General features: G+C 49.1%; 55 protein-coding genes, 1 tRNA gene, 1 other RNA gene and 1 riboswitch (1 of these 58 running past the window's edge). Of the genes, 32 read left to right on the top strand and 25 right to left on the bottom strand.

Going from position 1 to position 57,671, the window contains the following annotated elements; all coding sequences use genetic code 11:
- Positions 1 to 998, top strand: the 3' portion of a protein-coding gene (cls, locus tag A6301_RS01155) for a cardiolipin synthase (protein ID WP_205542380.1). The gene continues 463 nt to the left of window position 1, outside the view; 998 of the gene's 1,461 nt are visible here — the last part of the coding sequence; the start codon falls outside the window, past its left edge; it ends in the stop codon at positions 996 to 998.
- Positions 999 to 1,251: 253 nt separating this feature from the next.
- Positions 1,252 to 1,575, top strand: coding sequence for an HI1450 family dsDNA-mimic protein (locus A6301_RS01150; RefSeq protein WP_005968702.1), 324 nt, complete (start codon positions 1,252 to 1,254; stop codon positions 1,573 to 1,575).
- Between the two features lie 319 nt (positions 1,576 to 1,894).
- Here the strand turns inward: A6301_RS01150 and oppF are convergent, their stop codons facing one another.
- The 6 genes from oppF to oppA (A6301_RS01120) all read right to left on the bottom strand — a co-directional run bounded on the left by oppF (position 1,895) and on the right by oppA (A6301_RS01120) (position 9,249).
- On the bottom strand, positions 1,895 to 2,923 hold the full coding sequence (oppF, locus tag A6301_RS01145) for a murein tripeptide/oligopeptide ABC transporter ATP binding protein OppF (protein ID WP_107170412.1): 1,029 nt from the start codon (positions 2,921 to 2,923) through the stop codon (positions 1,895 to 1,897).
- Positions 2,920 to 3,915: an ABC transporter ATP-binding protein gene (locus A6301_RS01140; protein ID WP_107170413.1), complete on the bottom strand. Its 996-nt coding sequence runs from the start codon at positions 3,913 to 3,915 to the stop codon at positions 2,920 to 2,922. Before A6301_RS01140 ends, oppF begins: the two co-directional genes overlap by 4 nt.
- Positions 3,916 to 3,926: 11 nt before the next feature.
- A complete protein-coding gene (oppC, locus tag A6301_RS01135; RefSeq protein ID WP_107170414.1) occupies positions 3,927 to 4,835 on the bottom strand; it encodes an oligopeptide ABC transporter permease OppC in 909 nt (302 codons plus the stop codon).
- 11 nt (positions 4,836 to 4,846) lie between these two features.
- Positions 4,847 to 5,767 carry an oligopeptide ABC transporter permease OppB gene (oppB, locus tag A6301_RS01130; RefSeq protein WP_005968711.1) on the bottom strand — a complete coding sequence of 307 codons (921 nt, stop codon included), beginning with the start codon at positions 5,765 to 5,767 and terminating at the stop codon, positions 4,847 to 4,849.
- Between the two features lie 54 nt (positions 5,768 to 5,821).
- A complete protein-coding gene (oppA, locus tag A6301_RS01125; protein WP_107170415.1) occupies positions 5,822 to 7,459 on the bottom strand; it encodes an oligopeptide ABC transporter substrate-binding protein OppA in 1,638 nt (545 codons plus the stop codon).
- Positions 7,460 to 7,650: 191 nt separating this feature from the next.
- Positions 7,651 to 9,249, bottom strand: a complete 1,599-nt coding sequence (oppA, locus tag A6301_RS01120; RefSeq protein ID WP_233671775.1) for an oligopeptide ABC transporter substrate-binding protein OppA — start codon at positions 9,247 to 9,249, stop codon at positions 7,651 to 7,653.
- Between the two features lie 1,031 nt (positions 9,250 to 10,280).
- Between oppA (A6301_RS01120) and adhE the strand changes: the two genes are divergently transcribed.
- Entirely contained in the window at positions 10,281 to 12,956 is a 2,676-nt protein-coding gene (adhE, locus tag A6301_RS01115; protein ID WP_107170416.1) for a bifunctional acetaldehyde-CoA/alcohol dehydrogenase, read from the top strand.
- A 143-nt stretch (positions 12,957 to 13,099) separates the two neighbouring features.
- On the opposite strand, the gene A6301_RS01110 is transcribed toward adhE, so the two are convergent.
- Entirely contained in the window at positions 13,100 to 13,696 is a 597-nt protein-coding gene (locus A6301_RS01110) for a thymidine kinase (protein ID WP_107170417.1), read from the bottom strand.
- 749 nt (positions 13,697 to 14,445) lie between these two features.
- Here A6301_RS01110 and hns point away from each other — a divergent pair.
- Positions 14,446 to 14,853 (top strand): histone-like nucleoid-structuring protein H-NS, encoded by a 408-nt coding sequence (hns, locus tag A6301_RS01105; RefSeq protein WP_107171071.1) that lies wholly within the window; start codon positions 14,446 to 14,448, stop codon positions 14,851 to 14,853.
- Between the two features lie 143 nt (positions 14,854 to 14,996).
- Here hns and galU read toward each other — a convergent pair whose 3' ends face one another.
- The 3 genes from galU to rssA form a co-directional block, all read right to left on the bottom strand.
- Entirely contained in the window at positions 14,997 to 15,908 is a 912-nt protein-coding gene (gene galU, locus A6301_RS01100; RefSeq protein WP_107171072.1) for a UTP--glucose-1-phosphate uridylyltransferase GalU, read from the bottom strand.
- Between the two features lie 207 nt (positions 15,909 to 16,115).
- Entirely contained in the window at positions 16,116 to 17,132 is a 1,017-nt protein-coding gene (gene rssB, locus A6301_RS01095) for a two-component system response regulator RssB (RefSeq protein WP_234256898.1), read from the bottom strand.
- Positions 17,133 to 17,247: 115 nt separating this feature from the next.
- A complete protein-coding gene (rssA, locus tag A6301_RS01090; protein ID WP_215483083.1) occupies positions 17,248 to 18,159 on the bottom strand; it encodes a patatin-like phospholipase RssA in 912 nt (303 codons plus the stop codon).
- A 132-nt stretch (positions 18,160 to 18,291) separates the two neighbouring features.
- Between rssA and A6301_RS01085 the strand changes: the two genes are divergently transcribed.
- The 4 genes from A6301_RS01085 (at position 18,292) to A6301_RS01070 (ending at position 20,103) form a co-directional block, all read left to right on the top strand.
- A complete protein-coding gene (locus tag A6301_RS01085; RefSeq protein ID WP_107171074.1) occupies positions 18,292 to 18,759 on the top strand; it encodes a YchJ family protein in 468 nt (155 codons plus the stop codon).
- Between the two features lie 83 nt (positions 18,760 to 18,842).
- Positions 18,843 to 19,691: a formyltetrahydrofolate deformylase gene (gene purU / locus A6301_RS01080; protein WP_005968735.1), complete on the top strand. Its 849-nt coding sequence runs from the start codon at positions 18,843 to 18,845 to the stop codon at positions 19,689 to 19,691.
- A 154-nt stretch (positions 19,692 to 19,845) separates the two neighbouring features.
- Positions 19,846 to 19,930: transfer RNA gene (locus A6301_RS01075), tRNA-Tyr, on the top strand.
- A gap of 43 nt (positions 19,931 to 19,973) precedes the next feature.
- A non-coding RNA gene (locus A6301_RS01070) (RtT sRNA) lies at positions 19,974 to 20,103 on the top strand.
- 189 nt (positions 20,104 to 20,292) lie between these two features.
- On the opposite strand, the gene A6301_RS01065 is transcribed toward A6301_RS01070, so the two are convergent.
- Positions 20,293 to 20,919: a trimeric intracellular cation channel family protein gene (locus tag A6301_RS01065; protein WP_107171096.1), complete on the bottom strand. Its 627-nt coding sequence runs from the start codon at positions 20,917 to 20,919 to the stop codon at positions 20,293 to 20,295.
- Positions 20,920 to 20,940: 21 nt separating this feature from the next.
- A riboswitch (glycine riboswitch) is annotated at positions 20,941 to 21,036 on the bottom strand.
- A gap of 390 nt (positions 21,037 to 21,426) precedes the next feature.
- Between A6301_RS01065 and xthA the strand changes: the two genes are divergently transcribed.
- Positions 21,427 to 22,233, top strand: coding sequence for an exodeoxyribonuclease III (gene xthA / locus A6301_RS01060; protein WP_107171097.1), 807 nt, complete (start codon positions 21,427 to 21,429; stop codon positions 22,231 to 22,233).
- Positions 22,234 to 22,339: 106 nt separating this feature from the next.
- Here the strand turns inward: xthA and A6301_RS01055 are convergent, their stop codons facing one another.
- From A6301_RS01055 to A6301_RS01045, 3 genes are all read right to left on the bottom strand, one after another.
- A complete protein-coding gene (locus tag A6301_RS01055; RefSeq protein ID WP_107171098.1) occupies positions 22,340 to 22,633 on the bottom strand; it encodes a YnjH family protein in 294 nt (97 codons plus the stop codon).
- On the bottom strand, positions 22,630 to 24,555 hold the full coding sequence (locus A6301_RS01050; RefSeq protein WP_205542373.1) for a DNA topoisomerase III: 1,926 nt from the start codon (positions 24,553 to 24,555) through the stop codon (positions 22,630 to 22,632). The genes A6301_RS01055 and A6301_RS01050 overlap by 4 nt, the downstream gene beginning before the upstream one ends.
- Positions 24,556 to 24,651: 96 nt before the next feature.
- Complete coding sequence (locus A6301_RS01045) at positions 24,652 to 25,203, bottom strand: NAD(P)H nitroreductase (protein ID WP_107171100.1); 552 nt, start codon at positions 25,201 to 25,203, stop codon at positions 24,652 to 24,654.
- Between the two features lie 268 nt (positions 25,204 to 25,471).
- Between A6301_RS01045 and sppA the strand changes: the two genes are divergently transcribed.
- From sppA to pncA, 3 genes are all read left to right on the top strand, one after another.
- Complete coding sequence (sppA, locus tag A6301_RS01040) at positions 25,472 to 27,322, top strand: signal peptide peptidase SppA (protein ID WP_234256897.1); 1,851 nt, start codon at positions 25,472 to 25,474, stop codon at positions 27,320 to 27,322.
- A 187-nt stretch (positions 27,323 to 27,509) separates the two neighbouring features.
- Positions 27,510 to 28,529, top strand: coding sequence for an asparaginase (gene ansA / locus A6301_RS01035; protein WP_107171102.1), 1,020 nt, complete (start codon positions 27,510 to 27,512; stop codon positions 28,527 to 28,529).
- An 18-nt stretch (positions 28,530 to 28,547) separates the two neighbouring features.
- Positions 28,548 to 29,195 (top strand): bifunctional nicotinamidase/pyrazinamidase, encoded by a 648-nt coding sequence (gene pncA / locus A6301_RS01030; protein ID WP_107171103.1) that lies wholly within the window; start codon positions 28,548 to 28,550, stop codon positions 29,193 to 29,195.
- Between the two features lie 50 nt (positions 29,196 to 29,245).
- Here pncA and A6301_RS01025 read toward each other — a convergent pair whose 3' ends face one another.
- Positions 29,246 to 29,524 (bottom strand): YeaC family protein, encoded by a 279-nt coding sequence (locus tag A6301_RS01025; RefSeq protein ID WP_107171104.1) that lies wholly within the window; start codon positions 29,522 to 29,524, stop codon positions 29,246 to 29,248.
- 131 nt (positions 29,525 to 29,655) lie between these two features.
- The gene (gene msrB, locus A6301_RS01020; RefSeq protein ID WP_215483826.1) at positions 29,656 to 30,075 is read right to left on the bottom strand and encodes a peptide-methionine (R)-S-oxide reductase MsrB; all 420 of its coding nucleotides are present in this window, start codon (positions 30,073 to 30,075) and stop codon (positions 29,656 to 29,658) included.
- Between the two features lie 342 nt (positions 30,076 to 30,417).
- On the opposite strand from msrB, the gene gapA reads away from it, so the two are divergent.
- Both gapA and A6301_RS01010 read left to right on the top strand, forming a co-directional pair.
- The gene (gapA, locus tag A6301_RS01015; RefSeq protein WP_107171106.1) at positions 30,418 to 31,413 is read left to right on the top strand and encodes a glyceraldehyde-3-phosphate dehydrogenase; all 996 of its coding nucleotides are present in this window, start codon (positions 30,418 to 30,420) and stop codon (positions 31,411 to 31,413) included.
- A 105-nt stretch (positions 31,414 to 31,518) separates the two neighbouring features.
- Complete coding sequence (locus A6301_RS01010; RefSeq protein ID WP_234256896.1) at positions 31,519 to 32,388, top strand: D-hexose-6-phosphate mutarotase; 870 nt, start codon at positions 31,519 to 31,521, stop codon at positions 32,386 to 32,388.
- Positions 32,389 to 32,449: 61 nt separating this feature from the next.
- On the opposite strand, the gene A6301_RS01005 is transcribed toward A6301_RS01010, so the two are convergent.
- Positions 32,450 to 33,301: an aldo/keto reductase gene (locus tag A6301_RS01005; protein WP_234256895.1), complete on the bottom strand. Its 852-nt coding sequence runs from the start codon at positions 33,299 to 33,301 to the stop codon at positions 32,450 to 32,452.
- Positions 33,302 to 33,460: 159 nt separating this feature from the next.
- On the bottom strand, positions 33,461 to 34,210 hold the full coding sequence (locus tag A6301_RS01000) for a MipA/OmpV family protein (RefSeq protein WP_107171109.1): 750 nt from the start codon (positions 34,208 to 34,210) through the stop codon (positions 33,461 to 33,463).
- A 455-nt stretch (positions 34,211 to 34,665) separates the two neighbouring features.
- Here A6301_RS01000 and yeaG point away from each other — a divergent pair, with 455 nt between their 5' ends.
- From yeaG to A6301_RS00980, 4 genes are all read left to right on the top strand, one after another.
- On the top strand, positions 34,666 to 36,600 hold the full coding sequence (gene yeaG, locus A6301_RS00995; protein WP_137739647.1) for a protein kinase YeaG: 1,935 nt from the start codon (positions 34,666 to 34,668) through the stop codon (positions 36,598 to 36,600).
- A 36-nt stretch (positions 36,601 to 36,636) separates the two neighbouring features.
- Positions 36,637 to 37,911 carry a YeaH/YhbH family protein gene (locus A6301_RS00990; RefSeq protein ID WP_168444501.1) on the top strand — a complete coding sequence of 425 codons (1,275 nt, stop codon included), beginning with the start codon at positions 36,637 to 36,639 and terminating at the stop codon, positions 37,909 to 37,911.
- A gap of 131 nt (positions 37,912 to 38,042) precedes the next feature.
- Positions 38,043 to 38,453 carry a hemerythrin domain-containing protein gene (locus A6301_RS00985; protein ID WP_005968772.1) on the top strand — a complete coding sequence of 137 codons (411 nt, stop codon included), beginning with the start codon at positions 38,043 to 38,045 and terminating at the stop codon, positions 38,451 to 38,453.
- A gap of 198 nt (positions 38,454 to 38,651) precedes the next feature.
- Positions 38,652 to 39,851, top strand: coding sequence for a multidrug effflux MFS transporter (locus tag A6301_RS00980; protein WP_205542365.1), 1,200 nt, complete (start codon positions 38,652 to 38,654; stop codon positions 39,849 to 39,851).
- Positions 39,852 to 39,875: 24 nt separating this feature from the next.
- Here A6301_RS00980 and A6301_RS00975 read toward each other — a convergent pair whose 3' ends face one another.
- Entirely contained in the window at positions 39,876 to 41,129 is a 1,254-nt protein-coding gene (locus A6301_RS00975; protein WP_234256894.1) for a D-amino acid dehydrogenase, read from the bottom strand.
- Between the two features lie 483 nt (positions 41,130 to 41,612).
- Here A6301_RS00975 and A6301_RS00970 point away from each other — a divergent pair, with 483 nt between their 5' ends.
- From A6301_RS00970 to A6301_RS00935, 8 genes are all read left to right on the top strand, one after another.
- Positions 41,613 to 42,593, top strand: a complete 981-nt coding sequence (locus tag A6301_RS00970) for a 6-phosphofructokinase (RefSeq protein ID WP_234257172.1) — start codon at positions 41,613 to 41,615, stop codon at positions 42,591 to 42,593.
- 10 nt (positions 42,594 to 42,603) lie between these two features.
- Positions 42,604 to 42,897 (top strand): PTS sugar transporter subunit IIB, encoded by a 294-nt coding sequence (locus tag A6301_RS00965; RefSeq protein WP_107170556.1) that lies wholly within the window; start codon positions 42,604 to 42,606, stop codon positions 42,895 to 42,897.
- A 13-nt stretch (positions 42,898 to 42,910) separates the two neighbouring features.
- Positions 42,911 to 44,248, top strand: a complete 1,338-nt coding sequence (locus A6301_RS00960; protein ID WP_234256893.1) for a PTS sugar transporter subunit IIC — start codon at positions 42,911 to 42,913, stop codon at positions 44,246 to 44,248.
- Between the two features lie 64 nt (positions 44,249 to 44,312).
- On the top strand, positions 44,313 to 44,591 hold the full coding sequence (locus A6301_RS00955; protein WP_234256892.1) for a hypothetical protein: 279 nt from the start codon (positions 44,313 to 44,315) through the stop codon (positions 44,589 to 44,591).
- 6 nt (positions 44,592 to 44,597) lie between these two features.
- A complete protein-coding gene (locus tag A6301_RS00950; protein WP_234256891.1) occupies positions 44,598 to 45,035 on the top strand; it encodes a PTS sugar transporter subunit IIA in 438 nt (145 codons plus the stop codon).
- Positions 45,032 to 45,565, top strand: a complete 534-nt coding sequence (locus tag A6301_RS00945) for an ATP-binding protein (protein ID WP_234256890.1) — start codon at positions 45,032 to 45,034, stop codon at positions 45,563 to 45,565. Before A6301_RS00950 ends, A6301_RS00945 begins: the two co-directional genes overlap by 4 nt.
- A gap of 37 nt (positions 45,566 to 45,602) precedes the next feature.
- Positions 45,603 to 46,502 carry a tagatose-bisphosphate aldolase gene (locus A6301_RS00940; protein WP_215483833.1) on the top strand — a complete coding sequence of 300 codons (900 nt, stop codon included), beginning with the start codon at positions 45,603 to 45,605 and terminating at the stop codon, positions 46,500 to 46,502.
- Positions 46,503 to 46,743: 241 nt separating this feature from the next.
- On the top strand, positions 46,744 to 48,285 hold the full coding sequence (locus A6301_RS00935) for a SpoVR family protein (RefSeq protein ID WP_107170685.1): 1,542 nt from the start codon (positions 46,744 to 46,746) through the stop codon (positions 48,283 to 48,285).
- A gap of 88 nt (positions 48,286 to 48,373) precedes the next feature.
- Here A6301_RS00935 and fadR read toward each other — a convergent pair whose 3' ends face one another.
- Positions 48,374 to 49,093 carry a fatty acid metabolism transcriptional regulator FadR gene (fadR, locus tag A6301_RS00930; RefSeq protein WP_107170562.1) on the bottom strand — a complete coding sequence of 240 codons (720 nt, stop codon included), beginning with the start codon at positions 49,091 to 49,093 and terminating at the stop codon, positions 48,374 to 48,376.
- Positions 49,094 to 49,322: 229 nt separating this feature from the next.
- Here fadR and nhaB point away from each other — a divergent pair, with 229 nt between their 5' ends.
- Both nhaB and dsbB read left to right on the top strand, forming a co-directional pair.
- The gene (gene nhaB, locus A6301_RS00925; protein WP_107170563.1) at positions 49,323 to 50,903 is read left to right on the top strand and encodes a sodium/proton antiporter NhaB; all 1,581 of its coding nucleotides are present in this window, start codon (positions 49,323 to 49,325) and stop codon (positions 50,901 to 50,903) included.
- 195 nt (positions 50,904 to 51,098) lie between these two features.
- Positions 51,099 to 51,629 carry a disulfide bond formation protein DsbB gene (gene dsbB / locus A6301_RS00920; RefSeq protein WP_107170564.1) on the top strand — a complete coding sequence of 177 codons (531 nt, stop codon included), beginning with the start codon at positions 51,099 to 51,101 and terminating at the stop codon, positions 51,627 to 51,629.
- Positions 51,630 to 51,716: 87 nt separating this feature from the next.
- Here dsbB and A6301_RS00915 read toward each other — a convergent pair whose 3' ends face one another.
- Positions 51,717 to 51,914: a DNA polymerase III subunit theta gene (locus A6301_RS00915; protein ID WP_010275471.1), complete on the bottom strand. Its 198-nt coding sequence runs from the start codon at positions 51,912 to 51,914 to the stop codon at positions 51,717 to 51,719.
- A 313-nt stretch (positions 51,915 to 52,227) separates the two neighbouring features.
- Between A6301_RS00915 and mgtS the strand changes: the two genes are divergently transcribed.
- Positions 52,228 to 52,323 carry a protein MgtS gene (gene mgtS / locus A6301_RS00910; RefSeq protein WP_005968788.1) on the top strand — a complete coding sequence of 32 codons (96 nt, stop codon included), beginning with the start codon at positions 52,228 to 52,230 and terminating at the stop codon, positions 52,321 to 52,323.
- Positions 52,324 to 52,441: 118 nt separating this feature from the next.
- Here the strand turns inward: mgtS and A6301_RS00905 are convergent, their stop codons facing one another.
- From A6301_RS00905 to A6301_RS00895, 3 genes are all read right to left on the bottom strand, one after another.
- Positions 52,442 to 52,888, bottom strand: coding sequence for a YcgN family cysteine cluster protein (locus A6301_RS00905; protein WP_014699866.1), 447 nt, complete (start codon positions 52,886 to 52,888; stop codon positions 52,442 to 52,444).
- Positions 52,889 to 52,995: 107 nt separating this feature from the next.
- Positions 52,996 to 53,652, bottom strand: a complete 657-nt coding sequence (locus A6301_RS00900; protein ID WP_107170565.1) for a fumarylacetoacetate hydrolase family protein — start codon at positions 53,650 to 53,652, stop codon at positions 52,996 to 52,998.
- A 342-nt stretch (positions 53,653 to 53,994) separates the two neighbouring features.
- On the bottom strand, positions 53,995 to 54,252 hold the full coding sequence (locus tag A6301_RS00895) for a YcgL domain-containing protein (protein WP_107170566.1): 258 nt from the start codon (positions 54,250 to 54,252) through the stop codon (positions 53,995 to 53,997).
- Positions 54,253 to 54,388: 136 nt separating this feature from the next.
- Here A6301_RS00895 and minC point away from each other — a divergent pair, with 136 nt between their 5' ends.
- Genes minC through minE form a run of 3 tightly spaced genes read left to right on the top strand, consistent with a single transcriptional unit; the run spans position 54,389 to position 56,181 of the window.
- Positions 54,389 to 55,075 (top strand): septum site-determining protein MinC, encoded by a 687-nt coding sequence (minC, locus tag A6301_RS00890; protein WP_107170567.1) that lies wholly within the window; start codon positions 54,389 to 54,391, stop codon positions 55,073 to 55,075.
- A 20-nt stretch (positions 55,076 to 55,095) separates the two neighbouring features.
- Positions 55,096 to 55,908: a septum site-determining protein MinD gene (gene minD / locus A6301_RS00885; protein ID WP_107170568.1), complete on the top strand. Its 813-nt coding sequence runs from the start codon at positions 55,096 to 55,098 to the stop codon at positions 55,906 to 55,908.
- Positions 55,909 to 55,911: 3 nt separating this feature from the next.
- Positions 55,912 to 56,181 carry a cell division topological specificity factor MinE gene (gene minE, locus A6301_RS00880; RefSeq protein WP_005968801.1) on the top strand — a complete coding sequence of 90 codons (270 nt, stop codon included), beginning with the start codon at positions 55,912 to 55,914 and terminating at the stop codon, positions 56,179 to 56,181.
- Between the two features lie 262 nt (positions 56,182 to 56,443).
- Here the strand turns inward: minE and rnd are convergent, their stop codons facing one another.
- A complete protein-coding gene (gene rnd / locus A6301_RS00875) occupies positions 56,444 to 57,568 on the bottom strand; it encodes a ribonuclease D (RefSeq protein WP_234256889.1) in 1,125 nt (374 codons plus the stop codon).
- Between the last annotated feature and the right edge of the window lie 103 nt (positions 57,569 to 57,671).

Genomic DNA, 57,671 nt, shown 5'->3' with positions numbered 1-57,671 from the left:
GTGGGTTGGTCGAGCAAGTTACCTCTTCCCTGATTGCGGCTGCACGACGCGGAGTACATTGCCGTATTCTGTTGGACTCGGCTGGCAGCGTCCAATTTTTCCGCCAGCATCATCCCGAACTTATGCGCACCGCAGGAATAGAAGTGGTCGAAGCCCTGAAAGTGAATCTATTCCGTGCTTTCCTGCGCCGTATGGATTTGCGACAGCACCGTAAAATTATTCTGATCGACAACCGTATTGCCTATACCGGCAGTATGAATATGGTCGATCCTCGCTTATTTAAGCAGGATGCCGGCGTAGGGCAATGGATAGATCTGATGGCACGTATTGAAGGCCCAGTGGCGACCACGCTGGGGATTATTTACTGCTGCGACTGGGAAATGGAGACAGGCAAGCGCCTGCTCCCGCCGCCGCCGGATGTTAACGTCATGCCGTTCGAACAGGAGAGCGGTCATACCATTCAGGTTATTGCTTCAGGCCCCGGTTACCCGGAAGAAATGATTCATCAGGCGCTGCTGACATCCGTCTATTCGGCGCGTAAGCAATTGATCATGACGACGCCCTACTTCGTCCCCAGCGATGACCTGCTACATGCCATTTGTACCGCCGCCCAGCGCGGGGTCGATGTCAGTATTATTGTCCCACACAAGAACGACTCCGTGCTGGTCGGCTGGGCCAGCCGTGCGTTCTTCACGGAACTGCTGGCCGCAGGCGTAAAAATTTATCAATTCAAGGACGGGCTGCTGCACACCAAAAGCGTGCTGGTCGACGGGCAGCTTAGTCTGGTTGGTACGGTGAATCTCGACATGCGCAGCCTGTGGCTGAATTTTGAAATTACGCTGGTGATTGACGATGCCGGATTCGGCACTGATTTAGCCTGTGTGCAGGAAGATTATATTGCCCGTTCACGTCTGTTAAACGCGACGCAGTGGCAAAACCGCCCTTACTGGCAACGCATCGTCGAGCGGTTGTTCTACTTTTTCAGCCCCCTGCTATAAATATCCCCGTCATACTTCAAGCTGCATGTGCGTTGGCAATACTCGGCTCATCTCTGAGCCTCGCCCTAGAGGGCCGCCGCAAGCGGCGTTCAAATTGGCTAAGCAAATTTGTCCTCGCTCACCCCAGTCACTTACTGATGTAAGCTCCTGGGGACTCACTGCGTCGCCGCCTGCCTGCAACTCGAATTATTTAGGGCATACTCCGTTTTCCCGTGTTCTAATAAGGCTATTGGGAATTAACAGGAATTACGTTATGGATTTGAATAATCGCCTGACCGAAGACGAAGCATTGGAACAGGCCTACGACATCTTCTTAGAACTGGCGGCAGACAACCTCGATCCGGCAGATATTTTACTTTTCAACCTGCAATTCGAAGAGCGCGGCGGTGCTGAATTATTTGACCCCGCAGAAGACTGGGCTGAACACGTTGATTTCGACCTGAATCCTGATTTCTTTGCCGAAGTCGTGATTGGGCTGGCCGAACAAGACGGTGAAGAAATTACTGATATTTTTGCCCGCGTGCTGATTTGCCGGGAAAAAGACCACAAACTTTGCCACATTCTGTGGAAAGAATAATTCGTTTCGCCTCAACGCAAAGCGTCTAAAAACGTAGGTGATTCTATTTACGAAACGAAAACGGTGATAATGGAATAGAAGAGTAAAGCGTCCGCGACAGGGACAAAGGCGTCAGGAACGCCTTTGAACGTCGCTTGCGACGGCCCTGCAAGGGTGAATCTCAGGGATGAGATTCATATCTACGCGGCTCGAGCGTACAAGGATGTATTCACAGCGTCTTTACGATCTATCCATTATCAACGCTCAACGTACATTGTCAGCAACGTAAGGCGTCTCCCACAGGAGACGCCTTTTTTACATCAATAGCCGATCAAACGGATTACTGCGCTTCCGTTTCCGGTAACAGCGCCTGCGGATCGACCTTCAGACATGAGACAGCGTGCGCAAAACTCCCTTCCAGTAATGGACGGGTTTTCGAGCACTCAGGGCCGACAACCGGACAACGGGTGCAAAACACGCAACCGGACGGCGGATTGATCGGTGAAGGCAAATCCCCTTCCAGCAGCTGTATCTTCTTGTTACGTTCCTGATCGGGATCGGGAATCGGCACAGCGGACATCAATGCACGAGTATAGGGATGCTGAGGGTTTTGATAGACCTGATCGTAGGTGCCCAGCTCTACGGCATGACCCAGATACATCACTAATACACGGTCAGAAATGTGTTTCACTACCGATAAGTCATGAGCGATGAAAATCAGCGACAGGCGCATTTCACGCTGTAACTGACGCAACAGGTTCACCACCTGTGCTTGAATCGATACGTCCAGTGCCGAAACAGGTTCATCACAGATAATCAGCTTCGGCTCCAGGATCAGCGCACGTGCGATACCAATACGCTGACACTGACCACCAGAGAATTCATGTGGATAACGGTTAATCAGGCTAGGCAGTAGCCCAACCTTCAGCATCATCGCTTTCACACGATCTTTTACCGCCTGCCGATCAAGCTCTGGATGATAAACTTTCAACGGTTCGGCAATAATTTCGCCAATGTTCATACGAGGATTCAGCGACGCCAACGGGTCCTGGAATATCATCTGAATATCGCTACGTGCTGCACGCCACTGATCGGCACTCATGCCCAGCAGGTCTTTCCCCAGCCAAGTGACGCGTCCGTCGGTCGCTTTTACCAGTCCGATAATGGCACGCGCCAGCGTAGACTTACCGCAGCCAGATTCCCCTACCACGCCCAGCGTTTCACCTTCATATAAGCGCAGCGTTACGCCATCGACCGCTTTCAGTTTTTTGGGTGGTTGCCAGAACCACTGCTTATCATCTCTGACATCAAAGTGAACTTTCAGATCGTCCACTTCTAACAACACCTTTTTTTCGTCCGCGTTGTTCATACCACCTCCTCAATCGCTCTAAAGCAGGCGCGCAAGCGGCCATCACCAAAAGATTCCAGTGCAGGTGCACTGTGGCAGACATCCATTGAATAGGGACAGCGTGGCTGGAACGGACACCCTTTCGGCAAACGTAATAGGTTAGGCGGATTACCTGGAATGGTCGCCAACACCTCATCTTCCGCATCCAGACGCGGCACGGCGTTGAGCAGGCCGACGGAATACGGATGGCTCGGATGATAAAAGACATCGCGTGCGACACCATATTCCATGGTGCGCCCCGCGTACATGACCAGCACTTTGTCACAAATACCCGCAACGACACCCAGGTCATGGGTGATCATGATGATGGCAGTATTAAACTCACGCTTCAGTTCGTTCAACAACGTCATTATCTGCGCCTGAACCGTCACATCCAATGCCGTTGTCGGTTCATCGGCAATCAACAATTTCGGACGACATAGCAGTGCCATCGCGATCATCACGCGTTGACGCATCCCACCGGAAAACTCATGCGGATACATTTTCATCCGCTTACGTGCTTCCGGCATTTTGACCGCATCCAACATTTTGACCGACTCTTCAAACGCTTCACTTTTGCTCAGGCGTTTGTGCAACATCAGCACTTCCATCAGTTGTTCACCGACGCGCATATAAGGGTTCAGTGAAGTCATCGGGTCCTGGAAAATCATACTGATTTCTTCAGCACGCAGTTTATTCAGCTGGTTTTCAGGTAAATTGAGAATCTCTTTACCACGAAAACGCGCCGAACCACCAATTCGACCATTGCGGGCCAGCAATCCCATCAGCGCAAACGCCGTCTGCGATTTACCCGAACCTGATTCACCGACAATCCCCAGTGTTTCACCGGCATTAAGCGTGAAATTCAAGTCGTTAACCGCCGTCACGTCCCCATCTTGCGTCTTGAACGTTACCCGTAGATCCTGAACATGTAGCAGCGCGTCGTGCGCGCCAGTTAACTCAATTTTGCTCATGTTGATGCTCCTCAGCGATCTTTCGGGTCGAGGGCATCACGCAGGCCATCGCCGATAAAGTTAAAACAAAACAGCGTGACAACCAGAAACGCCGCCGGATAGAACAGTAACCACGGCGACACTTCCATTGAGTTCGCACCATCATTCAGCAAGGCACCCCAGCTGCTTAACGGTTCCTGCGTTCCCAGACCGAGGAAGCTCAGGAAGGATTCGAACAGTATCATGCTTGGTACTAGCAGAGAGGCGTAAACCACTACCACGCCGAGCACATTAGGAACAATGTGACGTAAAACGATACCGCGCGTGGAGACACCAGAAACCATTGCAGCTTCAATGAATTCTTTACGTTTCAGACTCAACGTCTGACCACGCACGATACGCGCCATGTCTAGCCAGGACACCATGCCGATAGCCACGAAAATTAGCAGCATGTTCTGCCCGAAGAACGTGACCAGCAGAATAACGAAGAACATGAACGGGAATGAGTTGAGGATCTCAAGCAGACGCATCATCACCGAGTCCACTTTCCCCCCCAGATAGCCGGACATCGCGCCATACAGCGTCCCGACGAAAACGGCAACCAGCGCGGCAGCCACACCGACCATCAGCGAAACGCGGCCACCGATAGCAACACGAACCAGCAGATCGCGGCCAGAAGAATCCGTGCCGAAATAGTGTCCAGACGTCATATCCGGTGCGGCTGACATCATTCCCCAATCCGTATCGGCGTAGTCAAATGCAGACAGCATCGGCGCAAACACCACGAAAAGGGTAATCACAGCCAGAACAAACAGACTAGCCAGCGCGGCGCGATTATGGATAAAACGCAGGCGCGCATCTTGCCACAGGCTGCGCCCTTCAATCTCAGACTGCTCAGTGAAGTTCTCTAACGCTTCAACGTTTTTTCGATTCCAAAACATAGCGCCCCCAATTAATAGCGAATTTTCGGATCGATAACAGCGTAGAGCACGTCAATGATCGCATTAAATAAAATGGTTAAGCCGCCGACTAAAATCGTCAGGCTCAATACTAGTGAGTAATCGCGGTTCAGCGCACCATTCACAAACAGTTGCCCGATACCGGGTAAACCAAAGATGGTTTCGATCACCATTGAGCCAGTAATAATCCCAACAAACGCTGGCCCCATATAGGAAAGTACCGGTAGTAATGCGGGCTTTAACGCATGGCGCAGGACAATACGACGCATCGGTAGCCCCTTGGCTCGTGCCGTGCGGATAAAGTTGGAGTGTAAAACCTCGATCATCGATCCTCGGGTGATACGCGCGATGCTAGCGATATAAGACAAAGACAGCGCCACCATCGGTAAAATTATGTATTTCGGTGCCCCGCCGTTCCAGCCACCGCCGGGCAGCCAACGTAGCGTAATAGCGAAAATCAGCACCAGCAGCGGTGCGACGACAAAGCTGGGAATAACCACCCCCGTCATGGCAAAGCCCATCACGGTATAGTCCCATTTCGTATTTTGATTCAGCGCAGCGATCACTCCCGCACTCACACCAAAAACAATGGCAAGAATGAATGCGGCGAACCCTAATTTCGCAGAAACCGGGAAAGACGTCGCGACCAAATCGTTCACGGAATAGTCTTTGTATTTAAAAGAAGGACCAAAATCACCCTGCACTAATTGCAGTAAATAGTTACCGTACTGCGTCAGTATGGGATCGTTCAGATGATATTTGGCTTCAATATTCGCCATCACTTCCGGCGGTAAATTACGCTCACCGGTAAAAGGGCTGCCGGGTGCCAATCGCATCATGAAAAATGAGATGGTGATCAGGATAAATAGTGTTGGGATCGCCTCTAAACAGCGGCGAAGGATAAATTTTAACATTGCTCGTACCTATAAAAGGCTGGCGACATCGTTGCGTGCCGCCAGCCATTATTATTAGTGCTTGATGATATAAAGATCTTTCACATAGACATTATCCTGGGGATCTTTGCCTGTTAAGCCCCCAACATAGGTCTTCACCAAACGGGTATTCGCATAGTGGTAAACAGGTACGATAACTGCGTCTTTATTCAGCAATGCTTCAGCCTGTTGATATACGACAGCACGCTCTTCATCGGTTTTCACCTGTAAAGATTTCGCGACAAGCGCATCAAACTCTTTGCTCTTATAGTGTGATTTATTATTGCTGCTGTTAGACAACATACTGTTTAGGAAGGTAGACGGTTCGTTATAATCTGCACACCACCCGCCACGCGCCAGATCTTGCGTTCCCTGCTGGCGAGAGCTAAGGAACGTTTTCCATTCCTGATTTTCCAGCTTCACATCCACACCGATATTTTGCTTCCAGATAGAGGCGGCGGCAATCGCCATCTTTTTATGAAGATCGGATGAGTTGTAGAGCAAATTAAACGTCAGTGGTTTTTCTGCGGTGTACCCGGCTTCCGCCAGCAGTTTTTTCGCTTCTGCGTTACGTTTTTCCTGTGACCAGGTGAACCACTCTGGGATTTCTGCTTTGAAACCATCGATATACGGCGGTACAAAACCATAGGCTGGAATATCACCCTGATTTTTCACTTTATTGGTCAGAATATCCTGACTTATGCCCAGACGTAACGCTGTTCTTACACGAACATCGTTAAACGGCGGCTTCTGGTTGTTAATTTCATAATAATAAGTGCACAGGTACGGGTTAACCTTCACCTCATCGGGGATCTCTTTCTTTAATTTTTGAAAGAGTTCAATCGGCAGCTGATTGTATGTCATATCAATTTCACCGCTGCGGTAGCGGTTCACATCAGTCACTTCCGAAGAAATAGGCAGGTACGTCACCTGATTGATCACGGTATGTGCGTTGTCCCAGTATTGCGGGTTGCGTTCCAATACCAGTTTTTCGTTCACGATCCAACTTTTCAGCTTGTAGGCACCATTACCGACCCAGTTTTGCGGCTGCGTCCATTTTTCGCCGAACTTTTCAACAACGGCTTTATTAACAGGCGACATCGCGACATAAACCGGCAACTTATAGAAGTAAGGGACGGCTTCAGAAAGCGTGACCTCAAATGTATGATCGTCGATCGCTTTCACGCCTAATGTATCTGGAGATTTTTTGCCGGCGATGATGTCATCGATATTGAGCAGATGACCATATTGCAGGTAGCTGGAGTAAGGCGATGCCGTCTTGGGATCGGCTAGACGCTGCCAGCTGTAGACGAAATCTTGCGCGGTAACCGGCTCACCGTTGGACCATTTGGCATCTTTCCGCAGATGGAATGTCCACACTTTAAACTCTTTGTTATCCCAGCTTTCTGCTACGCCAGGGCTGGTTTTGCCGTTAACATCGGAAATGACCAGCCCTTCCAGCAGATCGCGCGACACGTTAGATTCGGGTACGCCTTCGATTTTATGTGGATCGAGGGATGAAACTTCCGCGCCGTTGTTACGAACCAATTCCTGTTTTTCTGCTAATTGAACGCCTGCGGGAACGGTCGCGGCGAAGGCAGAAACAGCCATCGTACTACTTAACGCCGCAATAATAGCGGCCGCTATTCTTTTTTTAGTTGTGATGTGTGTCATTATTTTCTCCTGTAATGTTTCCGTGTTAGTGATACCTACACGGTTCCTGAGTTAGCGCCCTGTGAGAAAAACGATTAATCGATTCACCCCACCCCCATTCCCACATAGTAGGAATGGGTAAGCATAGAGTAAACACCAAATTAATCGCTGCTCGCTCAATTCATTTGCATCAAACCGTAAACAGCAGCGGATCAATGCTTAATGATATAGAGATCTTTCACCCGAATGTTATCCAACGGGTCTTTGCCGGTTATACCGCCGACATAAGGTTTGACCAGTCGGGTATTCGCATAGTAATAGACCGGTACAATGGCCGCATCTTTATCTAACTGCGATTCTGCCTGCTGATAAATTTGTGCTCGTTCTTCATCCGTTTTCGCCTGAACAGCCTGCGCCATCAGCTTGTCGAACGCCGCGCTCTTATAATGCCCCGTATTGTTGCTGCTATCTGACAACATACTATTCAAGAACGACGTCGGCTCGTTATAGTCTGCACACCATCCGGCACGGGCGACATCATAATTGCCTTGATGACGCGTGCTGAGATAGGTTTTCCACTCCTGATTCTCCAGCTTCGCGTTGACGCCCAAATTCTGTTTCCAGATCGAGGCCGCCGCAATGGCCAGCTTTTTATGTAAATCTGACGAGTTATAGAGCAAATTAAACGTCAGCGGTTTTTCTGCGGTATAGCCCGCTTCCGCCAGCAGTTTTTTCGCTTCTTCATTGCGTTTCGCCTGTGGCCAGGTAAACCATTCAGGGGTATGCGCTTTCAGTCCATCGGTAAAAGGAGGGATATAGCCATAGGCAGGAATATCGCCCTGATTTTTAACTTTATTGGTTAATATGTCCTGATCAAGCCCCATGCGCAGTGCCGTACGTACCCGTACATCATTAAATGGCGGTTTCTGGTTATTGATTTCGTAATAATACGTGCAGAGATAGGGATCGATGTTAACTTCTTGTGGGATTTCTTTTTTTAGCTTCTGGAATAGTTCGATCGGTAATTTATTATTGGTGACATCAATTTCGCCCGCACGGTAACGGTTAACATCCGTCACTTCAGACGCAACCGGCAGATAGGTGACCTGATTAATCACGGTCTTGGCATTATCCCAATATTGGGTATTACGCTCCAACACCAACCGCTCATTCACGACCCAAGATTTAAGGCGATAAGCGCCATTTCCCACCCAGTTTTCCGGCTGAGTCCATTTATCACCAAATTTCTCCACTGCGGCTTTATTTACCGGGGACATGGATGAGTGATTCAGCAATTTATAAAAGTAAGGGATCGGTTCACTCAATGTGACTTCCAACGTCTGGTCGTCGAGTGCTTTTACGCCCAGCGTATCAGGCGATTTTTTGCTGGCAATAATGTCATCAATATTCAACAGATGACCATATTGCAAATAGCTGGCATAAGGAGAAACCGTTTTCGGATCGGCCAGACGCTGCCAGCTATAAACAAAATCCTGGGCGGTAACGGGGTCGCCATTTGACCACTTGGCATTTTTACGTAAATGGAACGTCCAGACTTTAAAATCGCTGCTTTCCCAACGCTCAGCGACACCAGGAATCGGGTGCCCATCAGGATCGGAAATCACTAACCCTTCATAGAGATCGCGCGCAACGTTGGATTCCGGTGTACCTTCTATTTTATGCGGGTCCAGCGATGACACTTCAGCACCGTTGTTTCTCACCAGAACCTGTTCTTTCGCCAATTCAACACCGGCAGGTACATTAGCAGCCTGAACATTCACGCATGACGCCATCACTGCTACGGCAATCATACTGGTAACAAAGTATCGTTTTGTTTTGCGAGTTTTCACTTTATAACGCCCCTGTCTTGATACAACGCCATACCGGACTCTATGCATAAAGATCGTCATCACATAGAGCAGAAAAGAACGCCCATTATCCAAATAAATCATAAGATTATTTTATGAATATATAACGAGTAACAGGTCGACACTCGAAGCTATCAAAAGCGGACACATTCGCCAATATTTTTACATTGATGTTGCTTAATTTTCTTCACCACAGCCCGGTATAGTTCTCATTACAACACGGCGATATAATAATTAACCCCATGATAATCAATGTTTTTTACGCTTAATTTCAAGTAATTTTTAAATATTCAGCAATTTATAGATTTTGAGCAAAAAAACATCGTAGTGGATTTCATCGTTTTCACAGCACAAAAATGATGATGAGCACTTACCTGTCCGCGTCATTATCTGACCAAAATGTTACTATTTTAACAATTTCATTACTACCATGACCCAACAGTGTCACGCCATTCCTCTGCCAGAGGCAGCGAGCAAAAATAACGCATTAGATTAAGATATAAGCACTATTTATACGACCACGTTTATACGCATGGGTAGTTACCCGCCTTAACGCCAACGCCCCCCACCACTCCATTTTAGGTAGGAAACTCTCCGCCACTTCTTTATTAATGATAGTTATTATCAATATCACCATGCTGAATGGTGTCAGCTTAAAGAAATTACGATATCGATCACAAAAAATGCACCCACAAATAGGTATGCTCATCTTATGCCGTGATGAATGCGCAAATAATCTTAGTTTTTACGCATTTTCAAAACAATATTTTAAAAATTTACGATATCGACGATTACAGTATTTTAAAAACCAGCGATCGCGCCACAACAGTAGCGGCAAGCTCTTTGAGTCAATTGATGCGGAATAGGCAGGAAAGAATAGCAAGGTAACGGAAACGCCTCCTTCTCGTTTATCTATACTGTTCTATTCGGCGAACAATTGACTGAAAGAGTTTAACATTTATCAGGAGAGCATTATGGCCGTAACCAACGTTGCTGAACTTAACGCATTGGTCGAAAGAGTAAGAAAGGCACAGCAGGAATTTGCCACTTACACTCAGGAACAAGTAGACAAGATCTTCCGCGCTGCCGCACTCGCTGCATCGGATGCCCGTATCCCGCTGGCAAAAATGGCCGTTGCTGAATCGGGCATGGGGATCGTGGAAGATAAAGTCATCAAAAACCATTTCGCATCCGAGTACATTTATAACGCCTATCAGGATGAAAAAACCTGCGGCGTCCTCTCTACTGACGACACTTTCGGTACTATTACCATTGCAGAGCCTATCGGCCTGATTTGCGGTATTGTTCCCACCACCAACCCCACTTCTACCGCAATATTTAAAGCGTTGATCAGCCTGAAGACCCGCAACGGGATTATCTTTTCTCCCCATCCTCGCGCAAAAAATGCGACCAACAAAGCCGCGGACATCGTTCTGCAAGCAGCAATTGCCGCAGGCGCACCGAAAGATATCATCGGCTGGATTGATCAACCTTCTGTCGAATTGTCCAACCAATTGATGCACCACCCAGACATCAACCTGATTCTGGCTACTGGTGGCCCAGGCATGGTGAAGGCTGCATACAGTTCTGGTAAGCCAGCAATCGGCGTAGGTGCCGGTAACACCCCCGTTGTCGTTGACGAAACCGCGGATATCAAGCGGGCCGTCGCCTCGATTCTGATGTCGAAAACCTTCGATAACGGCGTCATTTGTGCGTCAGAGCAGTCCGTCATCGTGGTAGACAGTGTCTATGATGCCGTGCGTGAACGTTTTGCTACCCACGGCGGCTACATGCTGAAAGGCAAAGAACTCCATGCTGTACAGGGTATTCTGCTGAAAAACGGTTCACTCAATGCCGACATTGTGGGCCAGCCTGCGCCGAAAATCGCAGAGATGGCGGGTATCACCGTCCCTGCTAACACCAAAGTGCTGATAGGTGAAGTGACAGCCGTCGATGAATCTGAACCGTTTGCCCATGAAAAACTGTCGCCAACACTCGCGATGTACCGTGCGAAAGACTTCAACGACGCCGTCATTAAAGCGGAAAAATTGGTCGCAATGGGTGGCATCGGTCACACATCCTGCCTCTATACCGATCAAGACAATCAGCCAGAACGCGTAAATCATTTCGGCAATATGATGAAAACGGCGCGTATCTTGATTAACACGCCGGCGTCTCAGGGCGGTATCGGCGATCTCTACAACTTCAAACTCGCCCCGTCTCTGACGCTGGGATGTGGCTCTTGGGGAGGAAACTCCATTTCCGAAAACGTCGGTCCGAAGCATTTGATCAACAAGAAAACGGTAGCCAAGCGAGCAGAGAATATGTTGTGGCATAAACTTCCAAAATCTATTTATTTCCGTCGCGGCTCACTGCCAATCGCACTTGAAGAAGTTGCCTCCGATGGTGCAAAACGTGCATTTATCGTGACCGACCGTTTTCTGTTCAACAATGGTTATGTCGATCAGGTCACTTCCGTGCTGAAACACCACGGACTGGAAACCGAAGTTTTCTTTGAGGTTGAGGCCGATCCGACTCTGAGCATCGTGCGTAAAGGTGCAGAACAAATGCACTCCTTCAAGCCGGATGTCATTATCGCGCTGGGTGGCGGTTCACCAATGGATGCCGCTAAGATCATGTGGGTAATGTATGAACATCCTACGACACACTTTGAAGAGCTGGCATTGCGCTTTATGGATATCCGTAAACGTATCTACAAGTTCCCGAAAATGGGTGTCAAAGCCAAAATGGTGGCGATTACTACCACATCCGGCACGGGTTCCGAAGTTACGCCGTTTGCCGTGGTAACCGACGATGCAACCGGGCAGAAGTATCCATTAGCAGACTATGCCTTGACGCCAGATATGGCGATTGTTGACGCAAACCTGGTCATGAACATGCCGAAATCGCTGTGTGCGTTTGGCGGGCTCGATGCCGTGACGCACTCACTGGAAGCCTATGTTTCCGTGCTGGCAAACGAATATTCGGACGGACAGGCGTTACAAGCGCTGAAGCTTCTGAAAGAAAACCTGCCAGACAGCTACCGTGACGGCGCGAAAAACCCGGTTGCCCGTGAACGCGTGCACAACGCTGCGACGATTGCCGGTATCGCGTTTGCCAACGCCTTCCTCGGCGTCTGTCACTCAATGGCACATAAACTTGGCTCTGAGTTCCATATTCCACACGGCCTGGCTAACGCCCTACTGATCTCTAACGTGATTCGCTATAACGCGAATGACAACCCGACCAAACAGACGACATTCAGTCAGTATGACCGTCCGCAAGCACGCCGTCGTTACGCTGAAATCGCCGATCATCTGCGCCTGACTGCACCTAGCGATCGTACTGCGCAGAAAATCGAGAAATTGCTGAACTGGCTGGAAGAAATGAAGACTGAACTGGGAATCCCAACATCCATCCGTGAAGCTGGCGTACAGGAGGCCGATTTCCTGGCCAAGGTCGATAAGCTGTCAGAAGATGCGTTCGACGATCAGTGTACTGGCGCTAACCCGCGCTATCCGTTGATTTCCGAATTGAAACAGATTCTGCTGGATACTTACTATGGTCGTAAGTTCTCTGAAGAGATAAAAACGGAAGAGGTTGAACCTGTAGCAAAAGCGGCAAAAACCAGCAAGAAAGCCGCACATTAACACGTCGGTTATTATTGACTTAAGTTATCGCTTTGCAATACCCAACCCTTTTAGGGTTGGGTATTTTTATTACAGGAGCCCAATGCTGGCACGCCTTAGGACATCGGTTATTAATAGCCTCTACTGTCGGCTATTTAGCCGCCTTACTCGCTTTCTTTACGGGTTAATCCCAGCGCAATTTTATAATGCTTGCGGCATACCGAAACATAACTTTCATTGCCACCAATAACAACCTGCTCCCCTTCATGGACAGCATTACCCTGTGCATCTAACCGCAATACACAGTTGGCTTTACGACCACAATGACAGACTGTTTTTAACTCGATCAGCTTATCAGCCCACGCCAATAAATAGTGGCTACCAGAAAACAAATCGCCACGAAAATCAGTACGCAAGCCGTAACACAATACTGGGATATCTAATTGGTCTACGACATCGGAAAGCTCACTCACCTGCTCGCGGGTTAAAAATTGACATTCGTCAATTAATACACAGTCTACAGGTTGGGTACGGTGCTCTTTCTCCAACAATCCAAATAAGGATGTCTGCGGATTAAACAATAATGCCGGAGAAGAAAGGCCTATCCGTGAACTTACTATCCCCACACCGTGCCGATTATCTATTTCTGCGGTGAACACCAGCGTGCGCATCCCACGTTCCTGGTAGTTATATGACGACTGCAATAGTGCTGTCGATTTCCCTGCATTCATTGCAGAATAATAAAAATAAAGTTGAGCCACTCAGCTACTCCAAAAGGCAGGGGATATACTCATAATACTTCAAGTTGCATGTGCGTTGGCTGCGTTTAAATACTCGGTCCGTCGTGAACCCAGCCCTAAAAAGCCGTGGCAGGCAGTGTTCAAATCGACTTAAGCAGATTTGTTCTGTTCTTGCCGCGTTACGATGCTCATCGCTGAACATTGTCCTAAAGGGTTAACGCTTAGTGTTGTTCAAAACGAATACGTTTTGTCCTGAAACTCGAATTATTTGGCGTATATGATATTCGTATCGTAAGAACTTATTGTAACAACTCGTCTTCCCGCTATGCAATGGGCTATTCCTCGACCACTCGTTGTCCAATCAGCAACCACCAGCGTTCGGTTATGATAAAAGATATAAACATCTCTTATACTCCAAATAATTCGAGTTTCAGGAAGGCGGCAAGAGAAGGAATCCCGATGAGCTTACTCAAGTAAGTGATTCTGGTGACTGAACGTAGCCAACGCACATGCAACTTGAAGCATGACGAGTATATAACAATAGCGCAGCGTCAATAAGCCATCGGCATCGTTTGCAGTAAAAAAACAGCATACCAAATGTATTTTTTTGATAACCAGAAAGTATTTATATTTATGTAACATATGATGTGAGTTCTGTTTTAAAAATGACGTTTTTTAACAAACTTACAAATTTGACTATTGCAGAAAAGAAAATAGCACTCTATTATCACACTACACGCCACCAATAATATTAATTTGAGATTATCACAATGAGCGAAGCACTAAAAATTCTTAACAACATCCGTACTCTGCGTGCCCAGGCAAGAGAATGTACCCTGGATACTTTAGAAGAAATGCTGGAAAAACTGGAAGTCGTGGTTAATGAACGCCGCGAAGAAGATAGCCAGGTTCAGGCTGAAGTTGAAGAACGTGCGCGTAAATTGCAACAATATCGCGATATGCTGATTGCCGATGGTATTGACCCTAACGAATTATTACAGTCTTTAGGTTCAGTGAAAGTTGCAGGTAAAAGCAAACGCGCTGCCCGCCCTGCAAAATATCAATATACTGACGAAAACAACGAAGTGAAAACCTGGACCGGCCAAGGTCGTACACCAGCAGTAATCAAAAAAGCAATCGAAGAGCAAGGTAAATCTTTAGACGATTTCCTGCTGTAATCTTGCTTAAACCCTGAATACTAAAAACCCCCGATAGCTTCGGGGGTTTTTCTTTGAAACGTCTTTTAAGAAAAGAAAACAGATAGGTTGCCGCGTTGTCAGCTCTCTGTTTAGTGTAAACAGAGAGCAATAATTACCTTCTGTTATTTTTCTTCTGCGTCAATTGTTTCCTGCAACCATTGTGCGAACTCTTGGCCTAAACCGTCATGGCGTAAGCCATATTCCACGAATGCCTGCATATAGCCGAGTTTATTACCACAGTCATGGCTCACACCTTTCAGGTGATACGCCTCTACCGTTTCTTTTTCCATCAACATCGCAATGGCGTCAGTCAGCTGAATTTCATTACCTGCACCCGGTGGTGTTTTCTCCAGCAGCGACCAAATATCAGCAGAAAGCACATAACGACCAACGACCGCTAAATTAGACGGTGCTTCGGAAGCTTTAGGTTTTTCAACCACGCCAACCATAGGGACGCTATCCCCCGCTTTTAATTCGACGCCTTTGCAATCAACTACACCATAGCTACTTACATTTTCAACCGGCTCAACCATAATCTGGCTGTGGCCTGTAGTAGAGAAACGTTGCAGCATTTCGCTCAGGTTATCTTTCTTCAGATCGGATTCATATTCATCAATAATCACATCCGGCAGAATAACCGCGACAGGCTCATCTCCAACTAACGGATGCGCGCACAATACGGCATGGCCCAATCCTTTCGCTAATCCCTGACGTACCTGCATAATGGTAACGTGTTTAGGGCAGATGGATTGAATTTCCTCCAATAGCTGACGTTTAACCCGCTTCTCCAATATAGCTTCCAGTTCAAAACTGGTATCGAAATGGTTTTCAATAGAATTCTTAGACGAGTGTGTAACCAAAATAATTTCATTAATCCCTGCGGCGATACACTCATTAACAACATATTGGATCAGCGGTTTATCTACCAACGGCAGCATTTCTTTAGGGATAGCTTTGGTAGCAGGCAGCATACGCGTCCCTAATCCAGCAACCGGTATGACCGCTTTTTTTACTTTTTTATTCACAATAGACATAAACAGCCTCTTATATACCGTTCAAATAATGAACTTTATTTATCTAAGCAAGATAACCGATGGAGTATAACGATTTTAACAAGGACACGCTTGTCCCAACGTTACCGTTCAATAAAAAATAAGATAACTCCCTACATCGTAGGAAATAAAGAATAATACCGAAAGGTAGGTATTACCCGAAATCAACATCCGCGTCGTTCTATCAGGCTATTCTGTCGTCAACATCAGTCGTAAGCGGCCGCCGCCACCCCATATCTGACATTGCCATGCTTCACACTGATAATTAAGCTGATTGAGATAGGCTCCTTCAAGTGTTCCCAAAGGAACCCCGCTATTCAATGCGACCTGCTGCTCGTTAACATTTAGCGTGGCGTTTAGCCCGGCAGAGATAAGTATCAGCTGTTTCAGCGGCCGATGATAATACCCCACAAGCAAAGGAAAACGGCCATCCAGACTCGCCTGCCGCAGCAGTTGGTTTACCTGCTTTAATAACGTCGGCAAATACGGTAAACGGTGTTGCTGATCGGCCAAATGTTCCTGAAGTAGTCCATTGAACAACGTTCGAAGCAGCAACGCTGCCAGTGTTCCATTATTATTGACACCTTGAGTGACATCAAGGCAATAGAATGCCAACTCATCTTCAGAAAGCGCGGCGATGTCTAACACGAGCCCCGGTTGTTCCGCCGTCGTTAGTTGCCGGTAGTTAACGCGGCAGCGAGCAAGCGTTTGCTGAACGGGGGGTTGCAATTGAGCAAGCAGTTTATTTATCGCTTCAGGCGATTGATTGAGGGAATCCATATCCTGCATCAGTTGATCCATCTCATTAAGTTGCGAGGTGAACATGTCAGGATAGAGGCAGGACATCACAGCTTCACGCAAACGCGTGTAATCACGAATAGGCTTAAGCAATACATCCTGAACGCCTAGACGCAAGACTTTTGCAATATCCGCCATTTGGCTGGTTGCAGAAATGACGAGTATTGGCGTGTCGTTGTCCTTCAAGCGCAAATGTTCAAGGAACTCGATCCCGCCCATCGTCGGCATCTTCAGATCGCAAATCATTAAATCGGGTTGGTAATGTTCAAGAATACTTAGCGCATCTAATCCATTAATCGCTTCCCGAATAGAAGCCCCAAGAGAAGTCAGATAACCAGCGAGCACAGATCGAAAAACGGCCTCGTCATCAATGACTAAAATATGCTTACCCGCCAGTGGTTGTTCCATCAGTACCCCTTACTTCAAACACCGAATAATCACACTTGCTTTAGCGCCAATGCGCCGGATAGATGGCACACCATGTCTTCTTCATTTTCTCTCAACTACATGTACACACTTTTGGCTATGCGTTTTTTGCTAGCGGTAACAATTCATCACGCCTCTTTTCTACAGCCTTATAGCCAGCTTCAATCGCCTCCTGCGCCCGATGAAAGTCTAGCGTAGCGATCTGGGGACAATTAGGTTGTAACAGTATGTCAGGTGGATCGCCCGCCATTCGCATCATTTTCAACCTGTTTTCCAGAATCTGGATCGATGTGCTCATTATCTCCATCGCCGTGGGTGAACTTTCTGCTTGCTGGCGTCGGCCTCTCAGTAAACGTTCCCGGATTCTACTCCGCCAATCTTGTGGAGCATTGTCTATATCAATGTCCACCTCTGATGCCGTTGGCTTAATCGACAGCAGATCCTGATGATTAAGGCTAGCATCATGCTGGAGATCGACAGCAATCACGATATCAGCGCCCATTGCACGCGCCAGAGAGACGGGAACAGGGTTAACCACCGCACCATCCACCAGCCAGTAATCGTTAAATCGAACGGGGGATAACAAGCCAGGCATACTGCAAGACGCCCGCATTGCCTGATGCAAGTCGCCTTCTGTCAGCCACAGCTCACGACCAGTGCTGAGATTTGTTGTCACCACACCATATTTGATCGCACAGTCTTCAATCTGTGTTGTATGTAACAAATGCTTCACACTATTAAAAACACGATCGCCGCGCAACAGACTGCCACGCTGCCAGGAGAGATCCATCAACCGAATCACGTCCCAGTAGCCAAATCCCCTCACCCACCGATCCATCGAGGGCAAATTGTTTGTCGCATACGCCGCACCAACCAACGCACCAATAGAACAACCCGCGACAACATCGACATCGATCCCCAGCTCGGTTAACGCATTAAATACCCCTATATGCGCCCATCCTTTCGCCGCCCCAGATCCCAAGGCTATTCCAATCTTTTTCCGCTGCATGATTGTTCCACCCATCTTCATTTTAGCGCACATTGCTACACGTAGAGTTTCTTAGGTAACATATCGGCATCCTGCATAGGGATCTGTTTATTATCTATCAGTTTTTATCTTAAATTTTCTTCAGGAGACGTTGTGTCAGAATCTTGCCCCTGTTGCAGTGGGTTGCAGTATAACGCATGCTGTCAACCCTATCTCACGCATGCCGCAACCGCGGCCGAGCCCGTTCTGTTAATGCGTTCGCGTTACACAGCTTACGTCAAACACGATGTCGACTACCTTATCGCTACCTGGCATCCCGATTGCCAGCCCGATAAATGGCGTGAGTCTCTCACTGCAAGCTGTCAGAATTCACAGTGGCTCGGCCTCACTATACTGGCAACGTCTCCTGGAAAAACGCCCGATGAGGGCTATGTGGAATTCGCCGCACGTTATCTATCAGAAACCGACAGTCAGCGAACAGAATTAATGCGAGAGCGCTCACGCTTCCTTCGCCAGCATAATCGCTGGTACTATATAGACGGCGTTCATATGCAGACAGGCAGAAATGAACCTTGCCCGTGTGGTTCCGGCAAAAAATACAAAAAGTGTTGCGGACAATAGAACACCGGCAGTCGTCCACGCGGCGTTATCGCTGCGTTACCATAAGATCGTTATTTTAGTTTTCGGACAGGACCCACGCGCTCATGCAATCCCAAAATATACAAAGAAAAGTATTACGAACCATTTGCCCCGACGCAAAAGGGCTCATCGCGAAAATTACGAATATTTGTTATAAGCACGAACTGAACATCGTACAAAACAATGAGTTTGTTGATCATCGCACTGGCCGCTTTTTCATGCGGACCGAGTTAGAAGGGATTTTCAACGACACCACGCTGTTAGCCGATCTGGACAGCGCGCTTCCCGAAGGATCTTCTCGCGAATTAACCGCAGCAGGCCGCCGTCGCATCGTGGTCTTGGTGACAAAAGAAGCCCACTGCCTGGGCGATCTGTTGATGAAAAGCGCCTACGGTGGTTTGGATGTCGAAATCGCTGCCGTCATCGGCAACCACGATACCTTACAGACACTGGTTGAACGGTTTGATATTCCCTTCCATTTAGTCAGTCATGAAGGGTTAACGCGCGAAGAACACGATCAACAGATGATCGCGCAGATCGACCAATACAAACCTGATTACGTTGTACTGGCGAAATACATGCGTGTCCTGACACCAGCGTTCGTGCAGCATTACCCGAATCAGGTGATTAACATCCACCATTCATTTTTACCCGCCTTTATTGGTGCCCGCCCGTACCATCAAGCTTACGAGCGCGGTGTAAAAATCATTGGCGCGACAGCTCACTACGTCAACGATAATCTGGATGAAGGCCCGATCATCATGCAGGACGTCATTCACGTTGACCATACTTACTCGGGCGATGACATGATGCGTGCAGGCCGTGACGTTGAGAAAAACGTCCTCAGCCGCGCCCTGTATCGCGTACTGGCGCAACGTGTTTTTGTCTACGGTAACCGCACCATTATTCTGTAATTGGTTGATCGGACATCTTTTTGTATAAGGATGCGCCAAACGGAATAAAAAAACGGCAAGCGCATTTATTTTTGATATATACCGCTTTACAGGGGCGCGTCATTTGATATGATGCGCCCCGCTTGAAGCGAAAGCTTCTTGTAGCAAGGCCAGTGGTGGGGTTCCCGAGCGGCCAAAGGGAGCAGACTGTAAATCTGCCGTCACAGACTTCGAAGGTTCGAATCCTTCCCCCACCACCATTTCAAAGCAATACTTCTGAATGACATCCCAACACAAAAGCATTAGATTCCTGTTAGGGGAAGGTGAGAACCTTCGACCCAGGTTCGACAAAACCGGTACGGTTTTGAGCAACGCGCAGCGTTGACCCGCAGGGTGAGGTGCGAAGCACCGAATTATCCTTCCCCCACCACCATTTCAAAGCAACACGCCTGACTTAAATCCCAACGCCAAAGCATCAGATTCCCATCAGGGGAAGGTGAGAACCTTCGACCCAGGTTCGACAAAACCGGTACGGTTTTGAGCAACACGCAGCGTTATTTTCCCCTACCGCCACTTGCTCTAATAAGCAACGTAATATCATGGGATGGGGGAAAAAATAACCTTACGCCTTCCCTTTCCAGCGTCCGGGTACATAAGAGAATACGGGGAGTTGCCATGACCAGCGAATTGCCGCCAGACGCACAGCCAGACCAATAGTGAATGACGTCAGCAGGTTAATATCGTGGTTGACGTTAAACGATTTTAATCCCAGATATAACAGCGCAACTAACAGCGAAACGCTGGCGTACAGTTCCTTCTTCAGTACCATTGGCGTGCGGTTGCAGAAGATATCGCGCAATATGCCACCGAAAATGCCGGTCACGATACCCGCCATGACCACTACCGTCATCGAATAATTCAATTTCAGCGCCACATTGCAGCCAATGATGGTAAAGGCAATCAGCCCCATCGCATCCAACACCAGAAAGAGACGGTGCAAATGGTGCATGAAGCGCGCAATGATAATGGTGAAAAGACCCGCACCAATGGTGAGGTAGATATAGCCAGGATGCTGCGTCCAGCCGATGGGATAATTACCAAGGAGAATATCGCGAACGGTGCCACCGCCAAGTGCGGTAATGAAGGCAATCATGCCTACGCCAAAAATATCCATATTGCGACGTCCAGCGGCCAGCGCCCCGGACATCCCCTCTGCCGTGATCGCGATCAGATAGATGTAAGTCAGCACACAAGTTATCCTGTGAAATGTGCCACTCCCTCTGTCCGCTTTACCTGAGAGTTTACGCAGCAGAGCTGCTTGCCCCTTCGGTGGGTTGCATTGCAACCTCTCTCCAGTTGGCTTCAATGGAATTCGCAGTTAGGGTAGCCTGAGCGATTATGGGAGTTTGCGCCTTCGGCGGAGCGTTATATATACCCTAAATAATTCGAGTTGCATGAAGGCGGCGACACAGTGAATCCCCAGGAGCTTACACCAGTAAGTGACTGGGGTGAGCGAGGAATGCCAACGCACATGCAGCTTGAAGTATGACGGGTACACGCCCTCTCTCCTGCGAGGAGCGGAGTATAACGGTCGATAAGCCTCGTGTTCAACTGAATATAAGTGAATCTTATTTTCAGCCGTTTTCATCTGCCACAACCGTTCCTCCTTGCCAGTCTGAAAGCGCAGCCTAGCCGTGACGCGATGCTCCATTTTCTGCTACCATCTGGTCACATTTTTTAGCGAATGGCAGCGAACATGAAAGTTGTATCTTTTAACATCAATGGCCTACGAGCGCGCCCTCATCAGTTGGCCGCCATTATCGAACAACACCAGCCAGACGTGATCGGGTTGCAGGAAACCAAAGTCCACGATGACATGTTTCCGTTAGAGGATGTCAGCCAGTACGGTTACCACGTTTATTATCACGGACAGAAGGGTCACTACGGCGTCGCGCTGCTGTGTAAAGAGAAACCCCTTGAAGTCCGTCGCGGTTTCCCAACGGATGAAGACGATGCACAACGCCGGATCATCATGGCGGACTTCGCCACCGAGCACGGCACGCTTACGGTAGTAAACGGCTATTTCCCACAGGGAGAAAGCCGCGACCATCCAGTGAAATTTCCCGCTAAGACGCGCTTCTATCAGGATCTGCAAACCTATCTGGAGCAACATCACAGCGCGACACAACCGTTGATTGTGATGGGGGATGTCAATATCAGCCCAACCGATCTGGATATCGGGATCGGCGAAGAAAACCGCAAGCGCTGGTTACGTACCGGAAAATGCTCCTTCTTACCAGAAGAGCGTGAATGGATGGCGCGTTTGCAAGGGTGGGGACTCGTCGACACCTTCCGTGCTGCCAATCCAGAGAACAATGACCGTTTCTCATGGTTTGACTACCGCTCTTCTGGGTTTGATGACAACCGTGGCCTGCGTATCGACCTGATTCTTGCCAGCACCTTCCTGGCCGAACGCTGTGTCGCCACGGGTATTGATTACAATATTCGTGGAATGGAAAAACCTTCCGACCATGCGCCGATCTGGGCGGAATTTACACTTTAAAACGAGTGTACAGTAAAAATAAATCACCGCTGTGCAGAAAAGCCACAGCGGTGATGACGATCGATTGCAGCGTTGAGCATTGAAGCACGCATTTCTTACTGCACGTTTATTGCTTCACCAGTTGCCATATCAGGTTGTTTGTTCCCAGCGTTTGTTTATCCCGCACACATTGCAGAATCACCCCTTCAACCTTTACCACCGCACCTTCGGAATAATTACGATTTTCATACACACAGCAGCGCAGGCAGTTATTGCTCTGCTCGCGTACCGTCGTCGTCCCAGCGCCCCACACTTCCGGTGGCACGGGAACGACAATATCCGTTCCGCCGCGATTAGCCTGCGCCAGCGTAGGCAGCACCAGCATCACACTAGCGACACACAAAGACACTAACGATTTCATTGCTTCTGCTCCTTCGCTTTTTTAGCTTGAGGTTTGCGCCGTTTTGAGGCCCCCGACGGCGGCGCAGAAAGCCCTTTGAACGCTCTCACCGCGCCGTTTTGTTTCGCTTGCTGAATCAACTCCTGCAAGGAGTTCGTCAGCGGTTGCATAAAATCCTGATAGCGACATTTTTTCTCGCTAATCTGCGTCAACGTGGCTTCCCAATGTGCAGTCATATCCGGGTGCGCTGCACTGTCAGGCAGTGAGTGAATTAATGCTCGCCCTGCTTCACTCGCGTGAATATACCGCGCTTTCTTAAACAGAAATGTCCGCTTAAACAGTAGTTCGATAATCCCCGCACGCGTCGCTTCGGTGCCTAACCCATCGGTCGCTCGCAGGATTTTCTTTAACTCTTTATCCTGCACAAAACGTGCGATACCCGTCATCGCCGAGAGCAGCGTCGCATCGGTAAAGGGCCGTGGCGGCTGAGTTTGACGCTCAACGACCTCACCGCGCTCACACAGCAATTCATCGCCCTTTGCCACCACGGGCAACGGCATACCTTCGTTTTCCTCGTCCCGCTCTTTGCCGCCCAACAAGGTTCGCCACCCCGCCTCAGCGAGAAACCGCGCTTTGGCAATAAATTTACCGCCCGCAATATCCAGCTCAATAACACATTTACGAAACACCGCGTCCGGGCAGAACTGCATGATGTACTGCCGTGCGACTAAAGCATATACCTTGCGTTCATTCTCCGTCAGCGACGCACTTGCACTGCGCGCGGTGGGAATAATCGCATGGTGGGCGTCAACCTTTCCATCATCCCAGCAGCGATTACGCCGATCAACATCCATGACTGGCTGCGGCAACAGATCGGGCTGATGCACGGCGATCGCATTCAAGACGGCATGACGCCCGGCAAAATGCTCTTCAGGCAGATAGCGACAGTCAGAACGCGGGTACGTAATCAACTTATGGGTTTCATACAGCTTTTGACAGACGTCCAGCACCTGCTGCGCACTGAGTCCAAAACGCTTCGCCGCTTCAATCTGGAGCGTTGAGAGCGAATAAGGCAGCGGCGCGGTTTCTGACTCCCGTTTGTCATTATAGCTGGTGACGAATGCGGGCTGGCCTTCGATACGTTTGACGACATGGTCCGCCAAAGATCGGTGCAGCAAGCGCCCTTCTTCATCCTGATAAGGCTCGCATGATTCACTGGGCTGCCAAAGCGCGACAAAACGCTCATCGGCTGGCGTCACGATATAGGCTTTAACTTCAAAATAGTCTTTGGAAACGAAGTTTTCTATCTCTTCATCTCGCCGCACCACCAGTCCCAGCACGGGCGTTTGCACACGGCCAACCGACAGCACGCCGTCATAACCCGCATTGCGCCCTAAAATCGTATAGGCGCGGGTCATGTTAATGCCGTAGAGCCAATCTGCACGAGAGCGGGCCAAGGCCGAGACACATAAAGGAATGAACTCTCTGTTCTCACGCAGGCGAGAAACCGCACGTTCTACCGCTTGTGGATTGAGATCGTTAACCAGACAACGGCGTACCTGCTGACGTTTCTCTTCTGCCAGAGAAAGATATTCCAGTACTTCATCAACCAGCAGTTGTCCTTCACGATCGGGGTCTCCCGCGTGAATGACTTCGCTGGCATCATTCAGCAACTTTTTTATGGTATTGAGCTGTTTGCTAACCGAGGGGCGCGGTTGTAACAACCATTTTTGGGGAATGATAGGTAAGTCGGCAAGAGACCAGCGAGCATAGCGCGCATCATAAACATCCGGCTGCGCTTGCTCCAGCAGGTGTCCTACGCACCACGTCACAACATCATTCTGACCACAGGCAATAAAGCCATCGCCGCGTCGATGCGGTTTGGGTAACACGTCTGCAATCGCCCGTGCGAGACTGGGCTTTTCGGCAATAAAAAGTCGCATTATTCACCATCGAGCAGACTGGGCATTTCCCGCGTAACTCGCGGGAAAGCACGCTGTAAAACGGGTAGGAAATCGGTGCTATTCAAAAGATGACGATCAGAAGTAGTGAACAAACGCGTCAGTATCAAGCGGCGTAACCGTAGTAGAGGCTTTGAGCTGTGGTGTACCCAGATAGAGGAAGCCCACAATTTCATCCTGCTCACGACAGTGGAATGCTTCACGAACCAAAGCATTGTGCGTCCAGGCGCCGCTACGCCAAATACCATTAAAGCCCTGCGCCAAGGCTGCCATCTGCATCGCCTGAACCGCACAGCCAGCGGAAACAATTTGCTCCCAGAGCGGCACTTTCGGGTTCTCTTCACAATGCGCAACAACGGTAATAATCAGTGGCGCACGATAAGGCGCCTGACGTGCTTTATCGATGCCAGCCTCATCCAGGCCTTCCTGCTGCGCCGCACGGGTCAGTACCGTACTAAAACGATCCAAACCGTCATTTTCGATCATAAAAAAGCGCCATGGCTGCATCGCACCATGATCCGGCGCACGCATACCTGCGTGGATAATGTTATTCAATGCGTCACCCGTCGGTGCTGGTGCGGTCAGGCGCGAGGCCGAACGACGATTCAATAGCAACTCAAGAGCATCCATCGCACATCTCCTGTCTGGCAATATAATTTCTGCGGTACAACCGATTTATCTACAAGAAACGGTTGTAGGGCAACGTTGCGCGCCACGTTAGCACAAGTAGAAGTTTTGTTACAAGATAGCCCCAACAGAGCACGCCCCAACGGTGATTTAATGCTGACTTTTTACTGTCCGCTCATTAGGATACTATCACTCCTTGTGCTTCACCACTTGCCAGAAGGCAAGTTGAAGGACGTAGGGCACACGCTGTTTACCCGTTCATGGAGATATCATGCGCACATTGTGGCGAATTTTTAGCGGATTTTTTAAGTGGACATGGCGTCTGCTTAATTTTATCAGAGAATTTATTCTCAATATTTTTCTTATCGCACTGATTTTAGTTGGCGTTGGGATCTACTCACAGGTGAAAACGACGCCGGAAGAGGCCACGAAAGGGGCACTGCTGGTCGATCTGACGGGTGTAGTGGTTGATCAGCCTTCCGTCAATAACAAACTGCGTCAATTAGGGCGCGAATTCTTCGGCGCATCCAATAATCGTCGCCAAGAAAACTCACTGTTTGATATCGTCGATAGTATCCGTCAGGCAAAAAGTGACGACAACATCACTGGGATCGTGCTGGATCTCAGCGATTTTACCGGTGCCGATCAACCCTCTATGCAGTATATCGGTAAGGCGCTGCGCGAATTTCGTGATAGCGGTAAACCTATTTATGCCGTCGGCGATAGCTACAACCAGTCTCAATATTATTTGGCCAGTTTTGCCAATACGGTGTCATTGACGCCACAAGGCAGTGTAGATCTGCATGGTTTCGCGACCAACAATCTCTACTTCAAATCCATGCTCGACAAACTGAAAGTGACCACCAATATCTTCCGTGTGGGAACCTATAAATCAGCCGTTGAGCCGTATCTGCGTGACGATATGTCCCCTGCTGCGCGCGATGCCGATGGCCGCTGGATTAACGCCCTGTGGCAGCAGTATTTAAACACCGTTTCCGCTAACCGCCAGATCACGCCTCAGCAACTTTTCCCAGGTGCAACGAGCATTCTGGCAGGTTTGCAGGCAGTTCAGGGCGATACCGCACGCTATGCGCTGGATAACAAGCTGGTTGATGAAGTCGCCTCGCGTTCTGTGACCGAGCAGTCGCTGGTTAAAGCATTCGGCTGGAATAGCCAGAAGAACCACTTTAATTTCATCAGTATCTACGACTATGTCGTTAAACCACCGGTGCAAAATAATAACCAGATCGCGGTTATCTTTGCTAATGGTGCCATCATTGATGGACCGGAAACACCGGGGATGGTCGGTGGTGATACCACGGCAGCACAAATTCGTGCCGCACGCCTCGATCCTAAAGTTAAAGCGCTAGTGCTGCGCGTCAATAGCCCCGGCGGTAGCGTCACTGCGTCAGAGCTGATTCGATCAGAATTGATGGCGCTCCGTCTGGCAGGTAAACCGATCGTGGTCTCTATGGGGGGAATGGCGGCATCCGGCGGTTATTGGATCTCAACGCCCGCGAACGCGATCATCTCCAGCGCCAGCACACTGACCGGCTCTATCGGTATTTTTGGCGTGATTACCACGTTCGAAGATTCTCTGGAAAGTCTTGGCGTCCATACGGACGGCGTTGCCACCTCCCCGCTGGCCGATTTGTCGATCACGAAGTCATTGCCACCTGAGTTCTCACAGATGATGCAGTTGAGTATCGAACGCGGTTATAAGAATTTCATCGATATCGTGGCACAGGCACGTAAGAAAACGCCGGAGCAAATCGATCAGATCGCGCAAGGCCACGTCTGGGTCGGTAGCGACGCGAAAGAGAATGGTCTGGTCGATCAGATCGGTGATTTTGATGACGCCGTGAAGAAGGCCGCTGAGTTGGCTAAACTGGGACAATATCAATTGAGCTGGTATGCCGAACAGCCGAGCCTGCTCGATACAATGTTGAATCAGGTGAACGCTTCCGTTTACGCCCTGCTGCCGATTGCTGTCCAGTCCATGTTACCAGCACCGGTTGCGCAGCTGGCAGAAGCCATGCGTTCACAGCCGTCCATCATGAATAACCTGAACGATCCGCAGAACCGGTACGCATTTTGTCTCACCTGCGGAGAAGTCCGGTAGCGTTTACATTAGCCGCCCATATGTACCCTAAATAATTCGAGTTGCGTGACAAAACGCTAGCGTTTTGAACAACGCCAACGTAGCTTGAAATATGACGGGTATAGCCCGGTAATAGTCATTGCTTATGATAGTATTACCGGGCTCCTTTTCCCTCTATACTCTTGTTTTGATCCTGACTCACACAACCATGCGAAAGAAATCCATTTATGTCGCTTATACGGGCGGCACCATCGGTATGCAGCGTTCCGCTAATGGCTATGTCCCAGTATCGGGCCATTTACAGCAGCAATTGGCAAACATGCCTGAATTCCACCGCGAAGAAATGCCGTCGTTCACGATTCATGAATATGACCCGCTGATCGACTCGTCTGACATGACGCCAGCGGATTGGCAATCCATCGCGGACGATATTCAAGCCCATTACGATGATTACGACGGTTTCGTGATTCTGCATGGTACTGACACGATGGCGTTCACCGCCTCCGCGCTTTCGTTTATGCTAGAAAATCTTGCCAAGCCGGTTATCGTGACAGGGTCACAAATTCCGTTAGCGGAATTGCGCTCGGACGGTCAGACCAACCTGCTGAACGCGCTGTACGTTGCGGCTAATCATCCGATTAATGAAGTCGCCCTCTTCTTCAATAACAAGCTATTGCGCGGCAATCGCACTACCAAAGCCCATGCGGATGGTTTTGATGCCTTTGCATCCCCTAATTATCCACCGCTGCTGGAAGCTGGTATCCATATTCGTCGGCTGGCACCCACCGTGGAATGCAGCAATTGTCCACCGCTGAAAGTCCACCACATTACGCCGCAGCCTATTGGGGTAATTACGATTTATCCCGGCATTTCTGCCGATGTCATCAGCAATTTCCTCCGTCAGCCCGTGAAAGCACTTATCTTGCGCTCCTATGGCGTCGGCAACGCGCCGCAAAGCCCTGGGCTACTGCGCGAATTACGTGAAGCTTCAGCCCGCGGCATTGTGGTCGTTAACCTGACTCAGTGCATTTCCGGGCGTGTGAATATGGGCGGCTATGCAACAGGCAACGCGCTGGCGCATGCGGGTGTCATTAGTGGCTTTGACATGACCGTTGAAGCAGCATTAACCAAACTGCATTACTTACTGAGCCAGCAAGATTTAAGCGCCGATGACATTCGCCGTTTAATGCAGCAGAACCTGCATGGGGAATTGAGCGATAAAGATTGAGCAATCACGGAGTAAATAATGAAAAAAGCATTGCTATTAGTTGATTTACAAAATGATTTCTTCCCCGGTGGTGCACTGGCGGTTAACGAAAGCGATCAGGTCCTTGAGGTGGCTAATCGCGCCATTGATGCCTGTGTAGCCGCAGGCGTGACGGTGATTGCCAGCCAGGATTGGCACCCAGATAACCACGGCTGCTTTGCCGTGAGTGAACAGGCGGTAGTCGGTGAAATCGGTGAATTAAACGGATGGCCGCAAATCTGGTGGCCCGTCCATTGTGTTCAGGGGACGACCGGTGCCGATTTTCATCCAGCGCTTCCACTGTCCGCCATTCAATGGATAGTACAAAAAGGCACGCAGCCTGACATCGATAGCTACAGCACTTTTTTCGATAATGGTCATCGGGTTAAAACTGAATTAGATGATTGGCTACGCGCTCACCATATTACCCATTTAACCATTCTGGGTCTGGCGACCGACTATTGCGTCAAATTCAGCGTATGGGATGCCATCGCCTTGGGATATCACACAGAAGTACTGGTGGATGGCTGTCGTGGTGTCAATCTTTCGCCCGACGATAGCACATTCGCATTGCAGGAAATGGTACAGCGCGGGGCAACGCTTATCGATATGACACAGTTTCTTGCAACGCTGTCTGCCGATCGCTGAAACCACCAGCAGAGAGCATAGCGGCAGCCACCGAGGCTGCCGCTGATATTTTAAGCATCGGGTTTCAGCGTAATGATCGCGTCGGCACCGTTAAACTGGCGCTTCAGTTCTTGCTTGCTCTTCATCACAATCTCGCCATTGGTGCCAATTGTCATGTGCTCAGCCTGTTCATTATGACGAGCCTGCCACATCATCACCATTTGCAGGCAGTTTTCTTTCTGTTCAGCGGTCAACGCAACACCGTCTGGCCATTTACCCAGCTCTACCGCCGTGACTAACCGCTGATAAATTTCTGGCGTCATGGCGTCGATCAGATCATTGAGTTCCATATCCGGTTTCTGCTCCGAGAAAGGTCAGATTTATTATTACTGGATTCCTGTGCTGGCAGCGTTTTATAACAGCTGAATCGTTTAAAGCCAGACATCATTAGCCAGTCACTGTCACACCTATCGCAAACAGATTACCCGTCAACGCGTTCGCCATCAACGTCATCGATAAAGCTCAGCGAAGCAGAATTCACGCAGTAGCGTTCGCCAGTGGTTTTCGGACCATCAGGGAAAACGTGCCCCAAGTGTGCATCACACTGCCCACAGCGGATCTCAATACGGCGCATGTTGTGTGAATCATCTTCCAGATAGCGAATCGCCTCTGAGGACACGGGCTGATCGAAGCTCGGCCAGCCACAGCCGGAATCATATTTACTGTCAGAATAAAACAGCGGTGCCTGGCAGCACAGACAGTGATAAGCGCCCGTGCGCTTGTTATGCAGCAATTTACCTGAAAACGCAGGCTCAGTACCGCGTTGCTGGGTGACATAGCGCTGCATCTCTGTCAGTTCAGTATTGTCGGACGAAGTGTGCGAAACAGAGTCGTTAGTCATGGAAGTCTCACTGCGGTGTTATTTATTCAATTAATCATTGATTATAACAAAAAATTAACAACCTAACAGGCCGTTCTGGCTTAATATTAGCAATGTTATTAGCATGAATATTTAATTGTGACATACATCACATATTGAAGTGACGCGGGCTTTATATGATGCATTCCGCCCCCATATCAGTCTTAGATGTTACTTAGTTACAGGCTCGAGCGGTTTTTGCACAAAGATTGGTCATAGGTTTGACTTACAGCAACTATTGACACGATTCCGCTTGACGCTCAGCAAGGTTTTTGTAATTTTACAACCAACCTTTTATTCACAAACCAATAGCTGGTGGAATATATGACTATCAAAGTAGGTATCAACGGTTTTGGCCGTATCGGCCGTATTGTTTTCCGCGCTGCACAAGAGCGTTCTGACATCGAGATCGTTGCAATCAACGACCTGTTAGATGCTGAGTACATGGCGTATATGCTGAAGTACGACTCAACTCATGGTCGTTTTGACGGCACCGTTGAAGTTAAAGATGGTCAGCTGGTTGTTAATGGCAAAACCATTCGTGTTACCGCAGAGCGCGATCCTGCAAACCTGAAGTGGAACGACGTTGGCGTTGATGTTGTTGCTGAAGCAACTGGCCTGTTCCTGACTGACGAGACTGCACGTAAGCACATCGCTGCTGGCGCTAAGAAAGTCGTTCTGACTGGTCCATCTAAAGATGACACCCCAATGTTCGTTATGGGCGTGAACCACAAAACTTACGCGGGTCAGGAAATCGTTTCTAACGCTTCTTGTACCACTAACTGCCTGGCACCGTTGGCAAAAGTTATCAACGACAACTTCGGTATCGTTGAAGCACTGATGACCACCGTTCACGCAACCACTGCAACGCAGAAAACCGTTGATGGCCCGTCTCACAAAGACTGGCGCGGCGGCCGTGGCGCAGCACAGAACATCATCCCATCTTCTACTGGTGCAGCTAAAGCAGTAGGTAAAGTGATTCCTGAGCTGAACGGCAAACTGACGGGTATGGCGTTCCGCGTTCCTACCCCGAACGTGTCTGTTGTTGATCTGACTGCACGTCTGGAAAAACCAGCGTCTTACAAAGAAATCTGTGCAGCAATCAAAGCCGCTTCTGAAGGCGAGCTGAAAGGCGTTCTGGGTTACACCGAAGACGAAGTGGTTTCTACCGATTTCAACGGTGAAACACTGACCTCCGTGTTTGATGCTAAAGCCGGTATCGCACTGAGCGACAACTTTGTGAAACTGGTTTCTTGGTACGACAACGAAACAGGTTACTCAAACAAGGTTCTGGATCTGATTGCTCACATTTCTAAATAAGTGTCAGCGATGATTCGGTGAAAAAAGGGCGACGTGATGTCGCCCTTTTTTATTGTTTATTGCAGATTTCTTTTACAACGAAAAACAATCAAAAAAGGTTCTATCATGCATAACACAATTTTCTCGCTCCCCGTCACTAAGCAAATTAGCACCACCCTTAGCCAGCGCCAGTTGGATCAATTACCCATCATCGTCGTCGATCATCCTGAAGTTCGTGCAGCCGTAGCATTACAAGGGGCTCACCTGCTCAGTTGGCAACCGACGAATGAAGAACCCGTTCTTTGGTTAAGCGACAATACGCCTTTTACTCAGCACGTTGCCATTCGCGGCGGCGTCCCTATCTGTTTCCCGTGGTTTGGCCCTTTCGCCGAACCTAATCATGGTTTTGCTCGTTTGCTGCCCTGGGAATTCACCGCCCACAGCGAAGATGAGCACGGTGTGCAACTCACCTTCACGCTGCGTGATAATGAAGAAACACGTAAAAGTTGGCCACATGAGTTCACACTCATCGCCCGTTTCAAGCTGGGCAAAGAATGCGGTATTGAGCTGGAAGCGCATGGCGATTACAGCATTACCAGCGCACTGCACACTTATTTCAACATCGGTGACATCAGCGATATTCGTATCACTGGCCTTGGTGAACCATTCATTGATAAGGTGGATCAGGGCAAGCTGGCGACGCAACAAGGCGATTTGGTCTTTACTGACCGTACAGACCGTATCTATACCCAACCGCAGGACACCAGCGTGGTACATGATGCAGTACTGAAACGCGCTATTGAAGTACACCATACGCACCATAGCGATGTGGTGTCATGGAACCCTGGCGCAGAACTGTCTCGTACGATTAGCGATATGCCCGATGAGGGATATAAAACGTTCGTGTGCGTGGAAACCGCGCGAATTAATCAGCCGTTTGTCGCGTCCACCAACGCTCCAGGTCGTCTGACGACGGTTATCCGCATCAAGAAATAACCACCGTTATACCGTGTATGGCGACGCTGTTCGCCATACACTTTTCTTCTAGACCCTTTCGTCACACCACATCCAGATGCTGTTTGCGCGTTGGCGGTGGAAACGCCTGATCTAACTGCGCGATAGCTTCCGCAGATAACTGCACATCCAGCGCTTTCGCATTTTCCTGAACATGCTTCATAGCGCTTGCTTTCGGAATTGCGATCACGCCCGGCTGACGGATGACCCACGCCAATAAAAGCTGCGCTGGCGTGATACTGTGTTCGCGCGCAATACGGTTCACCACCGGATGCGAGAATAACCCATCGCGTAAGCGCCCCGCCTGTGCCAGCGGGCAATACGCCATCACAGGAAGTTGCCGTTGTTGGCACCACGGTAACAAATCAAACTCAATACCGCGCGATGCCACATGATAAAGCACCTGATTGGTCAGGCAATGCTGTCCGCCATCTAACGACCACAGCTCCTGCATATCCTCAAGATCGAGATTGGATACGCCCCACTGACCGATTTTTCCCGCCTGTTGTAATCGTTCCATGGCGGAGATCGTATCAACTAACGGGATGCCACCGCGCCAGTGCAACAGATACAGATCGATACACTCCGTTTGCAGTCGCTTCAGGCTGCGTTCACACGCCTGTATCGCCTTTTCGCCTCCCGCATTGTGCGGGTAGACTTTCGATACCAGATAAACGCTGTCACGGCGGCCACGTATCGCCTCACCGACGACATCCTCTGCTCCACCTTCCGCGTACATTTCAGCCGTATCAATCAACGTTAACCCAAGGTCAATGCCCGCTTGCAGCGCCGCCACTTCCTGCGCTTTCAGTCGGGCATCTTCACCCATGTACCACGTTCCCTGACCGATCGCGGGTACACGGGTTTCATCTGGAAAACGAATCGCTTTTGTCATGCATCCCTCCCTTGGTTGGCGTCAACGTAATCTGTTTACCGTCAAACCTAACATGGCATTCAGCGCACCATAAACGTGCAAATGGGGTGATATCACCCCATTATTGTACGGCAGATGCACTATGCTTACGAAAAGCATTAAAAGCGCTTACGAAAAGCATCAGAAGCGATAGCTGACACCTGCGCTCATTAAGATGCTGTGGTTACTATCGACGATAGGGCTGTCTTTCATTTCGTCAGACAAACGCGTGTAACGTCCGACTGCCCAAGCGCTCCAGCTTTCGTTAAGCTGATAGCCCGCGCTCAGTTCAAGATATGGAGCCCAACCATCACCCGGGCTGTACTGGTTAAATCCAGAACGCGAAGATTCTTGCGCGCTCACACCGTAGTAATATTGGTTCATGTTTTCACTGAACCAGGTCGCACCGATACCGGGAGTGATGCTCAGATCGCCCATCGAGAAACGGTAAAGATAGGCGGTGTCCCACGCGAAACCGTTGCTGTAATCCAGCGTATCGCCAGCCAGCACAGTACGGATTTCACCCCAGTCGGCGGTATGACGATAAGCCGCACCGGCCATCAGCGTACCGCGGCGTTTATCCAACTGTTTCATGCGCTGATCGTCGCTATCTCCCGGTTTAAAACCTAAAGGCAGGTAGTAAGCCGTTAAAGAGAAACGATTTGCGCCGTCATTCCACAGGTAGTATCCACCACCCAGCCCGCGGAAATAAAAGCTTTCACTTTCATAATTCAGTACAGGAAGCGGATAAACGTCATTATCAACACCACGGTATACAGACGTTGAACCCGCAGCGCCAAGACCCAGAGAGACATCTGCGGCATAGGCTGAAGGCAGGAGCACAGCACCAGAAATCAGCGCGGCCAGCATACATAGTTGAGGTTTTTTCACAGTTTTCTATTTCCTATTACAGATAAATATCATGAAACATGATAGGCCAATTACACACGTTCGCGTTCAGGTTATATAAAAATAACATTAACGAATAACCTATATATTCGATAGGTTTTACGTGCGCTAACGTCGGTAATAAGCAGTGTCCTTCAGGCTGAGAGCCTATTAACGGTAATGTTACACGGATTTACCTGAAAGTGAGTCCTTGAAATATCTTAAAAATACGTCTGTGGACTAGAGGAAATTTTACGGATGCAAACTACGCTTTAATACAGAAGGTGACGTTTTCCTGACCAGCAGGTATGAATAAAATCACGACGCCCTGACGCCACAAGTTGGCATAAGGGTTGCTGGGTTCAGGAGACTTCTTCTTTCGGAGGGCAATACATTAATAGGCATATATTCCACTCGCTCTCTTAATCTGTGCTAATCGACGAAGGACGGGCATCGCTATGAACATATTTGATCACTACCGCCAGCGCTACGACGCTGCCAAGGACGAAGAGTTCACTCTGCAGGAATTCCTTACCATCTGTCAGCAGGATCGCAATGCTTATGCGAACGCGGCTGAACGATTGTTAACGGCTATCGGTGAGCCTGTAATGGTGGATACCGCCCAAGAATCACGAATGTCACGCTTATTTTCGAACCGGGTGATTGCCCGCTATCCTGCTTTTGAAGAATTTTACGGTATGGAAGAGGCCATCGAACAGATTGTCTCTTACCTGAAACACGCCGCTCAGGGATTGGAGGAGAAAAAGCAGATCCTGTATCTGTTGGGCCCCGTCGGCGGCGGGAAATCCTCGCTGGCTGAGCGCTTAAAAGCCCTGATGCAGCGCGTGCCCATTTACATCCTCAGCGCCAACGGTGAACGCAGCCCGGTAAATGACCATCCTCTCTGCCTATTCAATCCACAGGAAGATGCCGCAATACTCGAGAAAGAGTATACGATTCCGCGGCGCTACCTCGGCACCATCATGTCGCCGTGGGCCGCCAAACGCTTGCAGGAATTCGGGGGCGACATCTCCAAATTCAGGGTTGTCAAAGTGTGGCCATCCATTCTGGCGCAAATCGGGATCGCGAAAACCGAACCGGGCGATGAGAACAATCAGGATATTTCCGCGCTGGTCGGTAAAGTCGATATCCGCAAACTGGAACATTTTGCCCAGAACGATCCCGATGCCTATGGTTACTCCGGTGCATTGTGCCGCGCGAACCAGGGCATTATGGAGTTCGTGGAGATGTTCAAGGCTCCGATCAAAGTGCTCCACCCGCTGCTGACCGCGACACAGGAAGGCAACTATAACGGGACGGAAGGCATTGCTGCCCTGCCATTCAACGGGATTATTCTGGCGCACTCCAACGAGTCCGAGTGGGTGCAGTTCCGTAACAACAAGAACAATGAAGCGTTTCTCGACCGCGTGTATATCGTGAAGGTGCCGTACTGCCTGCGCGTATCCGAAGAGGTTAAAATCTACGACAAATTGCTGGATCACAGCGAGCTGACGCATGCGCCTTGCGCCCCCGGCACGCTGGAAACGCTGGCTCGCTTCTCCATTCTGTCGCGCCTGAAAGATCCCGAAAACTCCAGCATCTACTCCAAGATGCGGGTTTACGACGGTGAAAGCCTGAAAGATACCGATCCAAAAGCGAAATCCTATCAGGAGTACCGCGACTACGCGGGCGTGGATGAAGGGATGAACGGTCTGTCGACCCGCTTCGCGTTCAAGATTCTGTCACGTGTTTTTAACTTCGATCACAGCGAAGTCGCCGCCAACCCGGTACACCTGTTCTACGTACTGGAACAGCAGATCGAGCGCGAGCAATTCCCGCAGGAGTTGGCAGAGAAATATCTGGAACACCTGAAAGGTTATCTGACGCCGAAGTACGCTGAGTTTATCGGTAAAGAGATCCAAACAGCCTATCTCGAATCCTATTCCGAATACGGACAGAATATTTTTGACCGTTATGTTACCTATGCGGACTTCTGGATTCAGGATCAGGAGTACCGTGACCCAGATACGGGCCAGTTGTTTGACCGCGAATCGTTGAACGCCGAGCTGGAAAAGATCGAGAAGCCTGCGGGTATCAGTAACCCTAAAGACTTCCGTAACGAGATCGTCAACTTCGTCCTGCGCGCCCGTGCCAGCAATAGCGGCAGGAATCCAAACTGGACCAGTTACGAAAAGCTGCGCACGGTTATCGAGAAGAAAATGTTCTCCAACACGGAAGAGCTGTTGCCTGTGATTTCGTTTAATACCAAAACCTCAACGGATGAACAGAAAAAGCATGATGACTTCGTCGATCGCATGATGGAGAAAGGCTACACCCGGAAGCAGGTACGTTTGCTGTGCGAATGGTATCTGCGGGTGAGGAAATCATCATAATGACGCACGATGCTGGCAACAGCGTTTGGGGGAAACATGGCCTATTTTATTGACAGGCGACTGAACGGCAAAAACAAAAGCACGGTGAACCGCCAACGCTTTCTGCGCCGCTATAAGTCGCAAATAAAACAGTCGATTTCCGAGGCCATTAATAAGCGTTCGGTGACCGACATCGAAAGCGGGGAGTCGGTGTCGATCCCCAATGCAGACATCAACGAACCGATGTTCCATCAGGGCCGTGGAGGACGCCGCCACCGCGTCCACCCTGGCAACGATCACTTCGTACAAAATGACAAAATCGAGCGGCCACAAGGAGGTGGCGGCGGTGGTTCCGGTCAGGGAGACGCCAGCAAAGACGGCGAAGGCGAGGATGAGTTTGTCTTTCAGATCTCCAAAGACGAATATCTGGATCTGCTGTTTGAAGATCTGGCGCTGCCGAATCTGAAGAAGACCCAGCATCGGCAGATGACCGAATACAAAACGCATCGCGCCGGCTACACCGCTAACGGCGTTCCCGCCAATATCAGCGTCGTGCGTTCACTACAAAACTCGCTGGCACGCCGTATGGCGATGACGGCGGGTAAACGCCGCACATTGCATGAGTTGGAAGAGTCGTTAGAGCAATTGGCGCACACCGAACCCGCACAATTGCTGGAGGAGGAACGGTTACGGCAGGACATCGCCGAACTACGCCAGAAAATCGCACGCGTACCTTTTATCGATACGTTTGACCTGCGCTACAAGAACTACGAGCGTCGAGCCGAACCATCGAGCCAGGCCGTGATGTTCTGTTTGATGGACGTGTCTGGTTCTATGGATCAGTCGACGAAAGACATGGCGAAACGCTTTTATATTCTGCTGTATCTGTTCCTCAGCAGAAATTACAAAAACGTCGACGTTGTCTATATTCGCCACCACACGCAGGCGAAAGAGGTCGATGAACAGGAATTCTTCTACTCTCAGGAAACCGGCGGCACCATTGTCTCCAGTGCGCTAAAGCTGATGGAGGAAGTCGTGCGCGAGCGCTACGATCCGTCACAGTGGAATATCTACGCCGCACAGGCGTCGGACGGCGATAACTGGGCAGATGATTCGCCGCTGTGTCACCAGATTCTGGCGAATCAGCTGCTGCCGATGGTGCGTTACTACAGCTACATTGAAATCACCCGACGTTCACACCAGACGCTCTGGCGCGAATATGAAACGCTGCGCGATACGTTCGACAATTTCGCTATGCAGCATATCCGCGATCAGGATGATATTTACCCTGTCTTCCGTGAACTCTTCCGTAAACAAACCGTAGGGCATTAGCGACCTCTCAATCGGCCAGTTATCTGTTAACAGTTAGCTGGCTGATTTTATCTCTGTGAGCATTTTTCTATAAACATGCATTTAAAATACATGTATTATAAATAGCATTATACCTGCACAGAGAATCGCTCATGAATATTGATAAATTCAAACACCAGCATACCGAAATACTCGCAAGCATTGACACCCTGCGTCGACTATCGCGAGAAGGCGTGACGGAGAACGCCACTGACATCGCCCGCGCCATTGTCGCCATGAGTTCGACTATCAAACTGCATCTTTCTGCGGAAGATCGCGTGCTTTACCCTTCTCTGCAACGCAGCGGTGATGAACAATTAACGAAAATGAGCCAGCATTATCAGGATGAAATGCAAACCATTGCCGCGGATTACGATGCCTTTTCCCGCCGCTGGAATACAGCTTCACAGTTAGTGGGCCATGATAGGGATTTCCGGGCGGACGCTAACCACGTCTTGCGTAAAGTCTATGAGCGTATGCAGCGAGAGAATCACGATTTTTACCCCCGTATTGAAACAGCCTAGGCACATTAAGTACGCCTGACTAAAGGGGGGAGAATGTCTGACACATGACGCTCCGCCCTGTTAATGACCGCCCGCGTCCGAACATATAAACTCATTTTCCGCCACATGTTTGTGACATCGTCACAAATATAACACTTCCTTTCCGCTAGCGTGCGCATTACCCTGTCAGCCCCATAAAACATAGATTTCTGTTTTGTTATGCAACGATTTGTTCTGATTTTACTGACTCTGGTTCTACTCGGCCCTCTGGGCATCGACATTTATTTACCGCTTATTCCCGCCATCGCCGTGGCGCTGAACAGCCCAGAATCGCTGATCCAGTCCACCGTCGCCCTCTTTATTCTGGTCATGGGATTAGGACAGCTTTTGGCTGGGCCACTGGTTGATAAATATGGTCGACGTCCAATGGCACTGGCAGGTGTAGTGATCTACATCATTGGGGCGATCATGGCGGCACTGGCCACCGATGCCACGCTATTCATTCTCTCACGCCTTTTTCAGGGCATGGCCGTCTGCTGTACCGCCGTTGCCATTTTCAGCAGCGTACGTGACAAACTAAACGGTGATGATGCTGCCAGAACCTATGGTTTTCTTAACGGTACGCTGAATATTGTACCCGCGCTGGCACCGCTACTAGGTGGGCTCTTAGCCGAGGCCTTCGGCTGGCGTGCCCCTTTCTGGTTCCTCGCAGGCTACAGCATTCTAGTGCTGGCAGTCGTGATCCGCTTCCTGCCCGAGACACGGCCGGATTCAACCTTGCCCGTACACGGCTTGCCGCTGCGCCAATATGCACGCCTGTTATCCGATCGCCACTTTCTGGGCTTCGCGTCAGTCAATGCGGGCGCAATGGGGATGGCATTAACCTATGTCACCTTTTCACCTGTGGTGTTAATGAATCAGGCACAGCTCACACCGCTTGAGTTTTCGATTGCCTTCGGCGCGAACGGCTTTTGGATCATGCTGGTCAGCTTCTTCGCGAATCGTATTATCCGCAAAGTCGGTAGACCACGTTGTCTGGCTATCGGTAGCCTGCTGATGGGGGCGGGTTTTCTTTCGCTGCTCGGCGGCGTCGCGCTCTTGCCAGAGGCGATGCAAGACACCTGGCCAACTTATATGTTCCCCGTCGCGCTAGCCTGTGCGGGTCTGGCGTTTTTGATCGGGCCGTCCACCAGCTATGCGCTGGAACCTTATTCTAACGAGGCGGGTATTGCATCGGCGATGGTAGGATTTGTGCAGATGGCAGGCGGTGCGGCGCTGGGGCTGATTGCGATGGCCATTCCTCTGCCGTCAAAAATATCACTGGCGTTGGTAATGCTCTGTGCCGCCCTGTTGGCGATACGCGCCCGCCTGCTCACGCGTCACCATAAGAGCAGCATTACGTCGCTGCCCCGCGCCTAGTTCAAAACACTGAATACAGATACACTAACGAACGTATCTTTCTACAGATAAATCATCGGACTCAATCTCCGGTGATTGATCTGACAGAATATCTGCCAATAATTTCCCTGACCCGCAGGCCATCGTCCAGCCTAACGTGCCATGTCCGGTATTCAGATACAGATTTTTCAGCGGTGAACGCCCCACCAGCGGTGTGCCGTCTGGCGTCATCGGGCGCAGCCCTGTCCAGAATGTCGCTTGCTCGATCGGACCACAATGGGGATACAGATCGCGCACCACCATTTCCAGCGTCTCACGCCGTTTAGGGTTCAGATCGGTGTTAAAACCCACCACTTCCGCCATGCCACCAACGCGAATACGATGATCAAAACGTGTGATGGCAACTTTGTACGTTTCATCCAACACGGTAGAAACGGGTGCGGCGGCATCATCCGCCAGAGGAATGGTTAGTGAATAACCTTTCAACGGATAAACCGGAATATCGAACCACTGGCGCAGTAGTCCCGTAGAATAGGAACCGCAGGCCATCACATAGGCATCAGCCACAATCATGCCATCGTCGCACTGCACGCCTGTGACATGATGTCCTTCAACTCGCAGTTGACGAACGTGACGCCCCAGCTTGAAGGTGACCCCTGCATCAGCGGCCATCGTGGCCAGTTGACGGGTGAACAGCTGGCAATCCCCCGTTTCATCATGTGGTAACCGCAGCCCACCAGTCAGTTTCCAGACGACATTCGCCAATGCGGGTTCGACAGAGGCCAGCTCATGGCGAGTCAACAATTGATACGGGACGCCAGCCTCTTCCAGCACGGCAATATCCCGTATCGCATTGTCATATTGCTGTTCGGTGCGGAACAGTTGAAGCGTTCCCCCTTGCCGACCTTCGTACTGGATGCCGGTATCTCGCCGCAGCTGTTGCAGGCAGTCACGGCTGTATTCAGCCAGACGCACCATCCGGGCTTTATTGGTTTTATAGTGGCGCACATCACAGTTGAGTAACATTTGCCACATCCAGCAAAGCTGTGTCGCCGTGAAATCTGGCCGGATAGCCAGAGGTGCATGACGCTGGAACATCCATTTTATCGCCTTCAGCGGTATGCCAGGTGCAGCCCACGGTGCAGCATAGCCGGGTGAGATCTGCCCTGCATTCGCTGCGCTGGTTTCAAGCGCGGGCTCCGGTTGCCTGTCAATAACGGTGACATCATGCCCTGCCTGCGCAAGATACCAGGCGGTACTCACGCCAACTACACCACTTCCCAGAATCACAACCCGCATGCGACCACTCTCCCTTTTGCACCGTTAAAGACCATTTAATCTGCTAATGAATCACTCATTAACTGGAATAAAACACTAGTTAACAGGTAAAACTGAAGACTACTCTAGCATTTGGGAAGCAATTGTCACCTGCCTCGACGATAACATTTATTTATTGTTATGTTTTTGTCCCGTTGATTCTTCACTGAAATCATAACGAAATAACTGTGAAACCATTCACAAAATACGCTTTCGTTTTTTCGCAAAAAAGAGAAGGAAAAGTAAAAAAGATAGAAATGTTAAATCCCAGTTTAATTAATACGTTAGTTAGATTGCTTGTTTTTAAATTATGACCATCATCACACAAATAGAAGCAACAATCTTGCTGTCAAGACATGCTTACGCGTAATTAAATACAAAATTGCGACATCCATCAAAAAAACGCCTTATCAGTTCAATAACATTGTGTTCACACGACGGTTATTCATATTTTCGAGGGCGATGATGAAAATTGGATTAGTCATTAGCGGCGGCGACGTTAGCGGAATAAATAACTTCATCTATCAGGTGAATAGAATGACTGCCGCTGACATCGTCATTTTCGATGGGGGAATTAATGGCCTTATCGATAATTGCTGTAAGATCCTCACTCGTCGAGATTTGGTAGATTACTCCATTTCATCAATGCCGCTGATTGCATCAGGGCGAAAAAATGGAAAATGTAGAAAAACAGACTACGAGCACATCGTTAAAAACATCCAAAAACAAAAACTCGATGCGCTCATTATGGCGGGAGGAGATGGTTCATTTCAATTTCTAAAAAAGTTAAGCCACTATGGCATTCATTGTTACGGTGTAGGAATGACAATCGATAATGATATTTCAGGGAACAGCTATACGATTGGTTTTTCTACCGCCTGCGAGCAGGTAATGAGTGAAGTGGAGAAATTACGCAATACGGGCCGGGGATTACAAGGTCGGGTCTTTATGATTGAATTACTCGGTGGCTATTGCGGTGAACTAACACTACAGGCAGCATTAAAGAGCAATGCCGATATCGCACTCATTCCAGAATCACAGTGGAACATTGATACATTATCGCAACGTATTCGCGAGAAAATCGCAGAACAGAATAGCGTCATTATTTTATGCTCTGAAGGATACACTCAGGAATATACACCTGGCTTTCAGGGTGCCATAGACACGATTATCAAGAAAATTGAGCATAAGGTTGGAATCCGCATCCGAAAAACCATTTTAGGGTACGGTTTACGAAATGGCGCGCCCACCGGGGAAGAAATTATTCAGGGCACACTGTTAGCAGAAGAAATGGTCCGATGCATTAACGCCGGGCTGACCAATAAAATTATCATTATTAATAACAACAATAAAGCCATCCCTATTGACCTGGAGGATTCCGAACGACGTTTGGTTGATGTCGAAAGCCATTTTTATAAGCTCGCGAAAGCTCATCACCTTATATGAGGCCATTATCATGTTGAAAGTACTTTGCGTTTGCGGCTGTGGATTAGGTTCCAGTTTCGCTATCGAAATGAGTGCGAAATCCGTACTGAAAAAATTGGGAATTGATGCAGAAATCAATCATACCACGATTTCAGAAGCCTCAGCCTTTAATTATGACGTCATTCTAACCCAGAAAATATTTGCGGAGATCCTGAATAGCGACGCCAGTGAAGATGAGAAAAAAAGAGTCATCATTCTTAATAAACTTACCGACAAAGATGAAATAGAAGAAAAAATTTTAGCCTACATCCAGGCTCATAAATAGCATGAGGTGAAAAATGAACACCGTTATCAATTTCATTGTGAAAGATTTATTAGGCCAGGCCTCCATATTAATCGCACTGATCGCCATGATCGGATTGATTTTACAGAAAAAATCGGTAGGAAAAATTGCAGAGGGGACGTTCAAGACACTGCTTGGTTTCCTCATCATGATGGCAGGGATTAACATTATCGTCGATGCCCTGACGTACTTGAACAGCATCTTTACCCACGGTTTCGGCATGAAGGGCTACATCACCGATGTCGCCGCTATCGCCGGATTGGCAAACCGCGAACTTGGGTCCGAAGTCGCATTGACGCTGATGGCGATCTTCGCCGTCAACATCCTGATTGCGCGGATTACTCCCTTTAAATATATCTTCCTGACGGGGCAGGCTCTGCTGTGGATGGCAACAATCGGTACGGTGATCGGCTATAAGTCGGGCTTGAGCGGCGCGACGTTGATCCTCACCGGAGGCATATTTGGCGGCGTGATGGCCGTGCTGATGCCTGCGCTGGCGCAGCCGATTGTCCGTAAAATCACGAATTCGGATGATGTTGCACTGGGCCATTTTTGTACCATTGGATATCTGGTGCAGGCTGCCGTCGCTCGGCTAGTCGGTAAAAACTCCAAATCTACAGAAGATTTAACGCTGCCCGATAACTTCAAATTCTTGCAGGATACCTACCTGTCGATGGCCGTCGTCATGGTGCCAATGTACCTTATCCCCGCCTTGGCTGCGGGACCCGCCTACATCGCGCAGTATGCCAATGGCGTCAACTATCTGATGTATTCCTTCATGCAGTCCATGCAGTTTGTGGCGGGCGTTTTCGTTCTCTACAGCGGCGTACGCCTGCTGCTTAATGAGCTGGTACCTGCATTTCGAGGTATCGCCATGCGTCTGGTGCCTAATGCTAAACCCGCGTTGGATTGCCCGGTGCTCTTCCCCTATGCTCCCAACGCCGTGATTGTTGGCTTCCTCGCCACCACCGTCGGTTCAATCCTGGGAATGCTGATCTTCCCCATGTTTGGATTGGCGATGATTTTGCCAGGGTTATTGACCAACTTCTTTGCGGGCGGAACGGCGGGTATTTTCGGTAACGCGATGGGAGGACGACGTGGTGCAATTATCGGCGGTGTGGTTCATGGCCTTTTCATTACCTTGTTACCCGCCATTCTGGTGCCATTACTGGAGGTCTTCGGATTTACTGGCGTCACCTTCAGTGATTCTGATGTCATCGGTACAGGGTTGATATTAGGACACGCCTTCCAGCAAGACTGGTTATTTGTCGCCGTATTTATCGCGTTTGTTGCAGTCATTGCCTTTATTGCGAATCGTAAACTATCGCAATAACGCATAAACACATCGCATGGCCTGTCGTCATTAATGTCATGGTGTAGATTGTTAAGGAGTCACTATGTTTTCTTCACTTAAACGTTTTTTATCGCCAACCTCCTCTTCCGGCCGCCGTGATAATACGGATAACAACCGCGTCAGGGAAATTGAGGAGGAATTAGCTGAACTTGAATCTCGTTTAGCACAAGATCCAACCCATAGTGAAACGCAAAAAACGCTAATAATTAAATACAACCAGGCCATTCAATTATTTTCTTCCCATCCTGACTATCGGGATCGCGTTGATACTATTTTCATTCAGATCGATGAACTCAGGAACACCATTCGGAAAAATATATGAGGCTTTATGAGCATAAAAAATTTCCTTTTGCAGCACAATTGCATTCAACTCGGCGTGATATGTGAAACATGGGAAGAGGCTATTTATTGTGCCGCAAAACCATTAATCAGCGCAGGGTGTATTACGAAGAACTATCCGCTTGCTGTAATAAACAGCACGAAGGAATACGGTCCTTATTATGTTTTTGATGAAGGCATCGCTATTCCTCATGCACGCCCTGAGTGCGGCGTCATTGAGAATTGTTTTAGTTTACTGACATTGCAAACACCACTTTCTATTCAGGGAAGTGAGCCGGTGGATATTTTAATTATGTTCGGTGGCGTTAACAGCGATGCACATATTACAGAAGGTATTGCCTCCATCGTCAGTTTATTAGAACAGGACGACATGCTTTCCCGTATTCGATGTGCCACCACAGCAGATGATATTGTCGGGGTATTATGAAAACGCTTATTTTAGTAAATGGCATACCAGCATCAGGGAAAAGCACGGTAGCACGTATTATTTCTGACGAATTGTATCTCCCACGATTAAGCCTCGATGAAATAAAAGAGCCGTTCATGATGCAGTTCTGCGATGTCATTGACAGGACGTTAAATAGAAAGCTGGGATACGCCGCGTATCAGGCGATGTTTAATATCGTTCAACAGGCTCCAGAAAATAACATTTTCATACTTGATGCCTGGTTCGGATTCCGTGAGAAGTCGATATTAAAAGAATATCTCACGTCGTGTGGCGTCAAGCATTCGCTTGAAATATGGAATGCTATCTCACCTGAACGGGTTGTGGAACGGTATCAAAAAAGAATGAATGAAAGAATAAAGGGCCATCCCGGTGATGAGTATCTCCCGGAATTAATTTCACTCGCACATCAGGCACAGCCAATGTGCATTGGAAAGTGTTACACGGTTGATCAGGATAAGGAAATTAATCATCAGGAATTAATTCAATGGATCAAAACACATCTGGGTTAATCGCTTATTTACATTAATTTTTATGAGGATAATTATCATGAACACCATGACAACAGCTGAACACCGGGGATATCAATTAATTTGTGACGAGACGGGCGCCATGATGGTCATTGCCTGCGATCAACGTGGCGGTATGCGTACACTATTAGCGCCAACATCAGAGGCACAAGCTGCCATTTCCAATGAAACATTAGGTAAAACAAAATATGATATCACCCGCTATCTAGCGGCTGAGGCGGGCTGTGTGCTGGTTGACCCGATCTGCGCCATACCAGGCTTGATAGACGACAATATTTTGCCTCGCGATACCGGCCTACTCATCGGTCTGGATGCCTCTGGCTGGGAAACGAGCCCGGAAGGCTATCGGATCTCCACGATGGTTGAGGGCGTAACGGCCCGTAAAGTGCGTGAATGGGGTGCCACTGGCGGAAAAATTATGATCTATCTTCGCCCAGATATCCCAGACGCCAATACCCGTAATCTTGAAACACTTCGTGCCGTGATTCAGGACTTTGCACAGGAAGACTTGCTGCTCGTCGTCGAGTTCCTCACCTATTCTCTGGAAAATGAATCTCGCGAAGCCTATACCCATCTTCTGCCCGAGCTCATTCCGGCGGGCTGTCAGGCCTGTATTGAGCAAGGCGCAAAAGTGTTGAAGATCCCTTATCCTGGATCGGATGAAGCCTGCGCGCGCGTGACCACGCTCTGCGGTGAAATACCTTGGGCTGTCCTGTCTGCGGGCGTCGATCACGCCACCTTTCTCCCTCAGGTAGAGAGCGCGTTGAAAAATGGTGCCTCTGGTGTGATTGCCGGACGTTCCCTCTGGAAGGATTGCATCTCACTCGATCGCAACATTTCTAAAGAGAAGTTGTCCACGCTCGCCGTGTCCCGCCTCAACGATATTCAGGTGCTGTTAAAACGGTATCAGCGCCCCTAGTTCAGATGGCATGTTGCGCTCTCTCAGGGGAGCGCACTCCCCGATTGATAGACAGTGCAAACACCGTTCTTTTTTATCCCATCAGCGATATTTATCCACTGAATACGCTCAATTAGTCAATTGCCGCGTCTCCAAAGCTCAGCTATAACTAAATGAACCACGATGATTTTTTGACAGGAGCCAACGGGAAGGCAGCACACGGGATCTCATCTACAGGCTTGTTATGCTAGGGGGCGCGCTGATGGCTATATCGACGGATAATCAGGTAAAAAAAACACTTCGCCTGAGTGATGGACCGGACTGGACATTTGAGTTATTGCGGGTTTATCTCGACGAGATTGATCGGGTAGCCAAGCTGTATCGTCTGGCAACCTATCCTCATCAGATCGAGGTAATCACCTCAGAACAAATGATGGATGCCTATTCCAGCATAGGTATGCCGATCAACTATGCCCACTGGTCGTTCGGGAAAAAATTTATCGAAACCGAACAGCGGTACAAGCACGGGCAGCAGGGGCTGGCATATGAAATCGTCATTAACTCCGATCCCTGTATCGCGTACTTGATGGAAGAAAATACGCTACCGATGCAGGCACTCGTCATGGCACACGCCTGCTACGGACACAATTCGTTCTTCAAAGGCAACTATCTGTTCCGCAGTTGGACCGACGCCAGCTCTATCGTCGATTATTTGCTCTTTGCCCGGCAGTATATTGCGCAATGTGAAGAACGTTATGGCGTGGATGAGGTCGAGCACCTGTTAGACTCCTGCCATGCGCTCATGAATTACGGCGTTGACCGCTATAAGCGTCCGCAGAAAATCTCGCTCGAAGAGGAAAAATCTCGCCAGAAAAGCCGCGAGGCCTATCTGCAAAGCCAGGTCAACGATCTCTGGAAAACCTTACCGCGCCGCGAACAGGGGACGGCACCAGAACAAGCAAGACGCTTTCCGCAAGAACCGCAGGAAAACCTGCTCTACTTTATGGAGAAAAACGCCCCGCTGCTCGAGCCTTGGCAACGAGAGGTGTTGCGTATCGTGCGGAAAGTCAGCCAGTATTTCTATCCACAGAAGCAGACTCAGGTGATGAATGAAGGCTGGGCCACCTTCTGGCACTACACCATCCTGAACCATCTTTATGATGAGGGTCGAGTCTCTGAGCGTTTCATGCTGGAATTCCTGCACAGCCATACCAACGTGATTTATCAGCCGCCGTATAACAGCCCGTATTACAGCGGCATCAACCCCTATGCGCTGGGCTTCGCAATGTTTCAGGACATCAAGCGTATTTGTCAGTCACCGACAGAGGAAGACCGCTACTGGTTCCCCGATATCGCGGGTAAGGACTGGCTTGATACGCTGCATTTCGCAATGCAGAATTTCAAGGATGAGAGCTTCATCAGCCAGTTCTTATCACCTAAATTGATGCGCGATTTCCGGCTATTTACCGTGCTGGACGATGATCGAAACAACTATCTGGAAATTGCCGCGATTCACGACGAAGAAGGTTATCGTTTAATTCGGCAAGAGTTGTCCGCGCAGTACAATCTGAGCCATTTGGAGCCAAATATTCAGGTCTGGAACGTGGATTTGCGCGGCAACCGAGCGCTGACACTGCGATACGTTCCGCATAACCGCGCGCCCTTAGATAAAAGCAGTCAGGAAGTGTTAAAACACGTCCATCGCCTGTGGGGGTTTGATGTTTATCTGGAGCAGGCTAACTCAGATGGCAGCATTGAGCTAATTGAGCGCTGCCCGCCGCGTAACGGGGCGGCATCCGCATAGCGGCACAGGTAAAAAGCTTCGCCGATAAAAGACAAAGGGGATTCAGGCAGTACCTGAATCCCCTTTTCACGATGAAGCGAATGACGTCTTAGCGGCGCACTTCCGCGATATCTCGCGGGATGGCGCTCTGCATACTGTGCCAGATCGCTCCACTTTCTTTACCGTAATGTCTGACGACATCCATAACCTGATCGTACAGCTCTTCGCTGCGTAACGTTTCCAACCGACCGTAAAAATTCACCGCCAGCTTACGGGCTTCTGGGTTGGAGAAATAATATCGCCCTACGCGAATATATAATCCTTTCAAACCGTTCAGGATCAGGCCATAAATCGGGTTGCCAGAAGCAAAAGCCAAACCACGGAACACGTTATAGTCAAGTAGCGCAAAGGCTTCTGCGCTGTCATCAACCGCGTTTGACTGGGTCAGCACATCGCGCACCTTTTCAGGATTATGTCGTAACGCCGTCCGAATAAAAATTGCGGCGATATTGGTGCGCACAGCCAGCAGGTTATCGATCAGTTGCGGGACGCTATCGTGATCGAGCCGAGCCAACGTTTCCAGAATGTTAAGCCCAGAAGTTTCCCAAAAATTGTTAATCTTGGTTGGTTTCCCGTGCTGTATCGTCAGCCAGCCATCGCGGGCTAAGCGCTGAAGCACCTCGCGCAGGGTAGTACGGGTCACGCCGATCAGTTCGGAAAGCTCTCTTTCCGCGGGCAAAATAGAGCCTGGTGGAAAACGGTTATTCCATATACTTTCGATAATGTATTCTTCCGCGAATCCAGCCGGACTTTGCGCCTTTATAACCATGTGTTTGATAATCCGTAGCGGTGATTGCCGAAAAAAGCCGAACCATAATACCAGACGAAAGAATCATGATATAGCGCCGTACTCAGACCCCGAACCATTTCAATGAAAAATTGTGACTGCAAACCGCCCCTCACTGCGACGAACGGTAGACTTATGACCATTTGTAAAGTTTTTACGGTATGATAAAAACCATCAAACTATTCTAACGAATAAGGATTCTCTTCTCATCATGATTGGCATGCCCCTTCACCACGCACTGTTTAAAAACTTTCTTGGGCAGTCACCAAACTGGTACAAGTTGACTATTTTTTGCTTCTTGCTGATTAATCCACTGCTGTTCTATTTTATTAGTCCGTTCTGGGCAGGCTGGTTATTGGTCGTGGAGTTTATTTTTACGCTCGGTATGGCGCTGAAATGCTATCCGCTACAGCCAGGCGGTCTGCTGGCGCTGGAGGCGATTCTCATCGGCATGACCAGCCCACAGCAGGTGTGGCATGAAGTCACAGGGAATATTGAAGTGCTCATGCTGCTGGTATTTATGGTGGCAGGCATCTACTTCATGAAGCAACTGCTGCTGTTTGTGTTTACCAAACTGCTGCTGCGCATTCACTCCAAAACGCTACTCTCACTCGCCTTCTGTATAGCGGCAGCGTTTCTCTCCGCGTTTTTAGACGCGTTGACGGTAATTGCCGTCGTGATCAGCGTCGCCATCGGGTTTTACGGTATTTATCACCGTTTCGCGTCCCAACAGGGTGAAAGTGATGCCGACATCAGCGATGACAGTGCATTAAGCAGCGAGGAGCATCGGTCCACGTTGGAACAGTTTCGCGCCTTCTTACGCAGCCTGCTCATGCACGCTGGCGTCGGCACAGCGTTGGGTGGGGTGATGACGATGGTCGGCGAACCTCAAAACCTGATTATCGCGAAAAGCGCTGGCTGGGATTTCGTCAATTTTTTCCTGCGCATGTCACCCGTGACTGTCCCGGTGTTTATTTGCGGTATTCTGACCTGCGTGCTGGTCGAACGTTTTAAACTGTTCGGCTATGGGGTAAACCTGCCGGACAGCGTACGCCGTGTACTTGAGGATTATGATCGGGACATGACAGAAAAACGTACGCCGCAGGATAACGTGCGTTTACTCGTGCAGGCGCTGATTGGCGTTTGGCTCATCATCGCGCTGGCGTTCCATCTGGCTGAAGTCGGGTTGATTGGTCTTTCCGTGATTATTATGGCCACAACGTTCTGCGGCGTAAGCGAAGAACACGCTATCGGAAAAGCGTTTCAAGATGCCATGCCGTTTACCGCGCTGTTGACAGTCTTTTTTGCCATCGTCGCCGTCATTATCGATCAGCACCTGTTCTCACCGATCATCCATTACGTCCTGCAATCTTCGGATAGCGCCCAGTTAACACAGTTTTATCTGTTCAATGGCTTGCTATCATCGATATCGGATAATGTCTTTGTAGGGTCGGTTTACATTAACGAAGCCCACAATGCATTTAAAAATGGACAGATCTCGTATTCTCAGTTCGAACTGCTCGCCGTGGCGATCAATACCGGCACCAACCTGCCTTCGGTTGCTACGCCGAATGGGCAAGCTGCGTTTCTGTTCTTGCTGACATCCGCGCTGGCACCGCTTATCCGCCTCTCTTACGGGCGTATGGTGATCATGGCGCTGCCTTACACCATAGTGATGACGCTGGTCGGGTTGCTTTGCGTTGAATTCGCGCTGGTGCCGTTCACTGACTTTTTGCTGAATAATCACTGGATTTCTTTGCCAAATTTGACCCTATCGGGCAGTCACTCATAATCACGATCGTGTATAGTCATTACGGTGGTGGCAATGTCCCTGTTGATGATCCTATCCACAGGGACATTGTCGCCGAAAAAATGACAGAAAAGCATCAAATAAACATATCGTTACGTTTTGCACAGTGAAATGATGGCAGTGAAGCCAGAACGGTTTACACTGCTGCTTTAATCATGTTTAGCATGGAATATTTTTATGTTGCGATTTCTTAATCGTTGCTCACGCGGACGTGGTGCGTGGCTGCTGCTGGCGTTTACCGCTTTAGCGTTGGAATTGACTGCGCTCTATTTTCAGCACGTTATGCTATTAAAACCGTGCGTGCTGTGTATCTATCAGCGCTGTGCACTATGGGGCGTTTTCGCGGCAGGTATTGTCGGTGCCATCGCACCATCAACACCGTTACGTTACCCTGCCATTGCGCTCTGGATATACAGCTCGTACGAAGGGGTTCGATTGGCATGGAAGCATACGGATATCTTGTTGAATCCGTCGCCGTTTAACACCTGTGATTTCTTTGTCAGCTTCCCGTCATGGCTGCCTTTGGACAAATGGCTTCCCGCCATTTTCAATGCGACAGGGGATTGCTCAGAGCGTCAATGGTCGTTCCTTTCGATGGAAATGCCACAATGGCTGCTCGGCATCTTTGCTGCTTATCTGTTGATTGCTGCGCTGGTACTGATCGCTCAGCCCTTCCGTCCCAAGCGCCGCGACCTCTTCAGCCGTTAATACATAATCTGTTAAGAAACCGAAAAGCCCGACAATATGTCGGGCTTCTGGTAACCGTTTCTGCACTTCACAGACTCACGCCAACCGTCACTGCTGTGGCCTGTAGATATCCCGATAATGGCCTAATCGCTCGTTGAAGAAAGGCCTTTTTTCTTGCGGGATTCTTCGTGATATTTCATCTGCGTCGATCTTTTTTTCCTGACTTTCCATGAAAGCAATCGTGGAGGCAGCAAAGTCAGTGTACTGCTCGCTGTATTCAAGGATGATTTTCTCAAAGTTAATCACATGCTCTCCCCCTCTGCTGGTTTAACTGCTCTAAAATTATACAACACGTCACGATTTATGCCGGAGACGACAGCATGATTCGCACAAGGAAAAAGAAAAATGTGAAGTGGTGGGCAAAAAAATGGATGTTTCGATTCCAGCAGTGAAGTGCGGCGTTTTCTTCCTCAATGGTATTTAAACCACCCGCCCCTTTTTGAGCACTTTTTCTTCATTACAACCCCACTCATGCCTATAGTAGGTATCGCAGGTCAACAACGACTTCTCACCCTATGAGGTATTTCTAGCGCAATTAATGTATTCAGGAGAAACAATCATGTTAGGCAATATCAATATTTTCATCGCCGTATTGGGCGGCATCCTCTTTCTTAGCTTTCTGGCGGCGTACCTGAGCCCCAAATGGGATGACTAATGAGCACTGACTCTCCCCCCGATAAAAAGCCCCTCTTCTGAGAGATTCAGATTGAGGGGCTTCTTGTTTTAGGCATGCAACTTGTTTTCGTCATACAACAACCCGCGCCGAACAAAAATTATCGTGCCCATTCTGGTTTGTTCAGGATATGGTCTTGCCAGTCCACCACTTCGCTTTCGCGCACGGCAATATGGCGCACCGAGATACGTTCGCGGTGCATGGCTGTCTTGGTACCACAGACCAACGGATGCCACTGCGGTAAATCCTCACGCTCATGAACTAGACGATAAGCACAGGTCGCCGGTAGCCAGTTAAACGTCAGCAGGTTTTCTCGCGTGAGCTTGATACAGTCCGGCTCATACTCGAAGCGTTTCTCATAGTTACGGCACTGGCAGCTTTTAATATTCAGTTGATTACAGGCGACGTTGGTAAAGTAGATCTCCTCCGTATCCTCATCAATCAGTTTATGCAAACAGCACTGACCGCAGCCATCGCACAGCGACTCCCATTCATCGTCAGACATCTCAGACAACGTTTTTTGCTGCCAAAAAGGGCGTTCAGTCATGTTTCTTCCTGTTGTAAATCTATAGCGTTGTAAATAAAGATACGTGATTCTGGCAGGCACTGCGGGGAAGTGTTGCTGCCCGTCGTTCGATACGGGCAGCCAGAGCGTTAAATAATACGTGTGCTCAGCGTCCGGTCATTGACCGTAATCGTCAGCATATCGCCAGACAGGATCGGACCAACCCCTTTTGGCGTACCCGTCAAAATAATATCGCCCGCACGCAGCGTAAAGAAACGGCTCATATAGGCAATCAGCGGCAGAATCGGCGTAATCATATCACGCGTGTTGCCCTGCTGGCGTACTTCATCATTCACTTTTACACCCAGTTCGGTTTGCTGCGGATCGCCAAACTCAGCGACCGGAATAAAACCGGAGATCGGGCAAGAGCCATCAAATGCTTTGGCTTTTTCCCACGGCTGACCCGCTTTTTTGAATTCAGACTGCAAATCACGCAGCGTCAAATCCAGCGCTACGCCATAACCCGCGATTGCACGAGCGACGCGTTCTTCATTCGCCTGCTTTAACGGCGTGCCAATCAGCACCGCCAGCTCGACTTCATGGTGTACCGATCCCAGGTTTTTGGGAATGGCGACGGGCTGGCGTAAATCACACAATGCGGTTTCAGGCTTGATGAATAAAACTGGCTCACTCGGGGTTGCACTTCCCATTTCTTTGATATGTTCTGAGTAGTTGCTTCCGACGCAAACGACTTTATTTACTGGGAAATCAAGCAGCGCGCCCTGCCAGTCTCTGTGTTGATACATGGGTATTCTCCTGCCCTGTCTGTTGGATTATCGCTGCTTTCATGGCGCAGAATATGCCCAAAAAGAAAGCCGCTATATAAGAACACGATGGTGCAAAACCATCGTTATATCATCGCAGCAGGGGTTCTCCCAACAGATTTCAGGAGCGCAAGGTTACCGATCGCGTGGTCTGAAGAAGGCACCATAGCCTATCAAGAATAGAAACCATTAAATTATGACGGGCTAAAACTCGAAAGATGAATATTTATCGTGCGGAATATCATGTAAACCGTCGAGATATTCCACACCAAATTATGTGTTCGGCTTTATCTGAAATTACGCCTTAGTATTATTTTTTTACATTTACACCGGCGTGGTTAATAAGCTTTCAACCGGCGGCGGAACCTGTAGATAAAAGCCCTGTTCCTGAAGCGCAAGTTTTACTTTTTCTATATCGGCATTCGCCAATTTTTTACGCCCATCCAGCGGTAAAACCATGGCCAACTGCGGCGCACCAAAACTTTTCATTAATTCTTCAGGCACGCGTGAAAAATCGTCTTTTTTTTCAACATAAAGATAGGTCTGATCGCGTTTAGCACTTCGATAGATCACACAAAACATTTTTTTTACTCTATTTGATGGGAATGCCATCTTGCCTGTATATAATTGTAACTATAACATGCTTACAGCGCTCTGGAATATCATGCCTTAAATGTTACTCTAGGGATTAAAAGATGCTGAAACTGAGTCAGGATAGATGTCACAAACGCCAATAGAGCTAAAAGGCAGCAGCTTTACCTTATCGGTTGTTCATTTGCATGATTCCCAACCCGAGGTAATTTACCAGGCACTACAGGAAAAAATAGAGCAAGCGCCTGCTTTCCTGAAAAATGCCCCCGTTGTCATTAATGTTGCTGCATTAACAGCGGAAACCGACTGGATAAAATTGCAGCAGGCCATTTCATCAACAGGCCTGCATGTCGTTGGCGTCAGCGGATGCACCGACGACGTATTAAAACAAGCCATTGCGCAGGCGGGGCTTCCTCTTTTGAGTGAAGGCAAAGCACAACGTCGGGCAATCGAACCCGTTGCGGCTGTTCCTACCGCGGTGAAAACGAAAGTCATCAACACCCCTGTTCGCTCCGGCCAACAGATCTATGCTCGAAACAGTGACTTAATCGTCATGAGCAGCGTTAGCGCAGGGGCAGAGGTGATTGCTGATGGCAATATTCATATTTACGGCATGATGCGCGGCCGAGCCCTCGCGGGCGTTTCTGGCGATGTTCAAAGCCAGATATTCTGTACGCATCTGGCCGCAGAACTGGTCTCTATTGCCGGACGTTACTGGCTGAGCGACCAGATTCCTGAAGCGTATTTTGGGCAACCAGCACGGATCAACCTGAACCAGCTGGACAATGTGTTAACGATAAAACCTCTAGACTAGAATCTCCCAAGGAAACATTTATGGCACGCATCATTGTTGTTACATCGGGTAAAGGGGGCGTTGGCAAGACCACATCAAGCGCGGCCATTGCTACCGGTTTAGCCCAGAAAGGAAAAAAAACGGTTGTCATCGATTTTGATATCGGTCTACGTAACCTCGACCTGATCATGGGATGTGAGCGTCGCGTGGTGTATGACTTCGTGAACGTGATTCAGGGTGATGCCACACTGAATCAAGCGCTGATCAAAGATAAGAGAACGGACAATCTCTATATTCTGCCTGCATCACAAACACGCGATAAGGATGCGTTAACGCATGAGGGCGTTGAAAAAATACTCAACGACCTGAGCGATATGGCGTTCGATTTTATCGTGTGTGATTCGCCAGCCGGGATTGAAACAGGTGCATTGATGGCACTCTATTTCGCCGACGAAGCGATTATCACCACTAACCCGGAAGTGTCTTCCGTTCGCGATTCCGACCGTATTCTGGGCATTCTGTCCTCTAAATCACGTCGTGCGGAACGTTCTGAAGATCCGATTAAAGAGCATCTGCTGTTGACGCGCTACAACCCAGGGCGGGTGAGCCGTGGTGATATGTTGAGTATGGAAGACGTCCTTGAGATCCTGCGGATTCCGCTGGTTGGCGTTATTCCTGAAGACCAATCCGTGCTACGCGCCTCTAACCAGGGCGAACCCGTTATTCTGGATGCGGAAGCCGATGCAGGTAAAGCCTACGCGGATACCGTTGAACGTTTGCTTGGCGAAGAGCGTCCTTTCCGTTTTATTGAAGAAGAGAAGAAGGGTTTCCTTAAACGACTTTTTGGGGGATAAATTATGGCTTTACTGGACTTCTTTCTGTCCCGCAAAAAAACGACAGCCAATATTGCCAAGGAACGGCTGCAAATTATTGTCGCGGAGCGACGCCGGGGTGATAGTGAACCCCATTATCTGCCGCAATTAAAGCGAGACATTCTTGAGGTTATCTGTAGATATGTACAGATTGATCCTGAGATGGTGACAGTTCAACTTGAGCAAAAAGGAGATGATATTTCCGTGCTTGAGTTAAACGTGACATTACCGGAAGCGGAAGAAACGCCTAAATGATTTTTCTGCTGTGATATCCCCTGCTTTCACGCAGGGGATATATATTCCCGTCATACATCCGAATCACTTACCTGAGTAAACCATCAGGATTTTTTCTTTTATCACCTTTCTAAAACTCGAATCGTTTAAAATAAACTGTATATTTAGCCAGTATTTATTTTTATTCTGTTTTTCACCACATTCTTCTCACCCTATTTGCTGCTTTTCTCTAATTGAACATCGCAACAAATAAGGCGTCTTAAGAAGACTCGTTTGCCAGTGATTAATAGCCCTGCACAATTTCGCGCAGTTCATCGCCATATAACTGACCACGCCAGCCAGATAGCATTTCTGGTGTACTGGCATCTTGCCCCGTTAATTTCCAGTGCCAGTTCAGCAGGCGATTAATTTGACGACGTGATGCCAATAATTCGGCGGATAAGCCACTCTGTTCACTGGCGCGCTGCACCAACGCCTTGATATCTTTAAATGCTTTCTTATAGCTGGGGTGGTCGATCAAATTAATTACTGGTGGTGGGCAATCCACATCAGCAATGCCTTCCGTCTGCGCAACACAATCCAGCAGCGTTTTGCCGTGATAACGGATTTCAGGGCCGCTCAGCCCCAGAGAACTCAGTTCCCCCAGCGAAGACGGCAAACAGCGTGCAACCTGCAAAAGGTTCTCTTCACGTACGACAAAATTCACCGCGCTGTCCCGCTCACGCGCTTTACGTAAACGCCACTCAGCCAAACGCTGAAGACATGCCAGATGTCGTCCACGCAGTTGCCAGGCGTTGCCAAATTCACGATAGGCCAGCGTCGGGGACAAAATATCCTGTTTACGCTGACAAAGCAGGAGGCACTCGTCCAACGCGGCATTCATCCAGCCCGCGGCTTCTGTATCCGCCACCAGTTGGATCGCCATCGGTAACAGATAGAACACATCAGCAGCCGCGTAGTCGCACTGTTTTTCGCTCAGTGGACGGGCAAGCCAGTCCGTTCTCGACTCACTTTTATCCAGCGTCACGTCCATGTAGTCAGCCACCAGCGCAGCAAAGCCATAAGAAAGTGGCTTGCCTAAAAATGCGGCCAGAATCTGTGTATCAATGAAAGGCGTCGGTAGTGTTCCAAACGTATTGAGAAAGACTTCCAGATCTTCGCTGCCCGCATGCAGGAATTTAGTGACCTGCTCGTCACGCAGTAATGATTGAAAAGGAGCCCAGTCTGTAATCGTTAACGGGTCGATAAGCGAAAGCTGTTCGCCGTCATACAATTGAATCAACCCTAATTGCGGGTAATACGTGCGGGTTCTGACGAACTCCGTGTCCAATGCCACCTGCGGAAAGCGCCGCGCCTGGGCGCAGACCTGTTGTAACCCGATGTCGGAAGTGATCAACTGATAATTCAAAACGTCATTCTCTTGGTTGTTTTTACTTTACGGTTCTGGGTCAAATCCGTATCGCCGTAAAAAATTCCCGGCGGAAATTTTTAACGTCGCAAGCGACGGCCCA

Origin of the sequence: Pectobacterium sp. IFB5596 (assembly GCF_021432585.1) — a bacterium.
Classification (GTDB): Bacteria; Pseudomonadota; Gammaproteobacteria; order Enterobacterales; family Enterobacteriaceae; genus Pectobacterium; species Pectobacterium punjabense.
The sequence above is the reverse complement of the archived record's forward strand: the minus strand, read 5'-3'. Positions and strand labels throughout refer to the sequence as shown.

Coding starts and splice junctions, on each gene's coding strand:
- A6301_RS01150 (WP_005968702.1), top strand. CDS start 1,252: ATGGATTTGAATAATCGCCTGACCGAAGACGAAGCATTGGAACAGGCC.
- oppF (WP_107170412.1), bottom strand. CDS start 2,923: ATGAACAACGCGGACGAAAAAAAGGTGTTGTTAGAAGTGGACGATCTG.
- A6301_RS01140 (WP_107170413.1), bottom strand. CDS start 3,915: ATGAGCAAAATTGAGTTAACTGGCGCGCACGACGCGCTGCTACATGTT.
- oppC (WP_107170414.1), bottom strand. CDS start 4,835: ATGTTTTGGAATCGAAAAAACGTTGAAGCGTTAGAGAACTTCACTGAG.
- oppB (WP_005968711.1), bottom strand. CDS start 5,767: ATGTTAAAATTTATCCTTCGCCGCTGTTTAGAGGCGATCCCAACACTA.
- oppA (WP_107170415.1), bottom strand. CDS start 7,459: ATGACACACATCACAACTAAAAAAAGAATAGCGGCCGCTATTATTGCG.
- oppA (WP_233671775.1), bottom strand. CDS start 9,249: ATGATTGCCGTAGCAGTGATGGCGTCATGCGTGAATGTTCAGGCTGCT.
- adhE (WP_107170416.1), top strand. CDS start 10,281: ATGGCCGTAACCAACGTTGCTGAACTTAACGCATTGGTCGAAAGAGTA.
- hns (WP_107171071.1), top strand. CDS start 14,446: ATGAGCGAAGCACTAAAAATTCTTAACAACATCCGTACTCTGCGTGCC.
- galU (WP_107171072.1), bottom strand. CDS start 15,908: ATGTCTATTGTGAATAAAAAAGTAAAAAAAGCGGTCATACCGGTTGCT.
- rssB (WP_234256898.1), bottom strand. CDS start 17,132: ATGGAACAACCACTGGCGGGTAAGCATATTTTAGTCATTGATGACGAG.
- rssA (WP_215483083.1), bottom strand. CDS start 18,159: ATGCAGCGGAAAAAGATTGGAATAGCCTTGGGATCTGGGGCGGCGAAA.
- purU (WP_005968735.1), top strand. CDS start 18,843: ATGCAATCCCAAAATATACAAAGAAAAGTATTACGAACCATTTGCCCC.
- xthA (WP_107171097.1), top strand. CDS start 21,427: ATGAAAGTTGTATCTTTTAACATCAATGGCCTACGAGCGCGCCCTCAT.
- A6301_RS01055 (WP_107171098.1), bottom strand. CDS start 22,633: ATGAAATCGTTAGTGTCTTTGTGTGTCGCTAGTGTGATGCTGGTGCTG.
- A6301_RS01050 (WP_205542373.1), bottom strand. CDS start 24,555: ATGCGACTTTTTATTGCCGAAAAGCCCAGTCTCGCACGGGCGATTGCA.
- A6301_RS01045 (WP_107171100.1), bottom strand. CDS start 25,203: ATGGATGCTCTTGAGTTGCTATTGAATCGTCGTTCGGCCTCGCGCCTG.
- sppA (WP_234256897.1), top strand. CDS start 25,472: ATGCGCACATTGTGGCGAATTTTTAGCGGATTTTTTAAGTGGACATGG.
- ansA (WP_107171102.1), top strand. CDS start 27,510: ATGCGAAAGAAATCCATTTATGTCGCTTATACGGGCGGCACCATCGGT.
- pncA (WP_107171103.1), top strand. CDS start 28,548: ATGAAAAAAGCATTGCTATTAGTTGATTTACAAAATGATTTCTTCCCC.
- A6301_RS01025 (WP_107171104.1), bottom strand. CDS start 29,524: ATGGAACTCAATGATCTGATCGACGCCATGACGCCAGAAATTTATCAG.
- msrB (WP_215483826.1), bottom strand. CDS start 30,075: ATGACTAACGACTCTGTTTCGCACACTTCGTCCGACAATACTGAACTG.
- gapA (WP_107171106.1), top strand. CDS start 30,418: ATGACTATCAAAGTAGGTATCAACGGTTTTGGCCGTATCGGCCGTATT.
- A6301_RS01010 (WP_234256896.1), top strand. CDS start 31,519: ATGCATAACACAATTTTCTCGCTCCCCGTCACTAAGCAAATTAGCACC.
- A6301_RS01005 (WP_234256895.1), bottom strand. CDS start 33,301: ATGACAAAAGCGATTCGTTTTCCAGATGAAACCCGTGTACCCGCGATC.
- yeaG (WP_137739647.1), top strand. CDS start 34,666: ATGAACATATTTGATCACTACCGCCAGCGCTACGACGCTGCCAAGGAC.
- A6301_RS00990 (WP_168444501.1), top strand. CDS start 36,637: ATGGCCTATTTTATTGACAGGCGACTGAACGGCAAAAACAAAAGCACG.
- A6301_RS00985 (WP_005968772.1), top strand. CDS start 38,043: ATGAATATTGATAAATTCAAACACCAGCATACCGAAATACTCGCAAGC.
- A6301_RS00980 (WP_205542365.1), top strand. CDS start 38,652: ATGCAACGATTTGTTCTGATTTTACTGACTCTGGTTCTACTCGGCCCT.
- A6301_RS00975 (WP_234256894.1), bottom strand. CDS start 41,129: ATGCGGGTTGTGATTCTGGGAAGTGGTGTAGTTGGCGTGAGTACCGCC.
- A6301_RS00970 (WP_234257172.1), top strand. CDS start 41,613: ATGAAAATTGGATTAGTCATTAGCGGCGGCGACGTTAGCGGAATAAAT.
- A6301_RS00965 (WP_107170556.1), top strand. CDS start 42,604: ATGTTGAAAGTACTTTGCGTTTGCGGCTGTGGATTAGGTTCCAGTTTC.
- A6301_RS00960 (WP_234256893.1), top strand. CDS start 42,911: ATGAACACCGTTATCAATTTCATTGTGAAAGATTTATTAGGCCAGGCC.
- A6301_RS00955 (WP_234256892.1), top strand. CDS start 44,313: ATGTTTTCTTCACTTAAACGTTTTTTATCGCCAACCTCCTCTTCCGGC.
- A6301_RS00950 (WP_234256891.1), top strand. CDS start 44,598: ATGAGCATAAAAAATTTCCTTTTGCAGCACAATTGCATTCAACTCGGC.
- A6301_RS00945 (WP_234256890.1), top strand. CDS start 45,032: ATGAAAACGCTTATTTTAGTAAATGGCATACCAGCATCAGGGAAAAGC.
- A6301_RS00940 (WP_215483833.1), top strand. CDS start 45,603: ATGAACACCATGACAACAGCTGAACACCGGGGATATCAATTAATTTGT.
- A6301_RS00935 (WP_107170685.1), top strand. CDS start 46,744: ATGGCTATATCGACGGATAATCAGGTAAAAAAAACACTTCGCCTGAGT.
- fadR (WP_107170562.1), bottom strand. CDS start 49,093: ATGGTTATAAAGGCGCAAAGTCCGGCTGGATTCGCGGAAGAATACATT.
- nhaB (WP_107170563.1), top strand. CDS start 49,323: ATGATTGGCATGCCCCTTCACCACGCACTGTTTAAAAACTTTCTTGGG.
- dsbB (WP_107170564.1), top strand. CDS start 51,099: ATGTTGCGATTTCTTAATCGTTGCTCACGCGGACGTGGTGCGTGGCTG.
- mgtS (WP_005968788.1), top strand. CDS start 52,228: ATGTTAGGCAATATCAATATTTTCATCGCCGTATTGGGCGGCATCCTC.
- A6301_RS00905 (WP_014699866.1), bottom strand. CDS start 52,888: ATGACTGAACGCCCTTTTTGGCAGCAAAAAACGTTGTCTGAGATGTCT.
- A6301_RS00900 (WP_107170565.1), bottom strand. CDS start 53,652: ATGTATCAACACAGAGACTGGCAGGGCGCGCTGCTTGATTTCCCAGTA.
- A6301_RS00895 (WP_107170566.1), bottom strand. CDS start 54,252: ATGTTTTGTGTGATCTATCGAAGTGCTAAACGCGATCAGACCTATCTT.
- minC (WP_107170567.1), top strand. CDS start 54,389: ATGTCACAAACGCCAATAGAGCTAAAAGGCAGCAGCTTTACCTTATCG.
- minD (WP_107170568.1), top strand. CDS start 55,096: ATGGCACGCATCATTGTTGTTACATCGGGTAAAGGGGGCGTTGGCAAG.
- minE (WP_005968801.1), top strand. CDS start 55,912: ATGGCTTTACTGGACTTCTTTCTGTCCCGCAAAAAAACGACAGCCAAT.